The 55,738-nt window shown below is 71.7% G+C and carries 54 protein-coding genes and 5 tRNA genes (1 of these 59 only partly in view); 21 read left to right on the top strand and 38 right to left on the bottom strand.

Going from position 1 to position 55,738, the window contains the following annotated elements:
• Nucleotides 1–320: 320 nt before the first annotated feature.
• Entirely contained in the window at nt 321–1,790 is a 1,470-nt protein-coding gene (locus ACNJ93_RS23295; protein ID WP_418961501.1) for a hypothetical protein, read from the bottom strand.
• A 451-nt stretch (nt 1,791–2,241) separates the two neighbouring features.
• Between ACNJ93_RS23295 and ACNJ93_RS23290 the strand changes: the two genes are divergently transcribed.
• Entirely contained in the window at nt 2,242–2,895 is a 654-nt protein-coding gene (locus ACNJ93_RS23290) for a bifunctional DNA primase/polymerase (protein ID WP_418959364.1), read from the top strand.
• Between the two features lie 64 nt (nt 2,896–2,959).
• Here the strand turns inward: ACNJ93_RS23290 and ftsY are convergent, their stop codons facing one another.
• The gene (gene ftsY / locus ACNJ93_RS23285) at nt 2,960–4,171 is read right to left on the bottom strand and encodes a signal recognition particle-docking protein FtsY (protein ID WP_418959363.1); all 1,212 of its coding nucleotides are present in this window, start codon (nt 4,169–4,171) and stop codon (nt 2,960–2,962) included.
• Nucleotides 4,172–4,295: 124 nt separating this feature from the next.
• Between ftsY and ACNJ93_RS23280 the strand changes: the two genes are divergently transcribed.
• Nucleotides 4,296–5,294, top strand: a complete 999-nt coding sequence (locus ACNJ93_RS23280) for an LLM class flavin-dependent oxidoreductase (protein ID WP_418959362.1) — start codon at nt 4,296–4,298, stop codon at nt 5,292–5,294.
• A 27-nt stretch (nt 5,295–5,321) separates the two neighbouring features.
• Here ACNJ93_RS23280 and ACNJ93_RS23275 read toward each other — a convergent pair whose 3' ends face one another.
• The 4 genes from ACNJ93_RS23275 to ACNJ93_RS23260 form a co-directional block, all read right to left on the bottom strand.
• A complete protein-coding gene (locus tag ACNJ93_RS23275) occupies nt 5,322–6,755 on the bottom strand; it encodes a sugar porter family MFS transporter (protein ID WP_418959361.1) in 1,434 nt (477 codons plus the stop codon).
• Nucleotides 6,756–6,974: 219 nt separating this feature from the next.
• A complete protein-coding gene (gene smc, locus ACNJ93_RS23270; RefSeq protein WP_418959360.1) occupies nt 6,975–10,541 on the bottom strand; it encodes a chromosome segregation protein SMC in 3,567 nt (1,188 codons plus the stop codon).
• 269 nt (nt 10,542–10,810) lie between these two features.
• Nucleotides 10,811–11,002, bottom strand: a complete 192-nt coding sequence (locus ACNJ93_RS23265) for a hypothetical protein (protein WP_318102871.1) — start codon at nt 11,000–11,002, stop codon at nt 10,811–10,813.
• A gap of 416 nt (nt 11,003–11,418) precedes the next feature.
• On the bottom strand, nt 11,419–11,700 hold the full coding sequence (locus tag ACNJ93_RS23260) for an acylphosphatase (protein WP_418959359.1): 282 nt from the start codon (nt 11,698–11,700) through the stop codon (nt 11,419–11,421).
• 157 nt (nt 11,701–11,857) lie between these two features.
• Here ACNJ93_RS23260 and ACNJ93_RS23255 point away from each other — a divergent pair, with 157 nt between their 5' ends.
• The gene (locus ACNJ93_RS23255) at nt 11,858–12,673 is read left to right on the top strand and encodes a CAP domain-containing protein (protein ID WP_418959358.1); all 816 of its coding nucleotides are present in this window, start codon (nt 11,858–11,860) and stop codon (nt 12,671–12,673) included.
• Between the two features lie 67 nt (nt 12,674–12,740).
• A complete protein-coding gene (locus ACNJ93_RS23250; protein WP_418959357.1) occupies nt 12,741–13,109 on the top strand; it encodes a winged helix-turn-helix transcriptional regulator in 369 nt (122 codons plus the stop codon).
• Here the strand turns inward: ACNJ93_RS23250 and mutM are convergent.
• The 9 genes from mutM to ACNJ93_RS23205 form a co-directional block, all read right to left on the bottom strand.
• The gene (gene mutM, locus ACNJ93_RS23245; RefSeq protein WP_418959356.1) at nt 13,106–13,960 is read right to left on the bottom strand and encodes a bifunctional DNA-formamidopyrimidine glycosylase/DNA-(apurinic or apyrimidinic site) lyase; all 855 of its coding nucleotides are present in this window, start codon (nt 13,958–13,960) and stop codon (nt 13,106–13,108) included. The genes ACNJ93_RS23250 and mutM overlap by 4 nt on opposite strands.
• A 109-nt stretch (nt 13,961–14,069) precedes the next feature.
• Complete coding sequence (rnc, locus tag ACNJ93_RS23240) at nt 14,070–14,873, bottom strand: ribonuclease III (protein ID WP_418959355.1); 804 nt, start codon at nt 14,871–14,873, stop codon at nt 14,070–14,072.
• Nucleotides 14,874–14,892: 19 nt separating this feature from the next.
• A complete protein-coding gene (gene rpmF / locus ACNJ93_RS23235; protein WP_030496967.1) occupies nt 14,893–15,066 on the bottom strand; it encodes a 50S ribosomal protein L32 in 174 nt (57 codons plus the stop codon).
• Between the two features lie 2 nt (nt 15,067–15,068).
• Nucleotides 15,069–15,785 carry a YceD family protein gene (locus ACNJ93_RS23230; protein ID WP_418959354.1) on the bottom strand — a complete coding sequence of 239 codons (717 nt, stop codon included), beginning with the start codon at nt 15,783–15,785 and terminating at the stop codon, nt 15,069–15,071.
• A gap of 55 nt (nt 15,786–15,840) precedes the next feature.
• Nucleotides 15,841–16,893 carry a cell division initiation protein gene (locus ACNJ93_RS23225; protein ID WP_418959353.1) on the bottom strand — a complete coding sequence of 351 codons (1,053 nt, stop codon included), beginning with the start codon at nt 16,891–16,893 and terminating at the stop codon, nt 15,841–15,843.
• Between the two features lie 110 nt (nt 16,894–17,003).
• Complete coding sequence (gene coaD / locus ACNJ93_RS23220) at nt 17,004–17,495, bottom strand: pantetheine-phosphate adenylyltransferase (RefSeq protein ID WP_418961500.1); 492 nt, start codon at nt 17,493–17,495, stop codon at nt 17,004–17,006.
• A gap of 26 nt (nt 17,496–17,521) precedes the next feature.
• Nucleotides 17,522–18,103 carry a 16S rRNA (guanine(966)-N(2))-methyltransferase RsmD gene (rsmD, locus tag ACNJ93_RS23215; protein ID WP_418959352.1) on the bottom strand — a complete coding sequence of 194 codons (582 nt, stop codon included), beginning with the start codon at nt 18,101–18,103 and terminating at the stop codon, nt 17,522–17,524.
• A 50-nt stretch (nt 18,104–18,153) separates the two neighbouring features.
• Nucleotides 18,154–20,271, bottom strand: a complete 2,118-nt coding sequence (gene recG / locus ACNJ93_RS23210) for an ATP-dependent DNA helicase RecG (protein WP_418961499.1) — start codon at nt 20,269–20,271, stop codon at nt 18,154–18,156.
• Nucleotides 20,272–20,405: 134 nt separating this feature from the next.
• Nucleotides 20,406–22,022 (bottom strand): DAK2 domain-containing protein, encoded by a 1,617-nt coding sequence (locus ACNJ93_RS23205; RefSeq protein WP_418959351.1) that lies wholly within the window; start codon nt 22,020–22,022, stop codon nt 20,406–20,408.
• 248 nt (nt 22,023–22,270) lie between these two features.
• On the opposite strand from ACNJ93_RS23205, the gene rpmB reads away from it, so the two are divergent.
• Nucleotides 22,271–22,456 (top strand): 50S ribosomal protein L28, encoded by a 186-nt coding sequence (gene rpmB / locus ACNJ93_RS23200; RefSeq protein ID WP_003957616.1) that lies wholly within the window; start codon nt 22,271–22,273, stop codon nt 22,454–22,456.
• Between the two features lie 120 nt (nt 22,457–22,576).
• Here rpmB and thiD read toward each other — a convergent pair whose 3' ends face one another.
• A complete protein-coding gene (gene thiD, locus ACNJ93_RS23195; protein ID WP_418959350.1) occupies nt 22,577–23,377 on the bottom strand; it encodes a bifunctional hydroxymethylpyrimidine kinase/phosphomethylpyrimidine kinase in 801 nt (266 codons plus the stop codon).
• Nucleotides 23,374–24,336, bottom strand: a complete 963-nt coding sequence (locus ACNJ93_RS23190) for a thiamine-phosphate kinase (RefSeq protein ID WP_418959349.1) — start codon at nt 24,334–24,336, stop codon at nt 23,374–23,376. Before ACNJ93_RS23190 ends, thiD begins: the two co-directional genes overlap by 4 nt.
• A gap of 260 nt (nt 24,337–24,596) precedes the next feature.
• On the opposite strand from ACNJ93_RS23190, the gene ACNJ93_RS23185 reads away from it, so the two are divergent.
• Both ACNJ93_RS23185 and ACNJ93_RS23180 read left to right on the top strand, forming a co-directional pair.
• The gene (locus tag ACNJ93_RS23185; protein WP_418959348.1) at nt 24,597–24,830 is read left to right on the top strand and encodes an Lrp/AsnC family transcriptional regulator; all 234 of its coding nucleotides are present in this window, start codon (nt 24,597–24,599) and stop codon (nt 24,828–24,830) included.
• 23 nt (nt 24,831–24,853) lie between these two features.
• On the top strand, nt 24,854–25,339 hold the full coding sequence (locus ACNJ93_RS23180) for a DUF3515 domain-containing protein (RefSeq protein ID WP_418961498.1): 486 nt from the start codon (nt 24,854–24,856) through the stop codon (nt 25,337–25,339).
• Nucleotides 25,340–25,389: 50 nt separating this feature from the next.
• On the opposite strand, the gene ACNJ93_RS23175 is transcribed toward ACNJ93_RS23180, so the two are convergent.
• From ACNJ93_RS23175 to ACNJ93_RS23165, 3 genes are all read right to left on the bottom strand, one after another.
• The gene (locus ACNJ93_RS23175; RefSeq protein ID WP_418959347.1) at nt 25,390–26,529 is read right to left on the bottom strand and encodes a D-alanine--D-alanine ligase family protein; all 1,140 of its coding nucleotides are present in this window, start codon (nt 26,527–26,529) and stop codon (nt 25,390–25,392) included.
• A 70-nt stretch (nt 26,530–26,599) separates the two neighbouring features.
• Nucleotides 26,600–27,610: an NAD(P)H-dependent glycerol-3-phosphate dehydrogenase gene (locus ACNJ93_RS23170; protein ID WP_418959346.1), complete on the bottom strand. Its 1,011-nt coding sequence runs from the start codon at nt 27,608–27,610 to the stop codon at nt 26,600–26,602.
• Nucleotides 27,607–28,359: a lysophospholipid acyltransferase family protein gene (locus ACNJ93_RS23165; RefSeq protein ID WP_418959345.1), complete on the bottom strand. Its 753-nt coding sequence runs from the start codon at nt 28,357–28,359 to the stop codon at nt 27,607–27,609. The genes ACNJ93_RS23170 and ACNJ93_RS23165 overlap by 4 nt, the downstream gene beginning before the upstream one ends.
• Nucleotides 28,360–28,496: 137 nt before the next feature.
• Here ACNJ93_RS23165 and cofC point away from each other — a divergent pair, with 137 nt between their 5' ends.
• Nucleotides 28,497–29,144, top strand: a complete 648-nt coding sequence (gene cofC / locus ACNJ93_RS23160) for a 2-phospho-L-lactate guanylyltransferase (protein WP_418959344.1) — start codon at nt 28,497–28,499, stop codon at nt 29,142–29,144.
• 10 nt (nt 29,145–29,154) lie between these two features.
• Nucleotides 29,155–29,358: a hypothetical protein gene (locus ACNJ93_RS23155; RefSeq protein ID WP_418959343.1), complete on the top strand. Its 204-nt coding sequence runs from the start codon at nt 29,155–29,157 to the stop codon at nt 29,356–29,358.
• An 87-nt stretch (nt 29,359–29,445) separates the two neighbouring features.
• Here the strand turns inward: ACNJ93_RS23155 and ACNJ93_RS23150 are convergent, their stop codons facing one another.
• The 4 genes from ACNJ93_RS23150 to leuC all read right to left on the bottom strand — a co-directional run bounded on the left by ACNJ93_RS23150 (nt 29,446) and on the right by leuC (nt 32,608).
• Nucleotides 29,446–30,108, bottom strand: a complete 663-nt coding sequence (locus ACNJ93_RS23150) for an HU family DNA-binding protein (protein ID WP_418959342.1) — start codon at nt 30,106–30,108, stop codon at nt 29,446–29,448.
• A 143-nt stretch (nt 30,109–30,251) separates the two neighbouring features.
• Nucleotides 30,252–30,479 (bottom strand): hypothetical protein, encoded by a 228-nt coding sequence (locus ACNJ93_RS23145; protein ID WP_418959341.1) that lies wholly within the window; start codon nt 30,477–30,479, stop codon nt 30,252–30,254.
• 104 nt (nt 30,480–30,583) lie between these two features.
• On the bottom strand, nt 30,584–31,177 hold the full coding sequence (gene leuD, locus ACNJ93_RS23140; RefSeq protein ID WP_418959340.1) for a 3-isopropylmalate dehydratase small subunit: 594 nt from the start codon (nt 31,175–31,177) through the stop codon (nt 30,584–30,586).
• 6 nt (nt 31,178–31,183) lie between these two features.
• Complete coding sequence (gene leuC / locus ACNJ93_RS23135) at nt 31,184–32,608, bottom strand: 3-isopropylmalate dehydratase large subunit (RefSeq protein ID WP_418959339.1); 1,425 nt, start codon at nt 32,606–32,608, stop codon at nt 31,184–31,186.
• 140 nt (nt 32,609–32,748) lie between these two features.
• On the opposite strand from leuC, the gene ndgR reads away from it, so the two are divergent.
• Complete coding sequence (gene ndgR, locus ACNJ93_RS23130; protein ID WP_128977462.1) at nt 32,749–33,465, top strand: IclR family transcriptional regulator NdgR; 717 nt, start codon at nt 32,749–32,751, stop codon at nt 33,463–33,465.
• Nucleotides 33,466–33,591: 126 nt separating this feature from the next.
• Here ndgR and ACNJ93_RS23125 read toward each other — a convergent pair.
• The 9 genes from ACNJ93_RS23125 to ACNJ93_RS23085 all read right to left on the bottom strand — a co-directional run bounded on the left by ACNJ93_RS23125 (nt 33,592) and on the right by ACNJ93_RS23085 (nt 38,552).
• Nucleotides 33,592–33,667 (bottom strand) — tRNA-Glu (locus ACNJ93_RS23125).
• Between the two features lie 41 nt (nt 33,668–33,708).
• A tRNA-Gln gene (locus ACNJ93_RS23120) sits at nt 33,709–33,780 on the bottom strand.
• 18 nt (nt 33,781–33,798) lie between these two features.
• Nucleotides 33,799–33,874, bottom strand: a tRNA-Glu gene (locus ACNJ93_RS23115).
• Nucleotides 33,875–33,935: 61 nt separating this feature from the next.
• Nucleotides 33,936–34,008 (bottom strand) — tRNA-Glu (locus tag ACNJ93_RS23110).
• A gap of 41 nt (nt 34,009–34,049) precedes the next feature.
• Nucleotides 34,050–34,121 (bottom strand) — tRNA-Gln (locus ACNJ93_RS23105).
• Nucleotides 34,122–34,216: 95 nt separating this feature from the next.
• Entirely contained in the window at nt 34,217–34,939 is a 723-nt protein-coding gene (locus tag ACNJ93_RS23100) for an HAD family hydrolase (RefSeq protein WP_418959338.1), read from the bottom strand.
• Nucleotides 34,940–35,107: 168 nt separating this feature from the next.
• Nucleotides 35,108–36,349, bottom strand: coding sequence for an ABC transporter permease (locus tag ACNJ93_RS23095; RefSeq protein ID WP_418959337.1), 1,242 nt, complete (start codon nt 36,347–36,349; stop codon nt 35,108–35,110).
• Nucleotides 36,346–37,074, bottom strand: a complete 729-nt coding sequence (locus ACNJ93_RS23090; protein WP_418959336.1) for an ABC transporter ATP-binding protein — start codon at nt 37,072–37,074, stop codon at nt 36,346–36,348. The genes ACNJ93_RS23095 and ACNJ93_RS23090 overlap by 4 nt, the downstream gene beginning before the upstream one ends.
• Nucleotides 37,071–38,552, bottom strand: a complete 1,482-nt coding sequence (locus ACNJ93_RS23085; protein WP_418959335.1) for a peptidoglycan-binding protein — start codon at nt 38,550–38,552, stop codon at nt 37,071–37,073. The genes ACNJ93_RS23090 and ACNJ93_RS23085 overlap by 4 nt, the downstream gene beginning before the upstream one ends.
• A gap of 317 nt (nt 38,553–38,869) precedes the next feature.
• Between ACNJ93_RS23085 and ACNJ93_RS23080 the strand changes: the two genes are divergently transcribed.
• The 3 genes from ACNJ93_RS23080 to ACNJ93_RS23070 all read left to right on the top strand — a co-directional run bounded on the left by ACNJ93_RS23080 (nt 38,870) and on the right by ACNJ93_RS23070 (nt 40,584).
• Entirely contained in the window at nt 38,870–39,277 is a 408-nt protein-coding gene (locus ACNJ93_RS23080; protein ID WP_418959334.1) for a hypothetical protein, read from the top strand.
• Nucleotides 39,259–40,221 (top strand): hypothetical protein, encoded by a 963-nt coding sequence (locus tag ACNJ93_RS23075; RefSeq protein ID WP_418959333.1) that lies wholly within the window; start codon nt 39,259–39,261, stop codon nt 40,219–40,221. The genes ACNJ93_RS23080 and ACNJ93_RS23075 overlap by 19 nt, the downstream gene beginning before the upstream one ends.
• Nucleotides 40,222–40,317: 96 nt before the next feature.
• Nucleotides 40,318–40,584 carry a helix-turn-helix domain-containing protein gene (locus tag ACNJ93_RS23070; RefSeq protein ID WP_418959332.1) on the top strand — a complete coding sequence of 89 codons (267 nt, stop codon included), beginning with the start codon at nt 40,318–40,320 and terminating at the stop codon, nt 40,582–40,584.
• A gap of 75 nt (nt 40,585–40,659) precedes the next feature.
• Here ACNJ93_RS23070 and gltX read toward each other — a convergent pair whose 3' ends face one another.
• The 3 genes from gltX to ACNJ93_RS23055 form a co-directional block, all read right to left on the bottom strand.
• The gene (gltX, locus tag ACNJ93_RS23065) at nt 40,660–42,132 is read right to left on the bottom strand and encodes a glutamate--tRNA ligase (protein ID WP_418959331.1); all 1,473 of its coding nucleotides are present in this window, start codon (nt 42,130–42,132) and stop codon (nt 40,660–40,662) included.
• Nucleotides 42,125–42,901, bottom strand: a complete 777-nt coding sequence (locus ACNJ93_RS23060; RefSeq protein WP_418959330.1) for a fumarylacetoacetate hydrolase family protein — start codon at nt 42,899–42,901, stop codon at nt 42,125–42,127. The genes gltX and ACNJ93_RS23060 overlap by 8 nt, the downstream gene beginning before the upstream one ends.
• 92 nt (nt 42,902–42,993) lie before the next feature.
• Nucleotides 42,994–43,179: a hypothetical protein gene (locus ACNJ93_RS23055; protein WP_418959329.1), complete on the bottom strand. Its 186-nt coding sequence runs from the start codon at nt 43,177–43,179 to the stop codon at nt 42,994–42,996.
• A gap of 551 nt (nt 43,180–43,730) precedes the next feature.
• Between ACNJ93_RS23055 and ACNJ93_RS23050 the strand changes: the two genes are divergently transcribed.
• From ACNJ93_RS23050 to ACNJ93_RS23015, 8 genes are all read left to right on the top strand, one after another.
• Nucleotides 43,731–47,345 carry a nitrate- and nitrite sensing domain-containing protein gene (locus ACNJ93_RS23050; protein ID WP_418959328.1) on the top strand — a complete coding sequence of 1,205 codons (3,615 nt, stop codon included), beginning with the start codon at nt 43,731–43,733 and terminating at the stop codon, nt 47,343–47,345.
• A 5-nt stretch (nt 47,346–47,350) separates the two neighbouring features.
• Entirely contained in the window at nt 47,351–47,764 is a 414-nt protein-coding gene (locus ACNJ93_RS23045; RefSeq protein ID WP_418959327.1) for a roadblock/LC7 domain-containing protein, read from the top strand.
• A gap of 136 nt (nt 47,765–47,900) precedes the next feature.
• On the top strand, nt 47,901–48,308 hold the full coding sequence (locus ACNJ93_RS23040) for a DUF742 domain-containing protein (protein WP_418959326.1): 408 nt from the start codon (nt 47,901–47,903) through the stop codon (nt 48,306–48,308).
• Nucleotides 48,289–48,870 carry a GTP-binding protein gene (locus ACNJ93_RS23035; RefSeq protein ID WP_250334580.1) on the top strand — a complete coding sequence of 194 codons (582 nt, stop codon included), beginning with the start codon at nt 48,289–48,291 and terminating at the stop codon, nt 48,868–48,870. The genes ACNJ93_RS23040 and ACNJ93_RS23035 overlap by 20 nt, the downstream gene beginning before the upstream one ends.
• 337 nt (nt 48,871–49,207) lie before the next feature.
• Entirely contained in the window at nt 49,208–52,378 is a 3,171-nt protein-coding gene (locus tag ACNJ93_RS23030; RefSeq protein WP_418959325.1) for a nitrate- and nitrite sensing domain-containing protein, read from the top strand.
• Between the two features lie 10 nt (nt 52,379–52,388).
• Complete coding sequence (locus tag ACNJ93_RS23025) at nt 52,389–52,802, top strand: roadblock/LC7 domain-containing protein (RefSeq protein ID WP_026057603.1); 414 nt, start codon at nt 52,389–52,391, stop codon at nt 52,800–52,802.
• A 110-nt stretch (nt 52,803–52,912) separates the two neighbouring features.
• Entirely contained in the window at nt 52,913–53,464 is a 552-nt protein-coding gene (locus tag ACNJ93_RS23020) for a DUF742 domain-containing protein (RefSeq protein ID WP_418959324.1), read from the top strand.
• Nucleotides 53,445–54,026 carry a GTP-binding protein gene (locus tag ACNJ93_RS23015; protein ID WP_069978110.1) on the top strand — a complete coding sequence of 194 codons (582 nt, stop codon included), beginning with the start codon at nt 53,445–53,447 and terminating at the stop codon, nt 54,024–54,026. Before ACNJ93_RS23020 ends, ACNJ93_RS23015 begins: the two co-directional genes overlap by 20 nt.
• A 145-nt stretch (nt 54,027–54,171) precedes the next feature.
• On the opposite strand, the gene ACNJ93_RS23010 is transcribed toward ACNJ93_RS23015, so the two are convergent.
• Nucleotides 54,172–54,372, bottom strand: coding sequence for an acyl-CoA carboxylase subunit epsilon (locus ACNJ93_RS23010; RefSeq protein ID WP_418959323.1), 201 nt, complete (start codon nt 54,370–54,372; stop codon nt 54,172–54,174).
• 15 nt (nt 54,373–54,387) lie between these two features.
• On the bottom strand, nt 54,388–55,738 hold the 3' portion of the coding sequence (locus ACNJ93_RS23005) for an acyl-CoA carboxylase subunit beta (protein ID WP_418959322.1). It continues 233 nt past the right edge of the window; only the last 1,351 of its 1,584 coding nucleotides appear in the window; the start codon falls outside the window, past its right edge; its stop codon occupies nt 54,388–54,390.

Below are 55,738 nucleotides of genomic sequence, written 5' to 3'. Positions count from 1 at the left end.
GGCCTGTGCGGGGCGGCGGCCGGGAGCGGCTCGGCCAATGAGGGTGGCCGGTTATGCGCCAGAGATTGGCTCAGCGCCGTTTCACGTGATGCCGCTCGATGTTTCGCGGCAGTGACGAAGGGAGGGGGCGTGTTACGCGACTGTGAACGTGCGGGTCACGGGGATGTAACGGCGGTACGCTCCGGGGCTCCCCCGGGGACCGGGCCGTACGACACGACCGGCCGCGCCGTGACCCTGTGACCTGGCGGCGGGGGAGCCGAGTCGGGCAGTGAGGGTCGTGCGGCGCGGCCGGAGCCTGGGGTGTCCCGTACGGGACGGGGTCAGACCGCTTCGGCGGTCTCGGGCAGGAGCTGGGTGAGCCGGTCGGTGAGGTGGCGGACCTCGGCGACGTCGCCGAAGTCGCGGGCCGCGGTGTCGACGGTCTTGCGCAGGCGGGTGTTGACGCGCTCCGAGCGGACGCTGCGGGCGACGCGCAGGGCCTGTTCGGCGAGGGCGACGGACTGCTCGGGCTCGCGCTTGAGCAGGTGCACGGTCGCCATGCCGATGAGGTTGAGCGCGTAGGACCGCTGGTGGACGGTGTCCTTGGCGAAGAGGTCGACGGCGCGCTGCATGACCGGTTCGGCGAGGGAGGCGTACGTCGGGGAGCGGCCGGCGACGTAGGCGAGGTCGCGGAAGGAGTGCGAGTTCTCGCCGTTGAGCTCGGCCTCGGAGAAGAAGCGGATCCAGTCGGGCTCGGGCTCGCCGTCGAGACCGACGTCGGCGAAGGTGTCCTCGGCCATCCGGACGGCGCGCTTGCACTTGCTGGGCTGGCCCATGTTGGCGTAGGCGCGGGCCTCCATCGCATACAGCATGGCCTGGGTGCGCGGGGTGGCGCAGTCGCGGCTGCCGTACTGGGCGAGGTGGATGAGCTCCAGGGCGTCGTCGGGCCGGCCGAGGTGGATCATCTGACGGCTCATCGAGGACAGGATGTACGAGCCGAGGGGCTTGTCGCCGGCTTCCTTCGCGGCGTGCAGGGCGAGGACGAAGTACTTCTGGGCGGTGGGCTGGAGGCCCACGTCGTAGCTCATCCAGCCGGCCAGCTCGGCGAGTTCGGCGGCGCAGCGGAACAGGCGGCGGGCGGTGGCGGCCGGCTGGGGCTCCTGGAGGAGGTCGGTGACCTCGTGGAGCTGGCCGACGACGGCCTTGCGGCGCAGTCCGCCGCCGCACTGGGCGTCCCACTGGCGGAACATGACGGTGGTGGACTCGAGCAGGTCGAGCTCGGGCTGCGAGAGCCGGGGGCGGCCGGTGGGGGCCGGTTCGGCGGGGCCGGGGTCGGAGGTCGGGGTGGGGACCAGCCAGCGCTGCATCGGTTCGATGAGGCCGGGGCCGGCGGCGAGGGCGAGGGAACTGCCGAGGAAGCCGCGCCGGGCGAGCATCAGGTCGCTGCGGGAGAACTCGGAGAGCATGGTGACCGTCTGGGGACCGGCCCACGGCAGGTCGACGCCGGAGACGGAGGGCGACTGGTGCGCGGTGCGCAGTCCGAGGTCCTCGACGGCGACGACCGAGCCGAAGCGCTCCGAGAACAGCTCGGACAGGATCCGCGGGATGGGCTCGCGCGGCTGCTCGCCGTCGAGCCAGCGGCGGACCCGGGACGTGTCGGTGCTGATGTGGTGCGCGCCCATCTGGCGTGCCCTGCGGTTCACCTGTCGCGCCAGCTCGCCCTTCGACCAGCCGCTGCGCACGAACCACGAGCTCAGCTGCTCGTTGGGGCGCTTGCCGGCAGTCGTACCGTCTGCGCCGTTGCCGCCCACTGGAACGCCCCCATCCACATTCATGCCCTTGGTGCCCTTGTCACGCGAACTCCCCCTCAGCATGCCGTGATTCGCGGCTGCCGTCCGGGGTTCGTGCCCCTTCGAACAGGAAACCGGGTTGCCTCCGGCATACCCACGAGTGCGGGAAAACCCCCGGCTCGTGTACCGAAAGTAATCCTACGATCACCCCCTCGGCCATGGCGATTCAAGAAACGCCACCATTCGCCACCCCTTCGAGGGAACGCGCCGGGTGCGGAACGCGATTCACTTGACATGCGACGATCCGGGGTCGGTGCACGGAGGTACAGGACGGCGTGCGCCCCGCCTTGCACCACCCCTCCCGTTTCCGCGCGCCAGGTCACCCGGACGAGTCCGGGCCATGGGCGCGACGGAGCGTCACGGGGGCACTCCGGCTCGTAACCACCGGCGAGTTCGACCCGTTGGAGGGGGCATGGGCTTCACGATCGGCGGCATTCGTGAGTTGCGGTCCGGCTCGCGGCGGCGCGGCCGTACGACCGAGTGCACAGCGGTGGCCGAGTACACCGGACTGTGGGGCTGGGACGTGGTCCCGGGGGCACGGGCCGCGTCCGGCCGGTGCTCCTGCGGCGACGCGTCCTGCCCGGCGCCGGGGGCGCACCCCCTGGCTTACGCGCAGGCGGTGCCGGCTGGGGCCGGCCTGGACGACGCGGCCAAGGCGTGGGCGGAGTACCCGGGTGCGGCGCTGCTGCTGCCGGTGGGCCGGTCCTTCGACGTGATCGAGGTGGCCGAGGCGGCCGGGCGGCGGGCGCTGGTGCGCCTGGAGCGGATGGGGCTGCCGCTGGGCCCGGTCTGCGTGACGCCGACGGGCCGGGCGCAGTTCTTCGTCGCGCCGGGCGCGGCGCAGGAGCTGCCGCGGCTGCTGTACCGGATGGGCTGGGACGACGCGGACCTGGACCTGCACTGCCTGGGGCCCGGCGCGCACATCACCGCGCCGCCGTCGGACCTCGGCGGGCTGGGCCCGGTGCGCTGGCTGCGGCCGCCGGCCCTGGACACGGCGGGCACGCCGCCGCAGGCGCGGCTGCTCGTGGGGACGCTGGCGTACATCTGCCACCGCAGCCACGCATAGGACGTACGGCACGACGAAGGGCCCCGCCGGTTCCGGCGGGGCCCTTGCTTGCGCGTGGCTGTCGTCAGTCGCCGATCAGAGCGTCGACAAAGGCGGCGGGCTCGAAGGGGGCCAGGTCGTCCGGGCCCTCGCCGAGGCCGACCAGCTTGACCGGGACGCCGAGCTCGCGCTGCACCGCGACGACGATGCCGCCCTTGGCGGTGCCGTCGAGCTTGGTGAGCACGATGCCGGTGATGTCGACGACCTCGGCGAAGACACGGGCCTGGATCAGGCCGTTCTGGCCGGTGGTGGCGTCGAGCACGAGCAGCACCTCGTCGAGCGGGCCGTGCTTCTCGACGACGCGCTTGACCTTGCCGAGCTCGTCCATGAGACCGGTCTTGGTGTGCAGCCGGCCGGCGGTGTCGATGAGGACGACGTCCGCCTTCTCGGCGATGCCCTCCTTGACCGCGTCGTACGCGATCGACGCCGGGTCGCCGCCCTCGGGGCCGCGCACGGTGTGCGCGCCGACGCGCTCGCCCCAGGTCTGGAGCTGGTCGGCGGCGGCGGCGCGGAAGGTGTCGGCGGCGCCGAGGACGACGGACTTGCCGTCGGCGACGAGGACGCGGGCCAGCTTGCCGGTGGTGGTGGTCTTGCCGGTGCCGTTGACGCCGACGACCATGACGACGCCCGGGGTGTCCTCGGGGCTCTCGGTCTTCACGGCGCGGTCGTAGTCGCCGAGCAGCGCGATCAGCTCCTCGCGCAGCAGCGCGCGGAGCTCGTCCGGGGTGCGGGTGCCGAGGACCTTGACGCGCTCGCGCAGCCGGTCGACCAGTTCCTGGGTGGGGGCGACGCCGACGTCGGCGGTGAGGAGGGTCTCCTCGATCTCCTCCCAGGTGTCCTCGTCGAGGTGCTCACGGGACAGCAGGGTGAGCAGCCCCTTGCCGAGGGAGTTCTGCGAGCGGGCGAGCCGGGCGCGGAGCCGGACGAGCCGGCCGGCGGTCGGCTCGGGCACCTCGATGGCCGGCGCGGCCGGTTCCTCGACGGCCGGGGCCTCGGCGGGGGCCTCCGCCTCGGCGGTCGGGAGGTCGACCTCCTCGATGGTGCGGCGTGGTTCTTCCCGCGGCGCCTCCGCCTCCTCGCCGACGTGCGGTTCGGCGGGCGGGGCAGTGATGGTCGGCGGGGTGGGCGGCGCCTCGGTCGGCGGCAGCTGCTTCTTCTTGCGACCGCTGATCACGAGCCCGCTGGTCACGGCGACCGCGACGACCAGAGCGATGACTACAGCAAGGATGAGTTCCATAACCCGTCCAGTATCGGCCACCGACCGGCCGAACGGGGTGCGCGACAGCCGTTTCCATCTGACATGCCGTCAGCTATCGTCCCTCTCCACCGAGCGCACCGGCCGCCCAGCGGGGAGGAACCCCATGCCGTTCACCGTCGTCCGGTTCAATCTGGTCGAGCCGCACGCCACCGCCGAGTCCCTCGCCGGGCGGTACCGGGCCGCCCTGGAGATGGCGGCGTACGCGGACGGGCACGGGGTCGACACCGTGCAGACCGAGGAGCACCACGGGGCCGAGAACAACTGGCTGCCCTCTCCCTTCGCCTTCGCCGCCGGGGTCTTCGGGGCCACGAAGCGGATCGCGGTCACCGTCTCGGCGATCATCGGCCCGCTGCACGACCCGCTGCGGCTCGCGGAGGAGATCGCCGTCCTGGACCTGATGAGCCGGGGCCGCCTGGTCACGGTCGCCGGCATCGGCTACCGGCCGGAGGAGTACGAGGCGCACGGCGTCGACTGGGGGCGGCGCGGCAAGCTCCAGGACCTGCTCCTGGAGACGCTGCTGCGGGCCTGGACCGGCGAGCCGTTCACGTACCAGGGGCGTACGGTGCGGGTGACGCCGCGCCCGTACACCCGGCCGCATCCGCTGCTGCTCGTCGGCGGCTCCTCGCAGGCCGCGGCGCGGCGGGCGGCCCGGCTGGGGCTGCCGTTCTTCCCCAGCGCGCATCTGCCGGAGCTGGAGACGTACTACACGGAGCAGTGCGCGCGGTACGGGACCGAGGGCTGGACGATGATGCCGGGCGCCGAGACCCCGCTGCTGCACCTCTCCGAAGACCCGGACCGGACGTGGGCCGAGTACGGGGAGCACTTCCTGCACGAGGCGCGGACGTACGCCTCCTGGCAGTCGAAGGACATCCGCAGCGCCGTGCGGTCCACCGCCTCGAACGTGGCGGAGCTGCGGGCGGAAGGCGTGTACCGGATCGTGACGCCGGACGAGTGCGTGGAGCTGGGGCGGCGGCTGGAGAGCCTGGTGTTCCATCCGCTGTGCGGCGGGATGCCGGTCGAGGAGGGCTGGCGGAGCCTGCGGCTGCTGTGCGAGAACGCACTGCCCCGGCTCGCGGCGTCGGGCCTCGAACCGGGGCGGTGACAGGAAGAGGAGAGGGGCAGCGGGGTTTTAGCCCATCTCCTCCAACGCCTTGCCCTTCGTCTCCTTGACGTACCGCAGCACGAAGGGGATCGAGAGCACGGCGAAGACCGTGTAGATGACGTAGGTGCCCGAGAGGTTCCAGTCCGCGAGGGACGGGAAGCTGGCGGTGATGGCCCAGTTGGCGATCCACTGGGCGGAGGCGGCGACGCCGAGGGCGGCGGCGCGGATCCGGTTGGGGAACATCTCGCCGAGGAAGACCCAGACGACCACGCCCCAGGACAGGGCGAAGAAGAGCACGAAGACGTGGGCCGCGACGAGGGCGACGACGCCCTCGGTGGTGGGCAGCTTGCCGTCGACGAGGTCGGCGGAGAAGGCCCAGGCCTCGAAGGCGAGCGCGATCGCCATGCCGGCGGAGCCGACGAGGGCGAGCGGCTTGCGGCCGACCCGGTCGACCAGGACCATCGCGATCACGGTGCCGACGATGTTGATGATCGACGTGGTGAACGAGTAGAGGAACGAGCTCGACGGGTCGATGCCGACGGACTGCCAGAGCGTCGCGGAGTAGTAGAAGGCGACGTTGATGCCGACGAGCTGCTGAAAGACCGACAGGCCGATGCCGACCCAGACGATGGGCAGCAGCCGGGAGCGGCTGCCGGCGACGAGCAGGTCCTTGAAGGTGGACTTGTGCTCGCTGCGCATCGCCAGCTGGATCTCGGCGACGCGGTGATCGAGGTCGACGCCGTGGCCCTCGACCTCGGCGAGCACGGTCTTGGCGCGGTCGATCTTCCCGACGGAGATCAGGAAACGCGGCGACTCGGGGATGGCGAAGGAGAGCAGCCCGTACAGCAGGGCGGGCACCACCATGACGCCGAGCATCCACTGCCAGGCCTCCAGGCCGCCGATCTCGCCGCGCTGCTCGCCGTCGGCGAGCTGCAGGATGCCGTAGTTGACGAGCTGGGAGACGGCGATGCCGATGACGATGGCGGCCTGCTGGAAGGAGCCGAGCCGGCCGCGGTAGGCGGCGGGGGCGACCTCGGCGATGTACGCGGGGCCGATCACCGAGGCCATGCCGATGGCGAAGCCGCCGACGATCCGCCACAGGGCCAGGTCCCAGAGTGCGAAGGGCAGCGCGGAGCCGACGGCGCTGACGGAGAACAGCACGGCGGCGATCTGCATGCAGCGGATGCGGCCGATGCGGTCGGCGATCCGGCCGGCGGTCGCGGCGCCCACGGCGCAGCCGATCAGGGCGATGGCGATGACCTGCGCGAGGGTGCCGGAGCCGATGGCGTACCGGTCGCGGATGGCCTCGACGGCGCCGTTGATGACGGAGCTGTCGTACCCGAAGAGGAAGCCGCCCATCGCCGCCGAGGCGGTGATGAAGATGACGTGTCCGAGGTGGTCAGGGTGGGCCGCTCGGCCCTTGGAGGGCGGCGGCGTCGGCGCCTTCGCGGTGCTGGTCACGTGGGACTCTCCTGGGGGCCCGGGCGGGGGTCGCCCGGGGTGGGGGGCGTACCTTCCAGTGGCGCACAACTCGGGGCCACCCACCACTTGAAGGTAAAAGCAACGTTGCAGAGACTATGCCTTCAAGTTTCGAAGTCAAGAGGGGGGTCAGAAGGTGGCCTGGAGTGAACGTGTGGGGTTGATGTTCAACTCTTGAAGTAAGAGGGGGTGACGCCGGGCTCAGCGGAGCCGCTGGCTGATGACCTTCGAGACGCCGTCGCCCTGCATGGACACGCCGTACAGCGCGTCCGCGACCTCCATCGTCCGCTTCTGGTGCGTGATCACGATGAGCTGCGAGGACTCCTGGAGCTCCTGCATGATCCGGATGAGCCGCTGGAGGTTGGTGTCGTCGAGCGCCGCCTCGACCTCGTCCATCACGTAGAACGGGCTGGGCCGGGCCTTGAAGATGGACACGAGCAGCGCCACCGCGGTCAGCGAGCGCTCGCCGCCGGACAGCAGTGACAGCCGCTTGACCTTCTTGCCCGGCGGGCGGGCCTCCACGTCGACGCCGGTGGTGAGCATGTTGTCGGGGTCGGTGAGGACGAGCCGGCCCTCGCCGCCGGGGAACAGCCGGGAGAAGACGCCCTCGAACTCGCGGGCCGTGTCCCGGTACGCCTCGGTGAAGACCTGCTCGACGCGCTCGTCGACCTCCTTCACGACCTGAAGGAGGTCCGTTCGGGTCTTCTTCAGGTCTTCGAGCTGCTCGGAGAGGAACTGGTGCCGTTCCTCCAGCGCCGCGAACTCCTCCAGGGCGAGCGGATTCACCTTTCCGAGCTGCTGGTACGCCCGTTCGGCGGCCTTGAGGCGCTTCTCCTGCTCGGCGCGGACGAAGGCACGGGGCTGGTTGCGCGGGTGCTCCGGGTCCTCAGGAAGCTCCTCGCCCTCGGCGGGCGGGGAGGGCGGCACGGGCTGGTCGGGGCCGTACTCGGCGACCAGGCCCGCCGGCTCGACGCCGAACTCCTCCAGGGCCTTGGCCTCCAGCTGCTCGATCCGCAGCCGCTTCTCCGCGCCGAGGACCTCGCCCCGGTGGACGGAGTCGGTGAGCTTGTCCAGTTCGGCCTTCAGCTCGCGCCCCTCGGCGCGGGCCTGCGTCAGGCCCTGCTCGCGGGCGGCCTTGGCGGCCTCGGCGAGCTCGCGCTCCCGTTCGGCGCGGACGAGGGAGACCTCGACATGGGCCAGGAGCGTACGGGCGCCGGCGGCGACGGCCGCCGCGACCTCCGCCTCGTGGCGGAGCCGGGCGCGGCGCTGGGCGGCGCGGGCCCGGGCCTCGCGCTCGGCGCGGGCGGCGCGGTCGAGGGAGTCGGCCCGGCCGGCGAGGCCCTTGACTCGCTCCTCGTGGGTCCGGACCTGGAGGCGGGCCTCCATCTCGGTCTGGCGGGCGTTGGCGCCGTCGGCGGCGAGCCGGTCGCGCACGGAGGTGTCGGGCTCCTCCTCGGCCGGGGACTCCTCCGCGACGAGCAGCCGCTCGGTGAGTTCCTCGGCGTCCACCAGGGCCTTGTCCAGGGCCTCCTGGGCGCGGGCGGCCGCGGCGGCGGCCCGCTCGGCCTCGCCGGCCGCCCCGCGGGCCTGGCCGGCGAGCCGGCCCAGGCGCTGGGCGACGGCGGACTTCTCCCGGTCGGCGGCGCGGCGCCGCTCCCCCAGGTCGTCGACGAGCGCGGCGGCGGCGCGGCGGGTCTCGGCCGCGGCCTGCTGCGCCTCGGCCAGTTCCGCGCAGCGCACGGCCAGCTCGTCCAGTTCGGCCGCGGCCTCGTCCACGGACGCCTGCACTTCGAGGAGACTCGGCGCGCCCGCGGAGCCGCCCTGGGCGAAGTGCGCGCCGAGCAGGTCGCCCTCGGCGGTGACGGCGGTCAGCCGCGGGTGCGCGTACACCAGGTCCTCGGCCTCCTCCAGGGTGCCGACGACCACGATCCCGTCGAGCAACCGCCGTACGGATCCGAGCAGTTCGGCGGGCCCCTGGACGTAACGGGAGACCGGCGCGAAGCGGCCCTCCGGGCGGTCGTCCCCGGCGTCCGGCTCCTGCGGCCCCTGGGCGCCCGTCACCAGCAGCGCGGCGCGGCCCGCGTCCTGCTTGCGCAGGAGGCGGAGGGCCTCGGCGGCGGCGCGGGGGTCCGCGACGGCGACGGCGTCGGCGGCCGCGCCGAGGGCCGCGGCGACGGCGACCTCGTGGCCGGGGGTGACGGTGAGGAGTTCGGCGGCGGGGCCGAGCAGGCCGGTCAGGGTGTCGCGGGCGGCGAGCAGCGCGCCCGTGCCGTCCTTGCGGCGCAGGCCGAGGGCGAGGGCCTCGTGCCGGGCCTGGGTGGCGGCCCGGCGGCGTTCGGCGGCGGTGGCCGCCTCGCGGGCGGCGCTCAGCGCGGCCTCCGCGTCGGCGAGCGCGGCCCGTGCGGTCTCGTGGCGTTCGGCCAGCTCGGAGTCGTCCGCGTCGAGGCCGTCGACCTCCGCCTTCAGCTGCTCGTACTCCTCCTGGGCGGCGGCGGCGCGCTCCGCGGCCTCGTCGCGGGCGGCGGCCAGCCGGTCGATCTCGGCCTGCGCGGCGGCGGCGCGCGAGCGCGCGGCGTTGACCTGTCCGTGCAGCCGGGCCAGGCCCTCGCGGCGGTCGGCGATGGCCCGGGCCGCGTCCTTGAGGCGGCGTTCCTCGACGGCGAGTTCGCGCTCCAGTTCGGCGCGGTGGGCGACGGTGTCCTCCAGGGCCCGTTCCGCCGCCTCCAGGGCGGCCTCCAGCTCGGCCTCCTGCTCGCGGATGCGGGCGGCCTCGCGCTCCATGTCCTCGGGGTCGCGGCCCCGGCGCTCCTCCACGGGCCGGTCGGTGGCGCTCTTGACCCGGGCGTCGGCCAGGGAGACGGTGCCGCGGACCCGTTCGGCGAGCCGGGAGAGCTCGTACCAGGTCTGCTGGGCGCGCTGGAGGCGCGGCGCGAGCCGCCGTACCTCGTCCTCCAGCCCGGCCTCGCGGGCCTGGGCCGCCTTCAGCTCCGCCTCGACGCTCTGCTTGCGGGCGAGCAGCGCCGCCTCGTCGGCGACCTCGGCGCGCAGCGCCTCCCGGAGCCGTACGAGGTCGTCGGCGAGCAGCCGGAGCCGGGCGTCGCGCAGGTCGGCCTGGATGACGGCGGCGCGGCGGGCGACGGCGGCCTGCCGGCCCAGCGGCTTGAGCTGGCGGCGCAGCTCGTCGGTGAGGTCCTGGACGCGGGCGAGGTTGGCCTGCATCGCGTCCAGTTTCCGCAGCGCCTTCTCCTTGCGCTTGCGGTGCTTGAGGACGCCGGCGGCCTCCTCGATGAAGGCGCGCCGGCCGGTGGGGTCGGCGTGCAGCACGGAGTCGAGCTGGCCCTGGCCGACGATGACGTGCATCTCGCGGCCGATGCCGGAGTCGGAGAGCAGGTCCTGGATGTCGAGCAGCCGGCAGGTGTCGCCGTTGATCTGGTACTCGCTGCTGCCGCCCCGGAACATGATCCGGGTGATCGTGACCTCGGCGTAGTCGATGGGCAGCGCGCCGTCGGAGTTGTCGATCGTCAGCGAGACCTCGGCGCGGCCGAGGGGCGGGCGGCCGGTCGTGCCGGCGAAGATGACGTCCTCCATCTTGCCGCCGCGCAGCGACTTCGCGCCCTGTTCGCCCATGACCCAGGACAGTGCGTCCACGACGTTGGACTTGCCGGAGCCGTTGGGCCCGACGACGCACGTGATCCCGGGTTCGAACCTCAGCGTGGTGGCCGAGGCGAACGACTTGAACCCGCGGAGGGTCAGGGCCTTGAGGTGCACGCCGTCGGACTCTACCCGCCCACCCGTCGCCCACCACCACCCTTCCAGGGAGGCACTGGCGCGCCGCACCACCGTTTTCGCGTTTCACCCATGAAGGTGCAGGGCAGATCAGTCGGTAAGCCCGGGCGAACGCCCGGTGAACGGGGGCGAGGGGGCCGCTTCGACGACTGCGGGCAAGAAAGAAGGGACGCCGAAGCGTCCCTTGCATATCTAGCGTTGCAGTGAGCGTGAGTGTTTCTCACCTGCGCCCCGCAGGGGCAGCTGATTCGTCAGGTGAGCGCAGGCTCCGCCTTGGGTACGTCGAGGTCGAGCTGAGCCGCGGCGGCGTTGAGCGCGTCGTTCTCGGACTGGATCCGTACGAGCTCGGACTCGAGGTCCTGGACGCGCTGCTGGAGCCGTCGCATCTCGGCGAGGAGTCGCGGGTCGGAGCCGCCGACGTAACCGAGAAGCGCCTTTGCCATGATGGATGGTCCTCCACACTGAGTGACCGACCGATGTGGTGTGGGTCGTGAGGGATTTCGCACCCGCGGTGCTCGGCAGTACTTCTTGTCGTGCCGGTTCCTACTGCCAAACAGCTAGGGTGCGCGGGGCTTCCAGGGTCTCACCAAAAAGTTTGACGGTCAACACGATCACACCCCGTATCGGCGGGCGGCCGGGGGGCAGCGGCCGCATTGTCCATGCGGCGGCGCCTCGCAACTCGGCACCCGGGGGGCGTGGAGATCATCCTTCCTCGCCGGACGCGCCGTGACAAGTGCTTCTCGGCAATCACCAGGGCCTTTCCGTCCCGCGGGGCGCACGGACCCGGCGCACGGGGAGGCACACATTCCCGCCCGGGGGCCGTGGGGAGCCGCCGGGCGGAGTACGCGGGAGGGGGCCGTCAGCGCACGGCGAAGCCGTCGTAGCCACCGCGCGGGGTGCCCCATATCTCGGTGACGCCGTCGACGCGGCCGGGCGTGTCGCCGGACCGCAGCCAGTCGAGCAGACGGTGGCAATTCTCACTCGGGCCCTCGGCGACGACCTGCACGCGGCCGTCGTCGAGGTTGAGGGCGAAGCCGACCAGGTCGCCGATCTCCAGGGCGTTTGCCCTGGTGAACCATCGGAAGCCCACTCCCTGTACTCGGCCGCGCACCCAGGCGGTGAGGCGTACATGTTCGTTCATGGCTGCACGCTAACCGGCCAATTGCACACGGAGCACTCCGCCCCCGCGCGTCTTCGCGTACAGTCCCGACGCAATGGGACACACCCGTTCGGGCGTGTCGAATTGACAGTCGCACACGAAACGATCACGAGCGGTCGGAAAGAGGGAGGCGGAGCACATGGGACGCCATCGACGGAAGCGCGGGGCCCTGCCCGTGCGCACCGGGCTGCTCGGCGTCTCCGCCGCGATGGCGGTGGGCGCGGCGGCGGTCGCCTCGGGTTGGCTGCCGGGCGGCGGCGACGCCGTCGACACGGGCGGGCCGGAGCGGACGTCGCTGGCGCAGGAGCGGAAGCTGGCGGAGCTGGTGACGCAGCAGGGCGGGGCGAGCGCCACGCCCACGCGGACCGCGACGCCCCAGGCCCCGCGCACCACCTCGCCCGCGCCGAAGCCGAAGCCGAAGCCGAGCCCGACGAAGACCGCGAAGCCGTCCCCGTCGGCCACGCCCACGAAGCAGGCGGCCCCGAAGCCGGAGCGCACGGCGACGCCCGAGCCGCGCAGGACCGAGGAGACGCGCACGCCCGCCCCGCGGGTCACCGTCCCCGCGCAGACCGCCCGCGACGTGGCCGCCGAGGCCGAGGTGGTCCGCCTGGTCAACGCCGAGCGGGCCAAGGTCGGCTGCCAGGCGATCCGTACGAGCCCCTCGCTCGCCCGCCTGGCCGGCGCGTTCAGCGCCGACATGGCGAACCGCGGCTTCTTCGACCACACCGACCCGGACGGCGACACCCCCTGGGCCCGCGCCGAACAGGCGGGCGTCGCGGACCTCGGCGGCGAGAACATCGCCCGCGGCCAGGCCGACGCCGCCGCGGTGATGGCCGCCTGGATGAACAGCGACGGCCACCGCGCCAACATCCTGAACTGCGACTACACCCGCCTCGGCGTAGGCGTCCACTTCGCCCCCGGCGGCCCCTGGTGGACCCAGGACTTCGGTTACTGATCCGGCACTGATCCGGCCCGCACAGCGCTCTCCTCCGGTGAGCGCTGTGCGTGCGTAAGCTGGAGGTATGACGGAGAGCCTCGCCTTTGACGTGTTCGCGCGCGGGTGTGCTTCGCGGGAGACGTTGGAGCACGCCACCGGACGGTGGGGGACGCTGACCCTCGCCGCGCTGCACGCGGGGTCGTTCCGGTTCAACGAGCTGCGCCGGCGGGTCGACGGGGTGAGCGAGAAGATGCTCGCCCAGACGCTGCACGCGCTGGAGCGGGACGGGCTGGTGCACCGGGAGGCGCAGCCGGTCAACCCGCCGCGGGTCGACTACCGGCTGACCCCGCTCGGGGAATCCGTCGCCGCGCGGCTCGTGGAGCTGATCGCCCTGGTGGAGGGCCGGATGCCCGAGGTGCTGGCGGCACGGGAGCGGTACGACGGGAGCCGCTAGAGGCGCGGGGGGCGCTGGCAGCGGGGGCAGAAGTAGCTGGAGCGGTTCATCCAGGGGCGGCGGCGCATCGGCGTGCCGCACCGGCGGCAGGGCTCGTCCTCGCGTCCGTACGCGTCCAGGGACCGGTCGAAGTAGCCGGACTCGCCGTTCACGTTGACGTAGAGGCTGTCGAAGCTGGTGCCGCCGGCGGCGAGGGCCGCGTTCATCACGTCCCGCACGTGGCCGAGGAGCTCGGCGGAGCGGGGGCGGGTGAGGGTCGCGGTGGGACGGTCGTAGTGCAGCCGGGACCGCCACAGCGCCTCGTCCGCGTAGATGTTGCCGACCCCGCTGATCAGCGACTGGTCGAGCAGCGCCCGCTTGATCGTGGTGCGGCGCAGGCGCAGCGCGGCCTGGAACGCGGCGTCGTCGAAGGCCGGGTCGAGCGGGTCGCGGGCGATGTGCGCGATGACGTCCGGCAGCCCGTCCGGGGTGTTGTCGTGCAGCGAGAGCCCGCCGAAGGTGCGCTGGTCGACGAAGCGCAGCTCGGTCCCGTCCGCGTCGTCGAAGCGGACCCTGATCCGCAGGTGCTTCTCGTCGGGGGCGTCGTGCGGCTGCACGAGGAGCTGGCCGCTCATGCCGAGGTGCCCCAGCACGGACGCGTCCGTGTCCGCCAGCGGGATCCACAGGTACTTGCCCCGCCGCATCGCCGTCCCGAAGCGGTGCCCGGTCAGCCGCGCCGCGAAGTCCGCGCCGCCCGCGGGGTGCCGGCGCACCGCGCGCGGGTGCAGGACCTCGACCTCGGCGACGGTCCGTCCGGCGGTCCAGCGCTCCAGCCCCCGGCGGACGACCTCGACCTCGGGCAGCTCGGGCACGGGAACTCCTCGTCAGGGGGCGGATGCCCGCAGCCTACCGCCGCGCCGCCACGCCCCGGAAACGACTCCGCCCGCCCCTCGGAAGGGGCGGGCGGGGTGGTTCGAAGGATCAGGCCGTGGGAAGGCCGGCGGGCTTCGGCGCCCCGCCGTCCTGCTCCGGCCCGGCGGTCTCGGCCGCGGCCTTCGCCGCCGCCTCCCGCTCGGTCGCGGCGGCCTTGATGGCCGTCCAGGCCGACTCGGCGGCCTGCTGCTCCGCTTCCTTCTTGCTGCGGCCGGTGCCGGTGCCGTACGAGACACCACCGACGCGGGCGGCAGCAGTGAAGGTCTTCTCGTGGTCCGGACCCTCCTCGCTGACGAGGTACTCCGGAACGCCGAGACCCTCGGACGCGGTGAGTTCCTGGAGGCTGGTCTTCCAGTCCAGGCCGGCGCCGAGGTTCGAGGACTTCTCGATCAGCGGGTCGAAGAGCCGGTGCACCAGCTCGGACGCCGCGTCGAGGCCCTGGTCGAGATAGACCGCGCCGATCACCGCTTCGAGGGTGTCGGCGAGGATGGATGCCTTGTCCCGGCCTCCGGTGCCCTCTTCGCCCCGGCCGAGCCGGATGAAGGAACCGAGCTCGAGGCCGCGGCCGACCTCCGCCAGCGCACGCGAGTTGACCACCGCGGCCCGCAGCTTGGCCAGCTGGCCCTCCGGCAGGTCGGGGTGGGTCCGGTACAGCGTGTCCGTGACCACCAGGCCCAGCACGGAGTCCCCGAGGAACTCCAGCCGCTCGTTGGTGGGCAGGCCGCCGTTCTCGTACGCGTAGGAGCGGTGGGTCAGCGCACGCACCAGAAGGGCGGACTCGAGCTGATACCCGAGCCGCCCTTCCAGAAGCGTGTGGGACGAGGCGTTGTCCGTCTTGTCGGAATCAGACATCGTGCCTCTCACCAGCCACTCAGACCGAGAGGACCTGGCGCTTGTTGTAGGTGCCGCAGCTCGGGCACGCGATGTGCTGCTGCTTCGGCTCCTGGCAACGCTCACACGAAACCAGGGTGGGGACCGCAGCCTTCCACTGCGACCGGCGGTGGCGCGTGTTGCTGCGCGACATCTTCCGCTTCGGAACAGCCACGGCTACTTCTCCTGCTTCTCGTCGACGCCCGCTTCGGCGCCGCTCATGTTGTCCTTCTCACCGGTTCCCAGCGAACCGGCGAGTCCCTGCAGTGCCGCCCAACGGATGTCGACGGCGTCGTGGTGGTGGTCCGGGTTGTCGTTCAGGTTGATTCCGCACTCGGAACACAGACCCTCACAGTCCTCCCGGCACACCGGCTGCATCGGCAGTGCGAGCACCACCGCATCACGCAGCACGGGCTCGAGGTCGAACATGCCGTCCTCGAGGGGGATCATGCCCTCGTCGTCCTCGGCTTCGTCGTCCGCGGCCGCCTTGGAGCGGCCCCGGTCGTCGGAGTCGGGGTACGAGAACATCTCCTGGAAGTCCACGTCGAGGTCCATCCCGACGGGCTCCAGACACCTTACGCACTCCCCCTCGGCCGATGCACGGGCGGTGCCTGTGACGAGCACCCCTTCCATGACCGACTCCAGGCGGAGCTCCAGTTCCACGGGCGTGCCCTCGGGCACACCGATGACGTCGGCGATGCCCAGCTCACGGGGCGCCTCGACGGTGCGGGAGAGCCGCTGCAGGGCACCAGGACGCCGCCCCAGCTCGTGCGTGTCGAACACGAGGGGGTTGCGGTGGTCGAGGCGCGTGCTCAGGGCTCTTCCTGCTTTCGGTTCGTGGGGGCTGCCGCGTTCGATTAAGGAGACGAAGCGGGCAGCGCGGATCGCGGGCATACGCGCGACCGAAGAGCCAGGATACTGGACGCTTCGCTCAGGGCCCAATCCGGGCTCAGTGCCCCTGCTCGTAGCGGCGCAGCTGCTCCAGGTCGATCATGCTCGTGTCGAAGAAGCTGGTCTCGTCGAGTGCCGCGGGCTGCTGCTGGTGCTGCGGCGGCTGGTGCTGCTGCGGCTGCTGGTAGTACTGCTCCTGCTGCGCGTCGTACGCGTAGGCCGCTTCGGGGGAGCCCGTCACGGCGTACGGGTCGGCGCCCTGCTGCTGGTACGCGTAGGGGTCCTGCTGGTAGCCGTACTGCTGCTGGTACGCGTACGGGTCCGCCTGGGCGGGGATCGGGGCCGGCGCCGGCTCGGGCCGGGCCTGCGCCGCGGGCTCCGGGTCGGCCAGCGCGGCGAGCTGCGACAGATAGTCGGCGTCGCTCGTGTGCACGGGGTTGCCCGCGGCGTCCTGGGCGGCCATGTGCTCGCCCAGCGCGTCGGTGGCGATCCGGCCGTGCAGCTTCTGCCGGCCGCGGCCGACGGCCTCCAGGGTCTTGCTGAGCACCGCCTCGAACGCGGCCAGCTTGGCGTCCACGTACTCGTCCGCCCGGTGGATCAGCGTCTGCGGGTCGGAGCTGTACTCGGGGGCGTCCTCGTCGGCGTAGCCGTGCTCGTCGAGGCCGGGGCCGCGGCCGAGCAGCTTCTCGCGGCCGCGGTCGACGGAGCCGATGGTCTTGTTGAGCACGACCTCGAAGTTGGCGAGCTTGGAGTCGACGTAGTCGTCGGCCTCGGAGCGGATCTCCTCGGCCTCGCGGCGGGCCTCGGCGAGGATCCGGTCGGCCTCGTCCTGGGACTGCCGGGCGATCTGGGTGTCGGAGACGAGCGAGCCGCGCTCGGCGTGGGCCGCCTCGATGATCCGCTCGGCCTCCTGGCGGGCCCGCTCGACCATCTGCGCGCTGTCGCCGAGGACCTCCTGCGCCTGCGCGAGGGAGCCGGGCAGGGCCTGCCGCACGTCCTCCAGCATGGCGAGCAGTTCGGCGCGGTTGACCACGCAGGACGCCGACATGGGCATGGAGCGGGCGTTCTTGACCGCCGAGACGATCTCGTCGAGCTTCTTCTGCACGTCCACCTGGTGCTCGCCATTCTGTACAGCCGGTTGGAGACGGACGGGACGACTGTAAGGGCAGTCGCCGCCGCTCCGACACCGGGTGACGGACCGTCAGCGGCCGTGGCGCACGGTCACTCCTGGGTGCGCCGCTCGGCCAGCCGCTCGGTGAGCCGAGACAGGACGGCCGGCGGCACCAGGTGGGCGACGTCCCCGCCCCAGGCCGCGACCTCCTTGACCAGGGACGACGACAGGAAGCTGTACGTCGGGTTGGTCGGCACGAACAGGGTCTCGACGCCCGAGAGCCCGTTGTTCATCTGGGCCATCTGCAGCTCGTAGTCGAAGTCGCTCACCGCGCGCAGGCCCTTGACGATCGCGGGGATGTCGCGCTGCTTGCAGAAGTCGACGAGCAGTCCGTGGAAGGCCTCCACCCGGACGTTGCCGAAGTCGGCGGTCACCTCGCGGATCAGTTCGATCCGCTCGTCGACCGTGAACAGTCCCTTCTTGGACTGGTTGATCATCACGGCGACGTACACCTCGTCGTACAGCTTGGAGGCGCGGGCGATGATGTCGAGATGTCCGTTGGTGATGGGGTCGAACGACCCCGGACAAACGGCGCGGCGCAACGTGGGTCCCTCGCTCTCCGGTCCGGTCATGGTGCGTCTTCGCACGTGGCGGCGGCGCGACCGTACCAAAACGTTCCCTCGCCGTAGCGACGGGACCGCAGCGGCTCGAAGCCGGCCGGCCAGAGGAACTCCCCGCCTCTGGTGCTGCGCTCCACGGTGACGAGGGCGTCGCCCGTGAGCCAGCCCCCCGAGCGGAGTGTGAGGAGTATCTCCCGAAGATCGTCGTCCGAGACGGCGTACGGCGGGTCCAGGAAGACCAGGTCGTACGGCTCCCCCGGCGCCCCGGTCACGACCTGCTCGGCCTTCCCGGCCCGTACGTCGGCCCCCGGCAGCCCCAGCGCCCGCACGTTCTCCCGCACGGTGCGCACGGCGCGCTGGTCGGCCTCCACCAGCAGGGCGTGCGAGGCGCCCCGCGACAGGGCCTCCAGGCCCACCGCGCCGGAGCCGGCGTACAGATCGGCGACCCGCACCCCCTGGAGGCTGCCCAGGAACGACTCCCACGTGGAGAACAGCCCCTCGCGCGCGCGGTCGGAAGTGGGGCGGGTGCCGTTGCCCGGCGGCACGGCGAGGCGGCGTCCGCCGGCGGAGCCGGCGATCACGCGGGTCATCTGGGGGTCCTGTCCTTCGCGGCGGTCTGTGCCTCCACGATAGGACGAGGTCACCCCTTGTCGAGGTACTCCTCCCGCTCCTCGTCCAGCAGCGCGTCCAGCGCGACCTTCAGCTCGGGGTGCCGGGCGAGCTCCGGATCCGCCTCGACGATCGCGGTGGCCTCCTCCCGCGCGGCCGCGATGACCTCCTCGTCGTCGATCACGGCCAGCATCCGCAGGCTGGACCGGGCCCCGGACTGGGCCTGCCCGAGGACGTCGCCCTCGCGGCGCTGCTCCAGGTCGATCCGGGAGAGCTCGAAGCCGTCCAGAGTGGCGGCGACCGCGTTCAGCCGCCGGCGCGCCGGAGTGGCCTCGGGCATCTCGCTCACCAGCAGACACAGCCCGGCCGCGGATCCACGCCCGACGCGGCCCCGGAGCTGGTGGAGCTGCGAGACGCCGAACCGGTCGGCGTCCATGATCACCATGGCGGTGGCGTTGGGCACGTTCACGCCCACCTCGATCACCGTCGTGGCGACGAGCACGTCGACGTCCCCGGCCGCGAACCGCCGCATCACGGCGTCCTTGTCGTCGGGGTGCATCCGCCCGTGCAGCACCTCGATGCGCAGCCCGGCCAGCGGCCCGCGGGCCAGCTGCTCGGCCACGTCGAGGACGGCCAGCGCGGGCCGCTTCTCGGCCTCGTCCTCGGCGGACTTCCGCTTCGGCTCCTCCTCGTCGCCGATCCGCGGGCACACCACGTACGCCTGGTGGCCGCCCTCGACCTCCTCCCGCACCCGCTCCCAGGCCCGCGCGAGGAAGTGCGGCTTGTCGGCCGCGGGAACCACATGGCTGGCGATGGGCGACCGTCCGGCCGGCAGCTGATCGAGCACGGACGTCTCGAGATCGCCGAAAACGGTCATGGCCACGGTCCGCGGAATGGGAGTCGCCGTCATCACGAGAAGGTGCGGCGGCTGCTTGCCCTTCCCCCGCAGCGCGTCCCGCTGTTCGACCCCGAACCGGTGCTGCTCGTCCACCACCACCAGACCCAGGTCGTGGAACTGCACCTTGTCCTCGATGAGCGCATGGGTCCCGATCACGATCCCGGCCTCACCGGTCACCAGGTCCAGCAGCGCCTGCCGCCGGGCGGCGGCGCCCATGGACCCGGTCAGCAGCACGACCTTCGTCGCGTGGTCCGCGCCCCCGAGCATCCCGCCCTCGGCCAGCTCGCCCATCATCTCGGTGACGGACCGGTGGTGCTGCTGGGCCAGCACCTCGGTCGGGGCCAGCATCGCGGCCTGCCCCCCGGCGTCGACCACGGCGAGCATGGCCCGCAGGGCGACCATGGTCTTGCCGCTGCCGACCTCTCCCTGCAGCAGCCGGTGCATCGGGTGTTCGGCGGCGAGGTCGTCGAAGATCTCCCGGGAGACCCGCTGCTGGCCCTCGGTCAGGGTGAACGGCAGCTTGGCGTCGAAGGCGTCGAGCAGCCCGCCCGCCACGGGCCGCCGCGCCACGGCCGGCAGCTGCCCGTCCGCGTGCCGCCGCCGCGCCAGCGCGACCTGCAGCACGAACGCCTCGTCCCACTTCAGCCGCTCCCGGGCCTCCTCGATGTCCGCCTTGGTCCGGGGCCGGTGGACCTTCCGCAGCGCGTCGGCCAACGACGTCAGCCCCCGCCCCTCCCGCAGCGCGGGGGGCAGCGGATCGACGGCCTCCACCGCGCTCGGCAGAGCGGCGTCCACGGCCTTGGCGATCTTCCACGACTCCAGCTTGGTGGTCGCCGGGTAGATGGGGATCAGCGCCCCGGCCCAGGCGTCCACGGCCTCCTCGCCGTCCCCCCGCAGCAGTTCGTAGGCGGGGTGGGCGAGCTGGAGCCGGCGGTTGAACAGGGACACCTTGCCGGCGAACATGGCCCGCGTCCCCGGCAGCAGGTCCTTGTGGGGCTTGTGGACGCCCTTCCCGAAGAAGACGAGCTGCAGCCGCCCGCTGCCGTCGGTGATCGTCACCTCCAGCCGCTGCCCGCGCCCCTTGGCCGAGTTGAAGGTGTGCACCCGGGCGTCGGCGACCTGGGCGACCACGGTCACGTGCTCGTCGAGGGGCAGGTCGGACAGGGCGGTCAGCTCACCCCGCTCGGCATAGCGCCTCGGGTAGTGGTGCAGCAGATCGCCCACCGTGTGCAGGTCGAGAGCCTCGGCCATGACCTTGGCGGTGGGAGGACCGAGGACCTTCTTCAGGGGTTCGTCGAGCGCAGGCACGGCTCCATTGCACACCACGGCACCGACAAGAACCCAGGGAGGCGCGGCCGCTCACGGACCGGAGCCCCACGTGCGCCCTACTCGACCCCGATGGACAACGGCGGCGCCCCGGCCCCCGCGTGGTAGACGACCGTGTCGACGGCCAGGTAGCCGCGCCGCACATGGGCCTCCAGGTCGGAGGCCAACGACTCCGGCGCGCCCTCGCCCACGACGAGCGTCACGAGTTCCCCGCCGGCCGACAGCATCCGGTCCAGCACGTTCACCGCGGTGGCGCCCACCTCCGCCCCGATGACCGCGACGTCCCCCTCGATCAGCCCCAGCACGTCCCCGGCCTGGCAGACGCCCGCCGAGGTGAACGACTGCCGTTCGGCGACGGCGAGTTCGGCGTACCGCGTCGCACCGGCCGCCGCCGTCATCGCGACGACGTCCTCGTCGAAGCGCCGGTCCGGCTCGTGGACGGCGAGCGCCGCGATGCCCTGCACCGCGGCCCGTGTCGGGATGAGCGCGACCCGGACGCCCTCGCCGCGGACCTGCGCGGCGGCCGCGGCGGCCGTCGGCCGCAGGTCGGCGTCGTTGGGCAGCAGGACGACCTCCCGCGCGTGCGCCCGCCGGATCGCCTCGACGAGGTCGCAGCTCGCCGGCGGCTCCCCGGACCTGGCCAGCACCGTCGTCGCCCCGGCCTCGCGGCACAGCTCGGCCAGCCCTTCGCCCGGCAGCACGGCCACCACCGCCCGCTGGACCAGTTCGGGCCGCGCCGCGCCGCCGGCCGCGAAGTGCGTGATCCGGATCCGGTACGGGCGTCCCGCCTCCACGCCCGCCTCGACCGCGGCCCCCGCGTCGTCCACGTGGACGTGCACGTTCCAGAGCCCGTCGCCGCCGACGACGACCAGGGACTCGCCGAGCGCGTCCAGCCGGGCCCGCAGCCGGGCGACCGCCGCGTCCTCGGCCTCCAGGAGGTAGATCACCTCGAAGGCGGGCCCGCCCTCGACGGCGCAGCTCTCCCCGACGGCGGAGTCACCGGCCCCGGCCTCCACGCCCACGGCCGGCCGTCCCGCCGCCGCGAGCGGCGGCTGCGCCTCGCCGGACACCGCCTCGACGAGGGCGCCGAGCACCATGACCAGACCGCGTCCTCCGGCGTCCACGACGCCGGCCCGCTCCAGTACGGCCAGTTGTCCGGGCGTCGCCTCCAGGGCCGCGCGTGCCCCCTCGTACGCCCTCCTGGCCACCGTCACGAGGTCCCCGCCCTGCGCGCACGCGCCGGCCGCGGCCGCGGCCACGCTGAGGATCGTGCCCTCGACGGGATGCGCGACCGCCTCGCGGGCCGCGTCGGCCGCGCGGGTCAGCGCCCGGGCGAGATGATCTCCGTCACGTCCGGCGGCCAGCACGGCCGCCATCCCGCGCAGGAGCTGCGACAGGATGGTCCCGGAGTTCCCCCGCGCCCCGATGAGCGCGCCGTGCGCCATGGCGCGGACGGCCTCCGGCAGGTCCGGCGCCGCGTCCCCGGCGAACGCCGCGTCCAGGGCGCGGGCCGCGGACTCGACGGTCAGGTACAGGTTGGTGCCCGTGTCCCCGTCCGCCACCGGATAGACGTTGATCGCGTCGATCGCCTCGCGCTCGCGCCCGAGCGCCGCCAGTGACAGGGAGCACCAGCTGCGGACCGCTGCGGCGTCGAGGGTCTGCGCGGTCTGCGGCACCTGGTGATCCTCCTGCTGGGTGGCCTGGGGCGGCGGCGGGCTGCACCGCAGGGTAGACCCGGCTGTCGCGGAGGCCGGGGGCGGGGCCCGGGGACGACATGGTAGTTTCGTTGCACGGGAGCAGCCGTTGTATGCTGCTTCGGTTGCCCGGCACAGTCGGGCCATTCCCCCGGCAAGCCACTTCAGATCACTGATCCGATTCCGGTGCGCCGGATTTCACTGTAAATCTGAAGTCTTTGGAGTGACCCGTGGCTGCCAACTGCGACGTCTGCGGCAAGGGGCCGGGCTTCGGCAACAACATTTCGCACTCGCACCGCCGCACGTCCCGTCGCTGGAACCCGAACATCCAGCGCGTGCGTGCCGTGGTCGGTCGGACGCCGAAGCGGCTCAACGTCTGCACCTCGTGCATCAAGGCCGGCAAGGTCTCGCGCTAACGCCGACGTTTCGTCGTAGCGCAGCCCCTGCGGTTGCCTTGAAGGCCGGTTCACCTCGGTGAACCGGCCTTTCGCCATGCCCGGAGACGTTCAAGGACCTTCGGGGACCTCCAGGAACGTTCAGGAACGCCGGGTCCAGCCGTGGTCGACCGGCCCGATCCCGCTCCCGAGCGCGAATCCGGCGGCGATCGCGCCCGTCACGTACGCCTTCGCCTCCTCCACGGCCCGGGGCACCGGCAGGCCCTTCGCGAGCCCGGCCGCGACCGCCGAGGCGAGCGTGCAGCCCGTCCCGTGGGTGTGCCGGTTGTCGTACCGGGGGGCGCGCAGCCAGTGCTCCTCGGTGCCGTCGGTGAGCAGGTCCACGACCTCCGCGGCGCCCCCGGGCAGATGCCCGCCCTTGATCAGTGCCCAGCGCGGCCCGTACGCGAGGATCGCGTCGGCGGCCCGCCGCATCCCGTCCTCGTCCTCGACCACCACGCCCGTGAGCTGCGTCACCTCGTCCAGGTTGGGCGTGGCGACGGTGGCCAGCGGCAGCAGCCGCGTGCGTACGGACTCCAGGGCGGAGGCGGCGAGCAGCGGGTCCCCGTGCTTGGAGACGCCGACCGGGTCCACGACCACGGGCGTCCCGGGCGTCCCGGCGAGCAGTCCGGCGACCGTCTCCACCAGCGCCGCGGTGGCGAGCATGCCGGTCTTGACCGCCCGGACGCCGATGTCGTCCACGACGGCCCGGTACTGGGCCCGTACGGCCTCCTCTGGAAGCTCCCAGACGCCGTGGACGCCCCGGGAGTTCTGGGCGGTGACGGCGGTGATCACGCTCATGCCGTGGACGCCGAGGGCGAGCATGGTCTTGAGGTCGGCCTGGATGCCGGCCCCGCCGCCGGAGTCGGATCCGGCGACGGTCAGCACCGAGGGGGGAGTCACTCGGTCTCCCCGAAGTGGTCCCAGCCGCCCTTCGTGTGCCACGGCGCCCCGTCCACGGTCACCTGCGGCAGCGCGGAGGGGTTGAGCACCTCGCCGATCACCTTCCAGCGCGCCGGCAGCTTCACGTCGGGCGGGAAGGTGGCGACGATGGCGTGGTCCTCTCCCCCGGTCAGCACCCACTGCAGCGGGTCGACGCCGACGGCCTGGCCGATGTCGTTCATCTGGGTCGGGATGTCGATGAGCCCGGACCGCAGGTCGATGCGGACCTTGCTGGCCTCGGCGATGTGCCCGAGGTCGGCGATGAGCCCGTCGCTGACGTCGCACATGGCGGTCGCCCCGAGCCCGGCCGCGGCGGGCCCGGCGTGGTACGGCGGCTCGGGCCGCCGGTGGGCCTCGACGAAGGCCCGCGGGGAGCGGAAGCCGCGGGAGAGCACCGCGTACCCGGCGGCGGACCAGCCGAGCCAGCCGGTGTACGCGACGACGTCGCCGGGCTGGGCGCCGCCCCGGGTGACGGGCTCGTGGTTGCGCAGGTCGCCGAGGGCGGTGATGGACACCGTGATGGTGTCGCCGCGGACGACGTCGCCGCCGACCACCGCCGCGCCCGCGACCTGGCACTCGTCGCGCAGCCCGTCCATGAGCTCCACCGGCCAGGTCACCGGGAGTTCGGCCGGGACGACGAGCCCGAGCAGCAGCGCCGTCGGCACCGCGCCCATGGCGGCGATGTCGGCGAGGTTCTGCGCGGCGGCCTTGCGGCCGACGTCGTACGCCGTCGACCAGTCGCGGCGGAAGTGACGTCCTTCGAGCAGGATGTCCGTGCTGGCCACCACGCGCCGGTCGGGCGCGGAGACGACGGCCGCGTCGTCCCCCGGTCCGATCCGTACCGCCGGGGTGGCGGTGAGCCGGGAGGTGAGCTCCTTGATGAGCCCGAACTCCCCCAGCTCGCCGACTGTGCCCTTCACCGCGTCTCACCTCGTGTCGTCGTGCTCGTCCCCGCCCGGCCCGCGTCGGGGTCGCGGTTGCGGTCGCGAGCCGTCACTGCCGTGGGTACGGTCGTGTTGACCGTCAACTTCTGTCGTGCGTACGTCACACCGCGGGCCGCCGGGGCCGCGCGGGTCTCCCCGCCGCGCTCGGGGACGCGGTACCGTGGCGAACCTTTACATCGGGTGCTGCTCCCAGCAACGATCCCCGCAACGATCCTCGCGGTCGCCCTGGAGGTTCCGTGGTACAGGCGTACATCCTCATCCAGACCGAGGTGGGCAAGGCGTCGCTGGTCGCCGAAGCCATCTCCCAGATCCCGGGGGTGATCCAGGCCGAGGACGTGACGGGTCCGTACGACGTGATCGTCCGCGCACAGGCGGACACGGTCGACGAGCTCGGCCGGATGGTGGTGGCCAAGGTCCAGCAGGTGGAGGGGATCACCCGCACCCTCACCTGTCCGATCGTGCATCTGTAGCCCCCGTCTACCCTTGGCCGGTGATGACTTCCCACCGGCCCTTCGGTCTGCCCGTCGCCGCGCTGCCCGCCGTCGCCGCGGTGCTGCTCGCCGTCGCGGGATGTTCCCCGACGGACGCGACGGCGTCGGTCCCGGTTCCCAGCCCGGCGGCCGAGGAGGCCGCCTACTGCCGTGCGCTGCACGACGCGCTTCCGCGGACTCTGTCGGGTTTCGACCGGAGCGGAGCGGAACCGGAGTCGGACCTGACCGCGGCCTGGGGGGACGGGGCGATCGTACTGCGCTGCGGGGTCCCGCGGCCCGAAAAGATGAGCGATCCCCAGGCGCAGGGCGTGGACGTGAACGGGGTCGGCTGGATGCTGGAGGTCCAGGAGTCCGGCGGGCCCCGCTTCACCACGACGTACCGGAAGGCGTACGTCGAGGTGACGCTGGACAAGCGCTTCGCCCATGACTCGGGCCCGCTGATCGGTCTGGCGGACCCGGTCGCCCGGACGGTCCCGAAGAGCCTCTGAATCCCCCCGTGGGCCCCGCCCGGCCGGCCCCGGCCGGGCGGTCCCCGGCTCTAGCGCAGCCCGGTGGAGCGGGTCAGCGCCGCCTGGATGAGCCGGTCGACGAGCTCCGGGTAGGAGACGCCGCTCTCCTGCCACATGCGCGGGTACATGGAGATCGGCGTGAAGCCGGGCATCGTGTTGATCTCGTTGATGACGAACTCGCCGTCCTCGGTGAGGAAGAAGTCCGCGCGGACCAGGCCCTCGCAGGACACGGCCTCGTACGCGGCGACGGCGAGGCGCTGGACCTCGGCGGTGGCCTCGTCGCCGATCGGGGCGGGGACGATGCCGGAGGCCGAGTCGATGTACTTGGCCTCGAAGTCGTAGAAGTCGTGGTCGGTGACCGGCGGGATCTCGGCGGGCACGCTGGCCCGCGGGCCGTCCTCGAACTCCAGGACGCCGCACTCGATCTCGCGGCCGCGGATCAGCGACTCGACGATGATCTTCGGGTCGTAGCGGCGGGCCTCCTCGATCGCCTCGTCGAGGCCGTCGAGTCCGTCGACCTTGGTGATGCCGACGGACGAGCCGCCGCGGGCCGGCTTCACGAAGAGCGGCCAGCCGTGGTCGGCGGCGAACTCGACGATCTTCTTGCGGGCCGCCGCCGCGTTCTGCTCCCACTCGCGCGGGCGGACCACGACGTACGGGCCGACCGGCAGGCCGAAGGAGACGAAGACGCGCTTCATGTACTCCTTGTCCTGGCCGACGGCGGAGGCGAGCACGCCCGCGCCGACGTACGGGACGCCGGAGAGCTCCAGGAGGCCCTGCAGGGTGCCGTCCTCGCCGTACGGGCCGTGCAGCATCGGGAAGACCACGTCGACCTCGCCGAGCGCCTTCGGCACGGTGCCGGGCTCGGTGAGGACGACCTCGCGGTCGGCCGGGTCGACGGGCAGGACGACGCCGCCGGTCTCGGACTCGGCGAGTTCCGCGACGCTGGGCAGCTTGCGGTCGGCGATGGCCATCCGCTCCGGGGCGTCGGCGGTCAGCGCCCAGCGCCCGTCCGTGGTGATGCCGATGGGCAGCACGTCGTACTTGTCCCGGTCGATCGCGCTCAGGACGGCGCCTGCGGTGACGACGGAGATGGCGTGCTCCGAGCTGCGGCCGCCGAAGACGACGGCCACGCGCGGCTTGCGGGGGCTCTGGCTGTTCTCGCTCATATCGCGATGAGACTACAACGAGAGTCTCCTGTGGCCGAGAACCGTCCCTCGTCCCCGTGGACGTACCTGATCAGCGGCGTTCGGCCTTGGCGCTGCGGGACATGAGCTCCTTGAGCCCGACCACCGGCGGCTTGCCCTCGTGCACGATCGAGACGACCGTCTCGGTGATCGGCATGTCGACGCCGTGCCGGCGGGCCAGATCGAGCACGGACTCGCAGGACTTGACGCCCTCGGCGGTCTGCTTGGTGACCGCGATCGTCTCCTCCAGGCTCATCCCGCGGCCCAGGTTGGTGCCGAAGGTGTGGTTGCGGGAGAGCGGCGAGGAGCAGGTGGCGACGAGGTCGCCGAGGCCGGCGAGTCCGGCGAAGGTCAGCGGGTCGGCGCCCATGGCGAGGCCGAGCCGGGTGGTCTCGGCGAGGCCGCGGGTGATGAGCGTGGCCTTGGAGTTGTCGCCCAGGCCCATGCCGTCGGCGATGCCGACGGCGAGGCCGATGACGTTCTTCACGGCGCCGCCGAGTTCGCAGCCGACGACGTCGGTGTTGGTGTACGGGCGGAAGTACGGGGTCATGCAGGCGGACTGGAGCCGTTCGGCGACGGACTCGTCGGCGCAGGCGACGACCGAGGCGGCGGGCTGCCGGGCGGCGATCTCCTTGGCCAGGTTGGGGCCGGTGAGGACGGCGACCCGTCCGACGGGCACGTCCGCGACCTCGGTGATGACCTCGCTCATCCGCTTGGCGGTGCCGAGTTCGATGCCCTTCATCAGGGAGACGAGGACGGTGTCCGGGGCCAGTTTCGGCGCCCAGTCGGCGAGGTTGGCGCGCAGGGTCTGCGAGGGGACGGCGAGGACGGTGAAGTCGGCGTCGCGGGCGGCCTCGGCGGGGTCGGTGGTGGCCCGCAGGTTGGCCGGGAGTTCGACGCCGGGCAGGTAGTCCGGGTTGGTCCGGGTGGTGTTGACCGCCTCGGCGAGTTCGGCGCGACGGCCCCAGAGGACCACCTCGCAGCCGGCGTCGGCGAGGACCATGCCGAAGGCGGTGCCCCACGAGCCCGTGCCGAAGACCGCGGCCTTGACGGGACGAGTCACTTGCTTCCCTCTCCTGCGGCCTTGCGCCGCTGTTCCAGCCGGGCCTGACGGTGGTCGTACGGGGTCGCGGGCGCCTTCTCGCCGCGGACCTCCTCCAGGAGCGCGGTGATCGCGGCCATGATGACCTCGGTCGCCTCGCGCAGGACCTCGGGCGTGGGTTCCTTGTCGTAGAACCGGGAGAGGTCGACCGGGGGTCCGGCCTGCACGATCAGCGTCTTGCGGGGGAACAGGCTGAGCTTGTTCTCCTTGGCGTACGGCGGCATCGCCAGGTTGGCGCCCCACTGCGCGACCGGGATCACCGGGACCTTCGTCATCAGCGCGACGCGGGCGGCGCCCGTCTTGCCGGCCATGGGCCACATGTCGGGGTCGCGGGTGAGGGTGCCCTCGGGATAGAAGGCGACGCACTCACCGCGCTCGATGGCGTCGACGGCGGCGCGGAAGGCGTCGAGGGCGTTGGTGGTCTCGCGGTACACGGGGATCTGGCCGGTGTTGCGCAGCATCATGCCGACGAACGAGCCCTTGAAGAGGGCGGCCTTGGCCAGGAAGCGCGGGACGCGGCCCGTGTTGTACTGGTAGTGCGCGTAGGAGAGCGGGTCCAGGTACGAGTTGTGGTTCACCGCGGTGATGAATCCGCCGTCCGCGGGGATGTGTTCCGTTCCGCGCCAGTCCCGCTTGAACAGAACCACCAGCGGCGGTTTTGCGATGACCGCCGCCAGGCGGTACCAGAAGCCGATTCTGCGGCGGGACACTCGGACACCTTCCTCTGGGACTGGCGTGCAGGGGGTCAAGTGTCGCCCCATGCTCCTGGTCTGTCGAGAACACCGTACGCCCCGGTCGGAAGCCCGGCCCTCCGGGTCGTGGCGCCGCCGCGACAGAATGGGCGGCGATGAACAGCGATCCGGACGGGGGCTGGTCCCTGGTCGTGCCCCTGAAGCCCCTTGCGCGGGCGAAGAGCAGGCTCGCCGCGGCGGCCGGCGAGCGGCTGCGGCCGCGACTGGCGCTGGCGTTCGCGCAGGACACGGTGGCCGCGGCGCTGGACTGCGGGCGGGTACGGGATGTGGTGCTCGTCACGGACGACCCGGTGGCCTCGGTGGCGCTGGCGGCGCTGGGCGCGCGGATCGTGCCGGACTCCCCCGCGGCCGGGCTCAACGCGGCGCTGGCGCACGGGGCGCGCGAGGTGCGCAGGGGGCGGCCGGGTGCGCGGGTGGCGACGCTGAACGCGGACCTGCCGGCGCTGCGCCCGGCCGAGCTGGACCGGGTACTGGCGGTGGCCGAAGAATTCCCGCGGGCTTTTCTCGCGGACGCCGCGGATATCGGTACGACTTTCCTTTCGGCCGATTCCGGGTTCGAATTGCGCCCCGCTTTCGGGGGTGCGTCGCGCCGCCGGCATTTGTCGTCGGGGGCGGTGGAAATCCGGCTCGCGGGGGTCGATTCGGTACGCCGGGACGTGGACACCGGCGAGGATCTGGCGGCGGCGCTGGCGCTGGGTGTCGGTCCTCGGACGGCGGCCCGCTGGGCGCCGTCGAACGGCTAGGCTGCCGTCCATGCAGGCGACCGCGTACACGTACGACCCCGAGACCCGCACCGGCAGCGTGCTGCTCGACGACGGCACCCCGGTGGAGTTCGGGGCCGAGGCCTTCGAGGCGGGCGGCCTGCGGCTGCTGCGCCCGGGGCAGCGGGTCCGGATCGAGGCGGAGGGCGCGGGGGCCGGCCTGCGGATCACGCTGGTGACGCTGCAGACGTTCTGACCTGCGGTTCTTGCGGACGCGCCGCGGGCCGGGCTCCCGAGGGGGAGCCCGGCCCGGCGTGTGAGTGGCCCTGTGCCGCGGTGCCGCCTACTTCTTGGCGGCGGTCTTCTTCGCGGCGGTCTTGCGCGCCGTGGTCTTCTTGGCAGGCGCCTTCTTCGCCGTGGCCTTCTTGGCCGGGGCGGTCTTCTTGGCCGTGGTCTTCTTGGCCGCGGCGGTGGTCTTCTTCGCCGGGGCGGCCTTCTTGGCGGCGGCCGTGGTCTTCTTCGCGGTGGTCTTCTTGGCCGCGGCGGTGGTCTTCTTCGCCGCCGTGGTCTTGGCCGCCGTCGTCTTCTTGGCGGTGGTCTTCTTGGCGGCGGCCTTCTTGGCCGTGGTGGCCTTCTTCGCCGCGGCCTTCTTGACGGTGGCGGAAGCGCCGCCGGTCAGGCTGCCCTTGGGGGCCTTCTTGACGGAGACCTCGCCGCCCTTGGGGAGCTTCTTCGAGCCGCTGACCAGGTCCTTGAAGCCCTGACCGGCCCGGAAGCGGGGCACGGAGGTCTTCTTGACCCGCACCCGCTCACCCGTCTGCGGGTTGCGGGCGTAGCGGGCCGGGCGGTCCACCTTCTCGAACGAGCCGAAGCCGGTGACCGAGACCCGGTCACCGTTCACCACGGCACGCACGATGGCGTCGAGCACGTGGTCGACGGCGTCGGCGGCCTGCTGGCGACCGCCCAACTTGTCAGCGATCGCTTCTACGAGCTGCGCCTTGTTCACGTCTTCCCCTTCGGAGACATTGCCAGAACGAAAGTGTTCAAGCGTTTTCGCACGTTAGGCAGATATATACCGCAAATCAAACACGAAACGGTCTAATCACCCTAGTGCCGCAACGCTGTGCAGATGTTGCGGAGTTCCGGTGGTCAGTCGCCTTCAGGGAATCGGCCCTCGTCGAGGTCCTTCATCAAGCGGTCGAGACGCGCTGCCGCGTCCGCGAGATCGTGCTTCGCCGCGGCCGTGACGACCAACAGCTTCCGGGACAGCGCCATCCTTACGCCCTCCGGGACTTGCAGTTCGCGCACTTTCGTGTGCGCTTCCTTCAATCGGGCGGCGACTGCCTCGTAGAGCTCGAGTTGGCTGTCGCGTTCCATGCACCGATTGTGCCATCTAGGGCGAGTTGTCGCCCGACAGGGGCTCAACATGCCACTGCGCCCCCCACCCGGAGGTGGAGGGCGCAGTTGGGGAAAACCGCTGCTCAGGCCGTAATTGTACGGGGCTTGAAGGACGGCCGGGCCGCCTCGTAGGCCGCGATGTCGGCTTCGTTCTGAAGGGTGAGGCTGATGTCGTCCAGACCGTTCAGCAGTCGCCAGCGGGCGTTCTCGTCGAGCTCGAAGTCGGCGTCGATCCCGGGGGCGAGGACCTTGCGGGCCTCCAGGTCGACGGTGATCTCGACGGCCGGGTCGGCCTCGGTCAGCTCCCACAGCGCGTCCACGGTCGGCTGCGGCAGGACGACCGTCAGCAGGCCGTTCTTCAGCGAGTTGCCGCGGAAGATGTCGGCGAAGCGGGAGGAGATGACGGTCTTGAAGCCGTAGTTCTGCAGGGCCCAGACGGCGTGCTCGCGGGAGGAGCCGGTGCCGAAGTCGGGGCCGGCCACCAGGACCGTCGCGCCCTGCCGCTCGGGGCGGTTGAGGACGAACTCCGGGTCCTTGCGCCAGGCCTCGAAGAGGCCGTCCTCGAAGCCGTCGCGGGTGACCTTCTTCAGCCAGTGGGCCGGGATGATCTGGTCGGTGTCGACGTTGCTGCGGCGCAGCGGGACGGCCCGGCCGGTGTGGGTGGTGAAAGCTTCCATGGTTCCTCAGACCCCCGCGGTGGTGGCGACGTCGGACAGATCGGCCGGGGAGGCCAGGTGGCCCAGCACGGCGGTGGCGGCGGCGACCTGCGGGGAGACCAGGTGGGTGCGGCCGCCCTTGCCCTGCCGGCCCTCGAAGTTGCGGTTGGAGGTGGACGCGGAGCGCTCACCGGGAGCCAGTTGGTCGGGGTTCATGCCCAGGCACATGGAGCAGCCCGCGTGCCGCCATTCGGCGCCGGCCTCCTTGAAGACCTTGTCCAGGCCCTCCTCGACGGCCTGCAGGGCCACCCGGACCGAGCCGGGGACGACCAGCATGCGGACGCCGTCGGCGACCTTGCGGCCCTCCAGCAGGGCGGCGGCGTTGCGCAGGTCCTCGATGCGGCCGTTGGTGCAGGAGCCTACGAAGACGGTGTCGACCTTGATGTCCCGCAGCGGCTGCCCGGCGGTCAACCCCATGTACTCCAGGGCCTTTTCGGCGGCCAGGCGCTCCGAAGCGTCTTCGTACGAAGCCGGGTCGGGGACGTGCGCCGAAAGCGGCGCGCCCTGGCCGGGGTTGGTGCCCCAGGTGACGAACGGCGCCAGTTCGGCGGCGTCGATGACGACCTCGGCGTCGAAGACGGCGTCCTCGTCGGTCTTCAGGGTCTTCCAGTACGCGACGGCGGCGTCCCAGTCCTCGCCCTCGGGGGCGTGGGCGCGGCCCTTCAGGTACGCGAAGGTGGTCTCGTCGGGGGCGATCATGCCCGCGCGGGCGCCGGCCTCGATGGACATGTTGCAGATGGTCATCCGGGCCTCCATCGAGAGCTTCTCGATGGCGGAGCCGCGGTACTCCAGGACGTAGCCCTGGCCGCCGCCGGTGCCGATCTTCGCGATGATCGCCAGGATCAGGTCCTTGGCGGTGACGTCGGCGGGCAGCTCGCCGTCCACGGTGATGGCCATGGTCTTCGGGCGGGCCATGGGCAGCGTCTGGGTGGCCAGCACGTGCTCGACCTGGCTGGTGCCGATGCCGAAGGCCAGCGCGCCGAAGGCGCCGTGCGTGGAGGTGTGCGAGTCGCCGCAGACCACGGTCGTGCCGGGCTGGGTCAGGCCCAGCTGCGGTCCCACCACGTGGACGACGCCCTGCTCGACGTCGCCCAGGGGGTGCAGCCGCACGCCGAACTCGGCGCAGTTCTTCCGCAGCGTCTCCAGCTGGGCGCGGGAGACCGGGTCGGCGATCGGCTTGTCGATGTCCAGGGTGGGGGTGTTGTGGTCCTCGGTGGCGATGGTGAGGTCGAGCCGCCGGACCTGCCGTCCGTTCTGCCGGAGACCGTCGAAGGCCTGGGGGCTGGTCACCTCGTGCAGCAGGTGCAGATCGATGAAGAGGAGGTCGGGCTCGCCCTCGGCGCGCCGGACGACATGGTCGTCCCAGACCTTCTCCGCGAGTGTCCTACCCATCGCTTTCCCTCCGGCCGGCGGCTGCGCCGGCACCACTAGAGACCCGTTTCGCGGGCCGTTGTGCGGCCGCCACACCAGAGTGGCAAGTTCCCAGGAAAATTGAACTTGCGTTTCACAGAGTGAGACGCGAATATCGTTGCATGGACAACTCTAGCGGCGTGGGCGTTCTGGACAAGGCAGCCCTTGTCCTGAGCGCCCTGGAGTCCGGTCCGGCCACCCTCGCAGGTCTGGTCGCGGCGACGGGACTCGCACGACCCACGGCACACCGACTGGCCGTGGCACTGGAACACCACCGGATGGTGGCCCGCGACATGCAGGGCCGGTTCATCCTCGGACCGCGGCTGGCGGAGCTCGCCGCCGCGGCCGGCGAGGACCGTCTGCTCGCGACCGCCGGGCCGGTGCTGACGCATCTGCGCGACGTGACGGGGGAGAGCGCGCAGCTCTACCGGCGCCAGGGCGACATGCGCATCTGCGTGGCGGCGGCGGAGCGGCTGTCCGGCCTGCGGGACACCGTGCCGGTCGGCTCGACGCTCACCATGAAGGCCGGCTCCTCGGCGCAGATCCTGATGGCCTGGGAGGAGCCCGAGCGGCTGCACCGCGGCCTCCAGGGCGCCCGCTTCACGGCGACGGCCCTGTCGGGCGTACGGCGCCGCGGCTGGGCCCAGTCGATCGGCGAGCGCGAGCCGGGCGTGGCGTCCGTCTCGGCGCCCGTACGGGGCCCCTCGAACCGCGTGGTGGCCGCCGTCTCGGTCTCCGGGCCGATCGAGCGCCTCACCCGCCACCCCGGGCGCATGCACGCCCAGGCGGTCATCGACGCGGCCGCGCGCCTCACCGAGGCCCTGCGCCGCAACGGCTGATCCTCTTCCCCTCTTCACCTGTACGTTCCCGGCCCACCGCTCCAACGCCGCAGCGGTGGGCCGGAGTTGTCCGCACAACGGCAGACAGCGAAGAAGCCCTCCCCCGAAGGGAAGGGCTTCTTCGTCTGGTACCCCCGACCGGATTCGAACCGGCGCTACCGCCTTGAGAGGGCGGCGTGCTAGGCCGCTACACAACGGGGGCAAGATCTGAGCCACGCGACGAAGTCGCATGACGTTACTGCGCTGGCCTACCTGGACTCGAACCAAGACTAACTGAACCAGAATCAGTCGTGCTGCCAATTACACCATAGGCCACTGGTGGTTTAGACCAGTTGGTACCCCCGACCGGATTCGAACCGGCGCTACCGCCTTGAGAGGGCGGCGTGCTAGGCCGCTACACAACGGGGGCCCTAGCGATCCTGCATCGAGTTCACCGGGAGCTACCCAAGTGATCCCGCGGGAAGGATCTGTACCCCCGACCGGATTCGAACCGGCGCTACTGCCTTGAGAGGGCAGCGTGCTAGGCCGCTACACAACGGGGGCTTTGCGGATCAGATCCGCGAGTTGCAGATGAGCTCTGCGAGCTGGCCTACCTGGACTCGAACCAAGACTAACTGAACCAGAATCAGTCGTGCTGCCAATTACACCATAGGCCACCGGGGCGTGATCACTCCGGGGAGGGATCTTGCTCTGGCTTGCGCTTCCGGGGTTCTCGGCCTTTCGGCTTGCTCCCCTCGGCGCAGGAAGAACATTACCCGAAGGTGTCCGGCGCTCCAAAACGGGTATCCCCGCGCAGCACCCGGGGCAGCTGGTGGAGGTCGGTGATCCGGGTCAGCTCGGGCCTCCCGCCGGCCCCGGTGCGGTCCAGCCAGATGCCGGTGAGCCCGGCCTCCTGGGCCCCGCGGGCGTCGATGTCCGGGTGGTCGCCGACGTACGCGACCTGCGCCGGGGGCAGCCCCAGGGTCTCGCAGGCGGCGTGGAACGCCGCGGCGGCGGGCTTGGCGACGCCCAGCTCCACGCAGCACAGGACGGCCTCGAAGCGGTCCCGTACCCCGAGGGCGCGCAGCTTCGGCTCCTGGACCCGGCTGCTGGCGTTGGACAGCACCGCGTGCCGGTACTCCCCGCCGAGGAGGTCCAGGACCGGCAGGGCGTCCGGGAAGAGCGCCCAGGCGGCCTCGTAGTGGGCCACGTACCGGCCGAACCAGGCGTCGACCTCGGCCCGGCCGAGCCGCGGCTGCCCGAGGAAGTCGCGCACCCGCTCGCGCCGGTGCTCCTCGTAGTCCCCGCCCTCGGCCTCGAAGCGCCGCCAGTGCAGCCGCGTGAGCTCCTGCCAACGGAAAAGGGCCTGGTCGACGGAGTCGAATCCGTCGATCAGGCCCTCGGCCGTGAGATGGTCCCGCATGCCGACGAGGTCGGCCGTGGCGTAGTCGAAGATCGTGTCGTCTACGTCCCAGACAATCGCTCCAATGGTCATGCCACGACGGTACCGCGTGGCCCCCCGGGGGTTCGGGAGTCAACTCCCGATGAGCCCAGCGGCCGTGTACCGGACGATCGCACGGATGGCCACGGGACGACGGTTACGGCCGCGGGGGGAGTCAGGGGCGAGGTCCAGCTCTGCACGGCCTCCCTGCCCGGCGGTCGGTCAGTGACGCAGGGCCTCCGCGGGCTGGATGCGGGCGGCGCGCCAGGCGGGGTAGAGGCCGGCGACGAGACCGGTCAGCAGACCGATAGCCGGGGCCGCGGCCGCCGTTGCCGGGTGGATCACCGGGGTCCAGTCGCGGACCACGGCGACCAGTACCACTGTCAGGACGCCCAGGGACGTGCCGACGAGGCCGCCCAGCGCGCCGAGCGCGCCGGACTCCGCGAGGAACTGCACGGTGATGTGGCGACCGCGGGCTCCCAGGGCTCGGCGCAGGCCGATCTCGCCCGTGCGCTCCAGGACGGCGACCAGCGTGGTGTTGGCGATGCCCACAGCGCCGATCACCAGGCAGATCGCCGCCAGCAGGAGAAACAGCCGGTTCAGGTCGTCGCCGACCTTGCCGCGCAGGGCCTTGGGGTCCGGTGGCGGCACCACCTTGAAGTACTCCGGGTGGTCCGGGCGCAGTGCCGTCGCGGCCTCGCGGGCGATCTGCGGAGCCGCACCCAGCTCGGTGGATACCAGCATCTGCGCACCGCCGTCCGTCGGCCGGCCCCAGATCCGTTCCGCCGTGGTGTGCGGTACAGCGACCGACAGCAACAGGTCGGCCTTCCGGTCGGCGCCGGAGACGATGCCGGTGACGGTGAACGGCCGGCCGCCGATGAAGATCGCCGGATGGGTCGCCAGCGTGGTGATGCCGAGCCGGTCGGCGACCCCCGTACCGATCACGGCCACCGGTGCCGCCCGGCCCGAGGCATAGGCGTCGTAGACCCTGCCTTCGGCCAGCCGGGCGCCCGCCGCGGCGAACACTCCGGGTGAGGCGGCCACGACGTCGGCGGTGTTCCCCGCGCCGTCGTTCCCGGCGACGGCTGAGGAGCGCACGGATTCGTCGGGGGACAGCCGCACCGGCCAGTGCACTCCCGCGTGCTCGACGCCGTTCAGCCGCTCGATCCGTGCGTCGGCGTCCGCCGGGAAGGCGGGGCCGGCGAACTCGTCCTGCTCGCGGGCGACGTCCTCGACGGTCACCTCTGTCGCGCTCAGGGTATTGAACCGCGTGTCGATCTGCGAGGAGGTGGTGGCCGTCAGTCCGAGAATCGCCACGAAGGTGCCCACGCCCAGGACCGTGCCGAGTGCGGTCAGCGCGGAACGCCCCGGACGTTGGAGCATGCCGGCGAGGGACTCGGACAGCACATCACGCCAGGCGAGCACCGAGGGCCGAATGCGGGCCGTGCGTCGTACCCGCCTCATCCGAGCACCTCGGGCGTCCGCGTACCGGATGCGCGCAGCACTCCGTCCCGGATGGTCACCGTGCGCTTGGCGCGGGCGGCGACCAGCGGATCATGAGTGATCACCAGGACCGTCATGTCGTCCGCGTGCAGCTGCTCCAACAGGGCCAGCACCGAATCGGCGTTCGCCGAGTCGAGGTTCCCGGTCGGTTCGTCGCACAGCAGCAGGGACGGGCGGGTCACGAGCGCGCGGGCGATGGCCACCCGTTGCCGCTCTCCGCCGGACATCCGGGTGGGGACGGCCTCGACGCGGTGGCCGAGGCCCACCTGCTCCAGCGCCTGGCGGGCCCGGGGCGCACGCTCCCGGCGGGAGGTGCCGTTGTAGACCAGGGCGAGCATGACGTTCTCCAACGCGCTGCGCTGGGGCAGCAGATGGAAGGACTGGAAGACGAACCCGATGCGCCGGCCGCGCAGCGCGGTGCGATCGGCGTCCCGGAGCGCCCCGGTGTCGATGCCGTCCAGCAGGTACCTGCCGCACGTGGGCGCGTCGAGCAGGCCGGCGATGTTGAGGAAGGTGGACTTGCCGGACCCCGACGGGCCGACGACGGCGACGAACTCGCCGCGCTCGACGGTCAGGTCGCAGGGCCTGAGGGCGGTCACCGGAGGTGGTCCGGGGTAGGTCAGTCCGACCTCGCGGAACTCGATGACCGGCTCGGGGCCCGGGGCGGAACCGGAGACGGCGGTCACGGGGAGGTCCCCTCGCGGGACACGCCCGTGATGACCTGCTCGCCCGGGGCCAGCGTGCCGCCCGCCGACGGCGTGACGGCCACGAAGCCGTCCCCGGCCGTGCCCGCGCGGATCTCCACCCGGCGCCGGTCGCCGTCGGTCTCGACCACCGTCACGGTGGTCCGCCCGTCCGCGCCGGAGCTGATCGCCGTGATCGGTACGACGAGCGCCTTTCCCCGGGTGGAGGCCGCGATGACGGTGACGCGTACGTCCTGGCCGGTCAGGTCGGGGCCGAGCGGGATGTCAGGCGTGATCTCGACGAGCCAGCCGCTCGGCCCCTGGCCCGTCTGTGCGGCGTCGTGAGGGACTTGCCCCTCGCCGCCCGACGCGCCGGCCTGGACGGGAGCGTCCGAGACGGAGTCGACCTTGCCCTTCGCGGAGGCGCCGGTCACCTCGGAGTAGATCTCGGCCGTACCCCCGGGACGAATGAGGTCCTTCTGGTAGTCGGGGACGTGGGCCTGCACGACGAGCCGGCCGGCCGACAGCTTCATCGCGGTGCCGGTCGCCTCTCCGCCGACCTTCGCGGATACCGAGTCCACGCGGGCAGGGAAGCTCTTCAGGAACACCACCTCGGCCGCGGGCAGCATCGGGCCGGCCGCCGCTTGGGCGGCGGCGAGCTTCCGGCGTGCGGCGGAGAGGTCTTCCCGCGCCCTGCTCACGGCGGTTTGCCGGCCAGCGCCGTCGTCGCCGATCGCACCCGCGTCGGCGGACGCCGACTTCGGCGGCGACAACGCGTCCTCGGCGTCCTCCAGAGCACGTTCGGCCGCGGTGACCCCACCTCGGGCGTCCTCGACCGGGTCGCCCTCGCCTTCCTGGGCGGCCATCGGGTCATACCCCAGGGACCGGTAGAAGGAGTCGAGGGCCGCTTTCGTGCCGGAGCCGAAGCGGCCCGCCGCGTCGGGCGTGGTGCGGTGGCCGAGCTTACGCAGAGCGCGCTGGAGTTGGCGCACATCATCGCCGGTCGCGCCCGGACGCAGGTCGCGGTACACGGGCAGGTCGCCCTGCAGGGCGAACACGGGCCGCCCGGACACCTCCATCAGGACCTTCCCGGCCCGCACGGTGTCCCCGGGCCGCACGGGAATCTTAGTGATGACCGGGCGTGCCGCACCCTCGCCGGCAGCCACCTGCGGAATCACGTCGACTGTATGACCGGCCACGACTTCACCGCGGGTGATGACCGACGAGGTGAGCACCCGGTGTTCCACGGGAGCGGTCAGCACGTCGGGCCTGGGCGGTGCGGCCTCCGCGGCCGCCTGCGCGGGCGACTTCACCAGCAGCGCCGCACCCAGGCCGCCGAGGGTGGCGAGCACCGCGCCCGCGGCGACGGCGGCCACCCAGCGGCGGCGGCCGGCCACCCCGCCCGATCCTGGTGCGGGCCCGGTCGGCACCGGGCCGTCGGGCTGGTCCGTGACCGCCGCGGCGTCCTCGTCCTGCGTCATCGTCGTCCTTCGTCGTATCACCGGTGCGTGCGGGCGGCCACCGACGATGACCGCCGCCGGCGCCCGGGGCAGGGGAGGCCTTTCGCGCGCACGCGGGCGTGGAAGTGTGCACGGTCCAGGGAGACGGCCGTGGCCGACGCGGCAGCCGGAGCGCATGGGGGACTCCGGTGAGCAGGGGCCTCCGGCCCGGGCGGCCACGGTAAAAGCCGCAGGTCAGGGGCGTCTACTGTCCTCTAGGACAGTAGACGCTCAGGCCCGCCCGTGATCCACTTTCCGTTTGCAAGATCTTTACGATTCGATGGAACGACAGGGACGAAATGAACAAGCGCGTAATGAGGGCGGCGTTCGCGGCCGTGGCCGTGGGCGGGATCCTGATGGGCACCGCCGGTCCGGCGGCGGCTGCGTACGACAAGGACGGAAAGCTGGAGTCGGGCGAGTTCGGCTTCTACTACAACTCCGGCAGGGTCGGCTGCATCTTCGACACCAGCACGGACAACAACTTCGCGGACGACCGCTTCAAGGATCCGAGCAACGTCAACTGCGCGGGTGAGGGGCAGACGACGAACGACAACACGGCGTCGTACTGGAACCGCTCGGTGTTCGTCGAGTACGTCTGGACCGACTGGTACAAGGAGGGAATCCGGGGCTCGCTCCCGGTCGGCTACTACGGCGACGCGTCGGACACCTTCAAGAACAAGATCTCCTCGTGCAGTATCACCACCTGACGGTGAGCCGAATCCGCATGACCGCCGTCGTCGCCGTCTTCGCCCTGGCGGGCTGCTCCGCCACGGGCTCGGACGGCGCCGCCGGCCGTACCGAACCGCCGCTCGGCTCCGTGCCGGCGATGCTCAGAACCGTGGACGTCGGTTTCCCGCTGGACGCCTACGAGGCCACCCCCGAGCAGCACAACACGCTCACCCGCGCGCAGAACGTGCTCATCGGCCAGTGCATGTCCCGGCTCGGCTTCGCCTACCGGCCACCAGCACAGCCTCAGGTGCCGACGACCGGGATGAACGCCCGGATCTTCGGTCTCGCCGACCCGGACGCGGCGGCGCGCTACGGCTATATGAACCCCTCCGTGGCGAAGGCGCAGACGCCGCCGGCCCCGGCGAAGCCGCCCACCCAGGCGGAGCTGCTGGCCCTCAACGGCAAGGACGACCTCCAGCCGACCGACCTGCCCGCCACCTTGGAGGAGGCGGAGAAGGCCGGAGGCAGCGAGGTCACGTTCAACGGGCACAAGGTGCCCGTGGGCGGCTGCGCCCGCGAGTCCTTCCTCAAGCTCTACGCCCGCAAGGCGAACGAGGTCGACGTTCTCTTCGTGTTCAACCTCAGGGGCGAGGCGGAGTCGAAGGCCCGTGAGGACTCCCGGATCCGCGCGGTCGACAAGAAGTGGTCACAGTGCATGGCCAAGGCCGGATATACGGTCAACGACCCGATGAAGGCACCCAAGGAGCTGGGCTTCGCGGGGCCCGAGCTGTCCGGTCCGCGTGCGGTCACCGCCGCCAAGGCCGACGTACAGTGCAAGGAGCAGGTCAACCTGGTCGGCGTGCACTACGTGGTGACGAAGGCCTACCAGCAGCAGTTGATCGAACAGCACGCGGAGACACTGGCGCTCGTCAAGGAGCAGGTGGACAGCAGGCTGAAGCTCGCGGCCTCGCTGACGCACTGACCCCCGGGACGACGTCCCGTCGAGAGAGAAACGATGACAACCGCCTGCAGACTGTGCCGTCTCCCTGAGCCGTTGCGCTCCACCGTGGAGACGGCCATGTCGCGCCTGCACACCCTCACCGCCAGGGAGTCCCAGATCCTCGTCCAGCTCGCTGCCTCGCAGGACTCCGACGAACTCTCCCGGGCGATGGGAATCTCGGTGCGGACGGTGAAGTTCCACGTCGCGAACCTGCGGAACAAGCTCGGTGGGATAAGCCGGTTCCAACTGTGCCTGGTGGGCGTGTTCGAGATCATGGACTTCACCGGCAGCACCGAGTTCTGTTCCGCGCACGGCACGCGGCCCGGCCCCCTGCCGGTGGGGTGAGCGAGGGCAGGACCGCGGCGACGGAACGACGGAAAGGGCGCCGGCCACATGGCCGGCGCCCTTCCTCGCGGACCCTCAGGCCGTCAGCTTCGCCAGCGCGGCGTCGATGCGGGAAAGGGTGCGCTCCTTGCCCAGGATCTCCAGGGACTCGAAGAGCGGGAGGCCGACCGTGCGGCCGGTGACGGCGACGCGGACCGGGGCCTGGGCCTTGCCGAGCTTCAGGCCGTGCTCCTCGCCGGCGGCCAGGACCGCGTTCTTGAGGGACTCCGGGTCGGTCCAGTCCGCGGCCTCCAGCTTGGCGCGGGCGGTGCGCAGCAGGGCGTCGGAGCCCTCCTTCATGGCCTTCTGCCAGGACGCCTCGTCCTCGACCGGCTCCTTCAGGAACAGGAAGTCGACGTTGGCGGTGATGTCCGACAGGACGGTGACGCGGGTCTGGGCGTACGGCGCGATGCGCTCCCAGGCGGCGCGGTCGAAGTCCTCGGGGGCCCAGGCGGCGTGCGGGGCCTGCAGCCAGGGCTCGCAGGCCGCGGCGAAGGTCTTCTCGTCGAGCATGCGGATGTGGTCCGCGTTGATCGACTCGGCCTTCTTGAGGTCGAAGCGGGCCGGGTTGGCGTTGACGTCCGCGATGTCGAACTTCTCGATCATCTCCGGGACGGTGAAGATGTCCTGGTCGGCGGAGAAGGACCAGCCGAGCAGGGAGAGGTAGTTCAGCAGGCCCTCCGGGAGGAAGCCGCGCTCCCGGTAGAGGTTGAGGGAGGCCTGCGGGTCGCGCTTAGAGAGCTTCTTGTTGCCCTCGCCCATCACGTACGGCAGGTGGCCGAACTGCGGGATCTCCTTGGCGACGCCCAGCTCGATCAGCGCCTTGTAGAGCGCGATCTGCCGCGGGGTGGAGGAGAGCAGGTCCTCGCCGCGCAGGACGTGGGTGATCTCCATCAGGGCGTCGTCGACCGGGTTGACCAGGGTGTACAGCGGGGCGCCGTTGGCGCGCACGATGCCGTAGTCCGGGACGTTGTCCGGGGTGAAGGTGAGCTCGCCGCGGACCAGGTCGGTGAAGGTGATCGGCTCGTCGGGCATCCGGAAGCGGACGATCGACTCGCGGCCCTCGGCGCGGTAGCGCTCGATGCGCTCGGGGCTCAGGTTGCGGCAGGTGCCGTCGTAGCCGGAGGGCTTGCCGGCCAGGCGGGCCGCGTCGCGGCGGGCCTCCAGCTCGACCGCGGTGCAGAAGCAGTGGTACGCGTACCCGCCGGCGAGCAGCTTCTCCGCGACGTCCCGGTAGATGTCCATCCGCTGGGACTGGCGGTACGGGGCGTGCGGGCCGCCGACCTCCGGGCCCTCGTCCCAGTCGAGGCCCAGCCAGCGCAGCGAGTCGAGCAGCTGGTGGTAGGACTCCTCGGAGTCGCGGGCCGCGTCGGTGTCCTCGATGCGGAAGACCATGGTGCCCTGGTTGTGCCGGGCGAAGGCCCAGTTGAACAGGGCGGTGCGGACCAGGCCCACGTGGGGGTTGCCGGTCGGGGACGGACAGAAACGGACGCGGATCGCGTTAGCCACGCTTGATCACCTTGTTGGTGAGAGTGCCGATGCCTTCGATGGTGACGGCGACCTCGTCGCCGACGTTGAGGGGGCCGACCCCGGCGGGGGTGCCGGTGAGGATGACGTCGCCCGGGAGCAGCGTCATGGCCTCGGAGATGTGGACGACCAGGTCCTCGATGGAGCGGATCATGTCGCTCGTACGACCCAGCTGGCGCTGCTCACCGTTGACCGTGCACTGGATCGTGACGTCGGCGGGGTCGAGGTCGGTCTCCACCCAGGGCCCGAGGGGGCAGGAGGTGTCGAAGCCCTTGGCGCGGGCCCACTGCTTCTCGCGCTTCTGGACGTCGCGCGCGGTGACGTCGTTGGCGCAGGTGTAGCCGAAGACGACGTCCTTGACGCGTTCGCGCGGCACCTCGCGGCACATGCGGCCGATGACGACGGCCAGTTCCGCCTCGTAGTGCAGTTCCTCGGAGAAGGAGGGGTACTCGATGGCGTCGCCCGGGCCGATGACCGAGGTGGTCGGCTTGAAGAAGGTGAGCGGGGCCTCGGGGACCTCGTTGCCGAGTTCTGCGGCGTGCTCCGCGTAGTTGCGGCCGACGGCCACGACCTTGTTGGGGAGCACGGGGGGCAGGAGCCGGACCTTGCTCAGGGGGACCTTCGTCCCGCTGAGCTCGAAGTCGGTGTACGGGATGCCCTTGATGATGTCGAGGACGAGGCCGTCCGGGCCCTCGCCCTCCACGGCGCCGAAGGCGACATTGCCGTCGATGGAGAATCTGGCGATGCGCACGCGTGCTGTCGCCCCTCACTGGTGCTGGCTGGAGTCTGACGCTCCAGGCTAACGCGGTGAGGGGCCCGGCCTGTTCGACCGGAGGGCGCGGACTACTCCGCGGCGGCGGTCACGGGCGCGTCCATCAGAATGGTGCGGCGCGGGTTGGCGGTCTGGGAGGGGAGCTCGACGGCGTACTCGGACTGCGCGCCCCGGTCCAGCTGCTCGGCGTCCTCCAGGTGGGCCAGCGTGGTGCGGCGGGGGTTGGCGATCTTGCGCAGGAGCATGGTGGTCTTCATCGCGGGTGTCAGGCCCTCTACAGAGTCGCTTCACTTGTAAAGCGTCAGGCTAAACACCTCGCTCCCTTCGAATACATGGAAGAGACACCCATTCGGGTGTGAGTTTGCTCACCACCCGCGAGACAATTCCGGCATTGCGGACAGGGTGCCAGGCCCCGCGAAACGGACATCCCGTGCGTGAATGCGTTATTCCGCTCCTGATCATGGCGACTGGGACACTCGCCCGCCCACGGCACTTGAGGCGGATAAGTCCGGTTCGCCCGTGATCATCTTCTACGGCCCGTGACGTTTCGTGCACGGGTTGTCATGCGGTCGGCCGCCCCCGGCACGGCCCTTGTTGGAGATCCGGCACTGTGCTGGAATTCCACGCACCGCCGCAGGTTCGCTGGACCGGCGCGCAGGGGGCGCACACCGCGCCGAGCGAGCGGCGGGGAAGGGGGAACTGCGCCGGTCAACGACGACCACCGTGGGATGCATCGGCATCCCATCGACGCCCGACACCGTCCCTCCGTTCGCTCGGGGGGACGCCTGGTCCAGAGGTTGCGACGCTAGTGCAGGGACGATTCAAGAGGGATGGCAGCAGCGCGGCGGAACAGGAGCCGCGCGGCGGGACCGACCGCGGCTCCTCGCCCCAGCACACTCCGAACCCGGCTCAGGGTGCGGCCGGCGAGGGCGGTGACTCCGCGGCGCGCAGCACGTCCCCCGGCGGCACGGCGCCCGAGTCCGGCGCCGCGCCCAAGGCGAAGGCGCCGGTCGACACCGGCTCGCGAATAGCCCTGCGCAACTGGCGCATCTCGACGCGTCTGGTCTCGCTGCTCGCGCTGCCCGTGGTCGCCGCCACCACCCTCGGCGGCATCCGTATCAACGAGTCCCTCCAGGACATGGAGCAGCTGGAGCACATGCAGCTGCTGACCGAGCTGACCAGGGAGGCGACGGACCTCGCCGAGGCCCTCCAGGCCGAGCGCGACCTCTCCGCCGGCCCGCTGGCGAACGGCGCCTCGGCCAGCGAGTACAAGGTCGCCGACCCACGGAAGAAGACGGACCGGGCCCGGACGGCGTTCCTCGACGCGACCGGCGGCATCGGCGACACCATGGGCGACGACGCCCTGGAGAGCATCCGCACCAACGCCAACCAGATCGCCCAGGAGGTCGTGACGCTCGACACCCTGCGCCAGTCGGCGTACAAGGGCACCGAGCCGACCTCGCAGACGGTCGAGGGCTACAGCCGGATCATCCAGTCCCTGCTCAGCCTGTCCCAGGACATGGCGCAGGCGACCAACAACCCGGAGATGATCAAGCGGACGCGAGCGCTGGCCGCGTTCTCGCAGGCCAAGGAGTACGCCTCCATCCAGCAGGCGATCATCGCCGGCTCGCTGCCCGCGACCGACCGGCAGCTGGGGAAACTGGACCGCCAGGACCGGCTGTACGCGGACGCCGCCCGCAAGCAGGAGAAGAAGGCGTTCGAGCGCTTCCAGACCACCTACGAGTCCACCGGCGGCAACGCCGTGGAGCTCACCGAGTCCCTGGAGTCCGGCAACACCTCCGTCGAGGCCGCGAACGCCTACGCGGAGCGTGTGCTCAGCACCGACTCGGGCCTGGCCACCGCCGAGAGGCGCGGCTACCTCGACTTCACCGACGAGTACGGCACCAAGATGCAGGCGATGAGCCGCATCGAGGGCATCCTGCTCGGCGAGATGACGTCCCAGGCCCGTGAGCTCAGGCAGGAGTCGCAGCGCGACGCGCTCATCAACGGTGCGCTGATCCTGCTCGTCCTCGGCGTCTCCCTCGTCGGCGCCTTCGTGGTGGCGCGGTCCATGATCCGCTCGCTGCGCCGGCTGCAGGACACCGCGACCAAGGTCGCCCAGGAACGCCTGCCCGAGCTGGTCAAGCAGCTCTCCGAGGCCGACCCGCAGGACGTCGACACCTCCGTGGAGTCCGTCGGCGTCCACTCCCGCGACGAGATCGGCCAGGTGGCCGAGGCCTTCGACGAGGTGCACCGCGAGGCGGTCCGCCTCGCCGCCGAGCAGGCCCTGCTGCGGGGCAACGTCAACGCGATGTTCACCAACCTCTCGCGCCGCTCGCAGGGTCTCATCCAGCGTCAGCTCTCGCTGATCTCCGAGCTGGAGTCCCGCGAGGCCGACCCGGACCAGCTGTCCTCGCTCTTCAAGCTCGACCACCTCGCCACCCGCATGCGCCGTAACGGCGAGAACCTCCTCGTCCTCGCGGGCGAGGAGCCCGGCCGCCGCTGGACCCGCCCGGTCCCGTTGGTCGACGTGCTCCGCGCCGCGGCCTCCGAGGTGGAGCAGTACGAGCGCATCGAACTGGCCGCGGTCCCGGCGACCGAGGTCGCCGGCCGCGTGGTCAACGACCTCGTGCACCTGCTCGCCGAGCTGCTGGAGAACGCCACCTCGTTCTCCTCCCCGCAGACCAAGGTCCGCGTCACCGGTCACGCCCTGCCCGACGGCCGGGTGCTCGTCGAGATCCACGACACCGGCATCGGCCTCTCCCCCGAGGACCTCGCCGCGATCAACGAGCGGCTCGCCTCGCCGCCCACCGTGGACGTCTCCGTCTCCCGCCGCATGGGTCTGTTCGTGGTCGGCCGCCTGTCCCTGCGACACGGCATCCGCATCCAGCTGCGCCCGTCCGACTCCGGCGGCACCACCGCGCTCGTCATGCTCCCCGTGGACGTCGCCCAGGGCGGCCGGAAGCCCGCGCCCAAGCCGGGCGCCGGCGGCCAGGGCCAGGGCCAGGTCCCGCAGGGCCAGGGCGCCCCGGGCGGCCGGCTCGCCGGCGGCCCCGGCGCCGCCGCGGGTCTCGGCGGAGCGGGACGGCTCGGCGCCGGCTCCGGTCCGCGCGCGGCGCTGCCCGGCCGGGACGGCGCCCCGCGCCCGAACGGCCAGCAGAACCAGCAGAACCAGCAGGGCCAGGCTCCGCAGAACCCCCAGGCCCCGCAGAACCCGCAGGCCCCGCAGCGTCAGGGCGCGGGCGGCTTCGGCGGCGGCGCGAAGAGCGCCATCCCGTCCCGTACGGACGTCTGGCAGAACCCGGCTCCGGGCCAGAACGCCCCGGCGCAGAACCAGCAGTCCCCGCAGGCCCCGCAGCCCGCGCACAACGGCTTCCAGGCTCCCGCCCCGGCCCGCCCCGAGCAGGGCCGGCCGCAGCAGGGCCAGGGCGCTCCCGCCGACGGCGGCCGGCGCCCCGGTCTGCCGGGCGGTCCGCGCGCCGAACTCCCGGGCGCGGGGCAGCAGCAGCGGCCGCAGACCCCGAGCTGGGGCAGCGACCGGACGCAGCCGCCGCAGCGCCAGTCGACCCCGCTGGACGCGCCGCGCGGCCACGAGGAGCCGGAGAGCACGGGCCCGTACGGCCGCTCCGCCGCTCCGCAGAGCCCGCAGACGACCGGGCAGTTCGCCCGTCCCGAGCCGGCGCAGCCGCAGGGCTACCAGGCCGGTCCGCAGGACCCGGCGTCCACCGCCGCGTTCGCGCGGCCGGACTTCGACGCCCCGCAGCCGCCGCGTCAGCGCACCCACGAGGCCCCCGGCGCGCCGCGTCCGGCCGCCGGTCTGCCGGCCGCCCCGCAGCCCGAGGCGCTGCCTCCGGCGAACGGTTCGGGCGACGGCCGCACGCCGCTGTACGACACGCTGGAGACGAACTGGTTCCGCGGCCAGCAGGCCGAGGCGAACCGCGTCGCGGACGCCGAGCAGACGATGCAGACGCCGGTGGTCCCGCAGCAGCCGCAGCAGTCCTACCAGCCGCAGCAGCAGCGCCCCGCCCCGGCGGCCCCGCGTCGTCCCGGAGCGCCGCAGGCCGACGCGCCGCAGACCGGCGCCCCGCAGGCCGACGGCGCGCAGAGCGCCGCCCAGCAGGCGCAGTGGCGGACCTCGCCCAACGACGACCTGGTGCGCCAGGCCGAGCGGGCCCGCAAGCCCTCGGCCGGCGGCGTCACCACCTCCGGGCTGCCGCGGCGGGTGCCGCGCGCCAACCTCGTGCCCGGGACCGCCCAGGAGCAGGCCCACACGGCCGGCCCTCAGGTCTCGCGCGCACCCGACGACGTCCGCGGCCGGCTCACCAATCTGCGCCGCGGCATCCAGCAGGGCCGACAGGCGGGCAACTCGAACACGGGTAGCTTCAACATAGGCCCCACTCACCAGCAGGAGCGTGAGTTTTGAGCGCGATGAGCCAGGCTGCACAGAATCTCAACTGGCTGATCACGAACTTCGTGGACAACACCCCCGGGGTGTCCCACACGGTCGTGGTCTCCGCCGACGGACTCCTGCTGGCGATGTCCGAAGGATTCCCCCGTGACCGCGCCGACCAGCTGGCGGCGGTCGCGTCCGGACTGACCTCGCTGACCGCGGGCGCGTCCCGGATCTTCGAGGGCGGTCCCGTCGCCCAGACCGTGGTGGAGATGGAGCGCGGCTTCCTCTTCATCATGTCGATCTCGGACGGCTCCTCGATGGCCGTGCTCGCGCACCCCGACTGCGACATCGGCCTCGTCGGCTACGAGATGGCGCTGCTGGTCGACCGGGCCGGCACCGTCCTCACCCCGGATCTCCGCGCGGAGCTCCAGGGCAGCCTGCTCCACTAGTCCGCCCCGCGCACCGGAGCGGTGCGCCCCTCCGTACCGCTCCCCCAGGCACCATCCACCGTCCGGCCGCCCCACGGCCCCCCCACCGGCCCCAACAGACGGCAGTCGACCGCTTGCTGTCCCGCCCGGAGGATTCATGACCCCGCCCACCGCCTCTCACGATCCGTACGGCGCCTCCCTCGACGAGTCGTACGGCCATGAGGGCGACCAGCCGCTGGTGCGTCCTTACGCGATGACCGGCGGCCGGACCCGGCCGCGCTACCAGCTCGCCATAGAGGCACTGGTCAGCACCACGGCGGACCCGGCGAACCTCGCCAGTCTGCTCCCGGAGCACCAGCGGATCTGCCACCTGTGCCGTGAGGTGAAGTCGGTGGCGGAGGTCTCGGCCCTGCTGTCGATGCCGCTGGGCGTGGCCCGCATCCTCGTCGCCGACCTGGCCGAGGCCGGCATGGTGGCCATCCACCAGCCGGGCAACGGCGAGGCCGGCGGCACGCCGGACGTGACTCTGCTCGAAAGGGTGCTCAGTGGACTTCGCAAGCTCTAGCGGCGGCGCGGCCCGTTCTACCACCAGCGCGAAGATCGTGGTGGCGGGCGGCTTCGGCGTGGGCAAGACCACGTTCGTCGGCGCCGTCTCCGAGATCAACCCGCTGCGCACCGAGGCCGTCATGACGTCCGCCTCGGCGGGCATCGACGACCTCACGCACACCGGCGACAAGACGACGACGACTGTCGCCATGGACTTCGGCCGCATCACCCTGGACCAGGACCTCATCCTGTACCTGTTCGGTACCCCGGGTCAGGACCGCTTCTGGTTCATGTGGGACGACCTGGTCCGCGGCGCCATCGGCGCCGTCGTTCTCGTCGACACCCGGCGGCTCGCCGACTGCTTCCCCGCCGTCGACTACTTCGAGAACAGCGGGCTCCCCTTCGTCATCGCCCTCAACGGCTTCGACGGACACCAGCCCTACACCCCGGACGAGGTGCGCGAGGCCCTGCAGATCGGCCCCGACACCCCCATCATCACCACCGACGCCCGCCACCGCGCGGACGCCAAGAGCGCGCTCATCACCCTCGTCGAGCACGCACTCATGGCACGACTCAAGTAGAAGAACGCATACGGCAGTTGTCGTAGAGATCTTGGGGGCGGCCTGTGTCCTTAGACACGGTCCGCCTCCTTGTTCATAACATTTCGACAGAGAATCGGGGCCCTTCGGACACCCGACGCATCCGCTCGGTGCCGCTGCGCTCACATGAGCCCCGCCTTTTGCCGGGGCTCGCTCTTTATGCCCGTTTTATCTGAGGCCTGGACCACTGAAAAAGCGGCGCTCGGGCTGTTTGGAAGGGACCGGCTTCACGTGCTGCAATTCATGAACTCCCGAGTAGTACGGCCCTGAACGAAACACGGCACAACGTAGGTGCCGACGCCGAGAGGTTGTTGGTCGAGTGAGGCGAAGCAAGGAAAGCTCCGCAGAGCAGCAGGCGCGGGGCAACTTCACCCCGCCGCCGCGCACTGCGGCATCGCCTGCGGACGAGCCCGGAACGCCCCCGTCCGGCAGCAGCAGGGCCGGCAGCTCGAGCAAGCTGTCCCCGCGCAACTGGCGGGTGCCGACCCGTCTGAACGCGATCCTGCTCATACCCGTGCTCGTCGGCCTGGTCATGGGTGGTTTCCAGGTCAAGGGAGCCATCGACACCTGGCAGGAAGCACAGGACGCCGAGAAGACGGCGCTCATCGTGCGCGCCGCCACCGAGTACGGCAACGCCCTGCTCGACGAGCGCGACCTGACGGCCCCCGTACTGCTCGCCGCCGGCGACCCCGCGGCGGTCGCCGACCACCCGGACGTCAAGGGCGCCTACGCGAAGACCGACGCCGCCAAGGCCAAGTTCGACGAGGCCGTCAAGGACCTCCCGTCCGGCCAGGGCCTGGAGCGCCGTCTGCAGCTGTTCCAGCGCGCGGAGCCCAACCTCCAGAAGCTGCGCGAGACGGCGTACACGAAGAACTTCGACCCGGTGAACACCGAGGTCGGGTACGTCTCCGTCCAGCACTACCTGATGGAGTTCTCCAACGAGCTCGGTCTGGGCACCGGCAACGTCACCAGCTACGGCCGTACCGTCTACGCCATCTCGCTGGCCAAGGCCGCCACGTCGCTGCAGCGCTCCATCGGCACCCACCTCCTGATCCGGCCCAGCAAGGACAAGGCGAAGTTCGCCGAGCAGTCGGTGGCCTTCAAGTCGTACAACTACCTGGAGCAGATCGCCCTCGGCGAGTACCAGTCCGGCGGCACCGAGGCGGACCTCGACCGCCTCAAGGAGGTCATGACCCAGGCGGCCAAGGAGGGCGGCCAGCGGCTGCAGGCCGCCGGCATGAACCCGCCGCGGGGCAAGGACGACGGCTCCGTCTACACCGGTATGGCCACCGCCATCGGTCAGGCCGCCAACCCGGGCGACATCAAGGACCTCAAGCAGCAGGACGTCATCCCGCAGACCTGGATGGGCGCCGCGACCGCCAAGTTCGAGGCGTACAAGACCGTCGAGACCGAGCTCGTCGACAAGGCCGTGAACGAGGCCTCGGACATCGCCGACGAGGCCGCCACCGACGCCTACGTCATCGGCGGCATCACCGTCCTCGCCCTGCTCACCGCCTTCATCCTGGCCGGCCTCATGGCCCGCCAGATGAGCCGCTCGATGCGCGAGCTGCGCACCGCCGCCTTCGCGATCGCCGAGCAGCGCCTGCCGATGCTGGTCGACCAGCTCTCCCGCACCGAGCCGGGCCGCGTGGACACCCGCGTCCAGCCGATCCCGATCGACACCCAGGACGAGATCGGCGAGGTCGCCCGCGCCTTCGACCAGGTCCACCGCGAGGCCGTCCGGCTCGCCGCGGAGCAGGCCCTGCTCCGCGGCAACGTCAACGCGATCTTCACCAACCTGTCGCGCCGCAACCAGTCGCTGATCGAGGGCCAGCTGACCCTGATCACCGACCTGGAGAACAACGAGGCCGACCCGGACCAGCTGGAGAACCTCTTCAAGCTGGACCACCTGGCGACCCGTATGCGCCGCAACGGCGAGAACCTCCTGGTCCTCGCCGGCGAGGAGCCGGGCCGCCGCTGGGACCAGCCGGTGCCGCTGGTCGACGTCATGCGCGCCGCCTCCTCCGAGGTGGAGCAGTACGAGCGCATCGAGCTGGCGGGCGTCCCGGACGCCGAGATCCACGGCCAGGCCGTGACCGACCTCGTGCACCTGCTCGCCGAGCTCCTGGAGAACGCCACCACGTTCTCCTCGCCGCAGACCAAGGTCCGCGTCACCGCGACCCGTCTGCCCGACGGCCGCGTGATGGTCGAGATCCACGACAAGGGCATCGGCCTGACCGCCGAGGACTTCGCGGACATCAACCACAAGCTGGCCAACCCGCCGACCGTGGACGCCGCCGTCTCGCAGCGCATGGGCCTGTTCGTGGTCGGCCGGCTCGCCGACCGGCACGGCATCCGCGTCCAGCTGCGCCCGTCGGGCGAGCAGGCCGGTACGACCTCGCTGGTCATGCTCCCGGACGCCATCACCCACGGTGGCGGCGGCGCGGAGCTTCCGCAGGACGACTTCACCGTCTCGCAGATGATCCCGCAGCAGACCGCGTACGACGCCGCCCCGATGCGGACCGCCGCCGAGCTCGGCTTCGACGACTCGCGCTACGAGCAGCAGGGCGAGGAGCGGCCGCTCGACCCGGTCAACCGCTCGCTGATGCGCGAGGAGCGGCGTGCCGCCCTCGAGGCGCAGGTGCAGGGCGGCGAACACCCGCTGTACCGCGACGAGGCGGAGCCCGAGCAGCAGGGCTACGCGCAGCAGGAGCAGGGCGGTCAGGAGTACGGCCAGGACTACGGTCAGGACTACGGCCGGCAGGCCCCGCAGCAGGACGGCTACGGGTATGCGCAGGACGGCTACGAGGGCTACGACCAGCAGGCCGCCGGCTACCCCGAGCAGGCCTATGCGGAAGCCTCGTACGACGGCCGGGAGCCCTCCGCCCCGCAGTACGACAACTCGTTCGAACCCCAGGCTCACCAGGGCGGCTGGGCTGACCAGGGTCAGTACCAGGGCGACTACGGGCAGCCTTACGGAACGGAATCGGAATCTGCTCAGGGCGCTCCCGAACAGGCCCCCGAGAGCGTAGGCTTCGACCGTCCGGGTCCCTCTCCGAGCGTCGGCCACGCGATGACCGACGCCGGCCTGCCGCGCCGTGGCAACACGCCGCCGCGGGCCCCGCAGCAGCAGTCGCCGCAGCAGGCCCCGCCGGTGCACCAGCCGCAGCCGGTGCAGAACGAAGCCGACGGCACCGACGACTGGCGCTCGACGAACGACGAGCGCTGGCAGCGGGCCGAGAAGCTCCGCAAGCCGAAGGCGGGCGGGGTCACCTCGTCCGGTCTTCCGCGGCGGGTTCCCAAGGCCAACCTGGTCGAGGGGACGGCGGAGCAGACCCCGCAGGGCGGCCCTCAGGTCTCCCGCGCTCCGGAGGACGTGCGGGGCAGGTTGAGCAACCTGCGCCGCGGTGTCCAGCAGGGGCGCACGGCGGGAACGGACACGAACGGATCGGGCCTCGGCCCGGGTAATACCTACAACCAGGAGCGTTAGTGTGAGCCCGATGAGCCAGGCGGCGCAGAATCTGAACTGGTTGATCACCAACTTCGTGGACAACACCCCCGGGGTGTCCCACACGGTGGTGGTCTCCGCCGACGGACTCCTGCTGGCGATGTCCGAGGGCTTTCCCCGGGACCGCGCCGACCAGCTGGCGGCGGTCGCGTCCGGACTGACCTCGCTGACGGCGGGCGCGTCCCGGATCTTCGAGGGCGGTGCGGTCAACCAGACCGTCGTGGAGATGGAGCGCGGCTTCCTCTTCATCATGTCGATCTCGGACGGCTCGTCGCTGGCCGTGCTCGCCCACCCGGAGGCGGACATCGGCCTCGTGGGCTACGAGATGGCGCTGCTCGTCGACCGGGCCGGCACCGTCCTCACCCCGGATCTCCGCGCGGAGCTCCAGGGCAGCCTGCTCAATTAGAACTGTTCTCAACCAGCAGACAGACTGTGCGTTTCACGCCACCGCACCATAAGGTGCGGTGGCGCGGTTCCACAGGGACTTGGACCGCGACGGCAGTCGGAGGAGGAGACGTGGGAACACCCCCGGGCGGACGCCCTTATGACGGTTACGATGCGCATCAGCCGTTGGGCGAGACCGCGCAGAACCGCTTCAACTTTCCCTCCGCACCCAGCAGACAGGGCGGACAGCCCTACCAGCAGCAGCCGCCGCAGGCCCAGCCCTACGCCCAGTCGGTTCCGCAACGCCGCGCGGAGCCTGCCGCGTCGGCGAAGGGCGGTACCAACAACCCGCTGGTGCGTCCGTACGCGATGACCGGCGGCCGGACCCGGCCGCGTTACCAGCTCGCCATCGAGGCGCTGGTGTCCACCACGGCCGATCCGTCCCGGCTGCAGGGGCAGTTGCCCGAGCACCAGCGGATCTGCCGGCTGTGCTTCGAGATCAAGTCCGTTGCGGAGATCTCGGCGCTTCTCTCCATTCCTCTTGGCGTGGCCCGGATCCTTGTCGCCGACCTGGCGGAGGCCGGACTCGTCGCGATTCACCAGCCCGGCGGCGACGAGGCCGCGGGCGGCCAGCCAGACGTGACACTGCTCGAAAGGGTGCTCAGTGGACTTCGCAAGCTCTAGCGGCGGCGCGGCCCGTTCTACCACCAGCGCGAAGATCGTGGTGGCGGGCGGCTTCGGCGTGGGCAAGACCACGTTCGTCGGCGCCGTCTCCGAGATCAACCCGCTGCGCACCGAGGCCGTCATGACGTCTGCGTCCGCGGGCATCGACGACCTCACGCACACCGGCGACAAGACGACGACGACTGTCGCCATGGACTTCGGCCGTATCACCCTGGACCAGGACCTCATCCTGTACCTCTTCGGTACCCCGGGTCAGGACCGCTTCTGGTTCATGTGGGACGACCTGGTCCGCGGCGCCATCGGCGCCGTCGTTCTCGTCGACACCCGGCGGCTCGCCGACTGCTTCCCCGCCGTCGACTACTTCGAGAACAGCGGGCTCCCCTTCGTCATCGCCCTCAACGGCTTCGACGGACACCAGCCCTACACCCCGGACGAGGTGCGCGAGGCCCTGCAGATCGGCCCCGACACCCCCATCATCACCACCGACGCCCGCCACCGCGCGGACGCCAAGAGCGCGCTCATCACCCTCGTCGAGCACGCACTCATGGCACGCCTGCGGTAGTCCCGGACGGGTCGAGGTATCCGAAGGCCCCCGCACCGTTCCCGGTGCGGGGGCCTTCGCCGTGCGCCGCCGTCGCCTCGCGCCGGGGCATGCGGAAAGGGCCCGCTCCTCGAAGGAGCGGGCCCTGTGCGTGCGGTCGGGCGTCTCAGCGCCAGCTGTGCGGGGCGCGGAAGCCGTTCTCGCGCTCCAGGCGGCGCCAGCCGGCCGTGGAGCGGCCGCGGTGCGCGGTCTCGGCGGGCTGGGCGGCGGCGCGGGCGAGCAGGATCGCGGTGATCGCGGCCAGCTCCTCGGGCTCGGCGTGGCCCTTCTCGACGCGGAGCAGGTTCGCTGCGGCAGGTGTGGTCACTTCGGTGGGCTCCTCTTACTGAGGCGGGTTGCCGTGCTTGCGGGACGGCAGGTCGGCGTGCTTGGTGCGGAGCATGGCGAGGGACTTGATGAGGACCTCGCGCGTCTCGGCGGGGTCGATCACGTCGTCGACGAGGCCGCGCTCCGCCGCGTAGTACGGGTGCATGAGCTCGGCCTTGTACTCCTTGACCATGCGCGTCCGCATGGCCTCCGGGTCCTCGGCCTCCGCGATCTGCTTGCGGAAGATGACGTTGGCGGCGCCCTCGGCGCCCATCACGGCGATCTCGTTGGTGGGCCAGGCGTAGGTCAGGTCGGCGCCGATGGACTGGCTGTCCATCACGATGTATGCGCCGCCGTAGGCCTTGCGCAGGATCAGGGAGATCCGGGGCACGGTCGCGTTGCAGTACGCGTACAGCAGCTTCGCGCCGTGGCGGATGATTCCACCGTGCTCCTGGTCGACGCCCGGCAGGAAGCCGGGCACGTCCAGAAGGGTGATGATCGGAATGTTGAAGGCGTCGCACATCTGGACGAAGCGCGCGGCCTTCTCGGAGGCCTCGATGTCGAGCACGCCGGCCAGCGTCTGGGGCTGGTTGGCGACGATGCCGACGACCTGGCCGTCGAGCCGGGCCAGGGCGCAGATGATGTTGCGGGCCCAGCGCTCGTGGATCTCCAGGTAGTCGCCCTCGTCGACGAGCTCCTCGATGACCTTGTGCATGTCGTACGGGCGGTTGCCGTCCGCGGGCACCAGGTCGAGCAGCACCTCGGAGCGGCGGTCGGCCGGGTCCTCGGAGGCGACGGTCGGCGGGTTCTCGCGGTTGTTCTGCGGGAGCATCGACAGGAGGTAGCGGACCTCCGCGATGCAGGTCTCCTCGTCGTCGTACGCGAAGTGGGCGACGCCCGAGGTCTCCGCGTGGACGTCGGCGCCGCCGAGGCCGTTCTGGGTGATCTCCTCGCCGGTGACCGCCTTGACGACGTCCGGGCCGGTGATGAACATCTGCGAGGTCTCGCGGACCATGAACACGAAGTCGGTCAGGGCGGGGCTGTAGGCCGCGCCGCCGGCGCACGGGCCGAGCATGACGCTGATCTGGGGGATCACGCCGCTGGCCCGGGTGTTGCGCTGGAAGATGCCGCCGTAGCCGGCGAGGGCGGAGACGCCCTCCTGGATACGGGCGCCGGCGCCGTCGTTGAGGGAGACCAGCGGAGCGCCCGCCGCGATGGCCATGTCCATGATCTTGTGGATCTTGGTGGCGTGGGCCTCGCCCAGCGCGCCGCCGAAGATCCGGAAGTCGTGCGCGTAGACGAAGACCGTGCGGCCCTCGACCGTGCCCCAGCCGGTGACGACACCGTCGGTGTACGGCTTCCTGGCC

Source organism: Streptomyces tritici (assembly GCF_048500665.1).
Taxonomy (GTDB): domain Bacteria; phylum Actinomycetota; class Actinomycetes; order Streptomycetales; family Streptomycetaceae; genus Streptomyces; species Streptomyces tritici.
This window is presented reverse-complemented; position numbering and strand designations above follow the sequence as displayed.

What these genes read in the sequence shown, in the direction of transcription:
- ACNJ93_RS23290 (WP_418959364.1), top strand. Translation starts at nt 2,242, where the DNA reads ATGGGCTTCACGATCGGCGGCATTCGTGAGTTGCGGTCCGGCTCGCGG.
- ftsY (WP_418959363.1), bottom strand. Translation starts at nt 4,171, where the DNA reads ATGGAACTCATCCTTGCTGTAGTCATCGCTCTGGTCGTCGCGGTCGCC.
- ACNJ93_RS23280 (WP_418959362.1), top strand. Translation starts at nt 4,296, where the DNA reads ATGCCGTTCACCGTCGTCCGGTTCAATCTGGTCGAGCCGCACGCCACC.
- ACNJ93_RS23265 (WP_318102871.1), bottom strand. Translation starts at nt 11,002, where the DNA reads ATGGCAAAGGCGCTTCTCGGTTACGTCGGCGGCTCCGACCCGCGACTC.
- ACNJ93_RS23260 (WP_418959359.1), bottom strand. Translation starts at nt 11,700, where the DNA reads ATGAACGAACATGTACGCCTCACCGCCTGGGTGCGCGGCCGAGTACAG.
- ACNJ93_RS23255 (WP_418959358.1), top strand. Translation starts at nt 11,858, where the DNA reads ATGGGACGCCATCGACGGAAGCGCGGGGCCCTGCCCGTGCGCACCGGG.
- ACNJ93_RS23250 (WP_418959357.1), top strand. Translation starts at nt 12,741, where the DNA reads ATGACGGAGAGCCTCGCCTTTGACGTGTTCGCGCGCGGGTGTGCTTCG.
- rnc (WP_418959355.1), bottom strand. Translation starts at nt 14,873, where the DNA reads ATGTCTGATTCCGACAAGACGGACAACGCCTCGTCCCACACGCTTCTG.
- ACNJ93_RS23230 (WP_418959354.1), bottom strand. Translation starts at nt 15,785, where the DNA reads ATGCCCGCGATCCGCGCTGCCCGCTTCGTCTCCTTAATCGAACGCGGC.
- rsmD (WP_418959352.1), bottom strand. Translation starts at nt 18,103, where the DNA reads ATGACCCGCGTGATCGCCGGCTCCGCCGGCGGACGCCGCCTCGCCGTG.
- recG (WP_418961499.1), bottom strand. Translation starts at nt 20,271, where the DNA reads ATGGCCGAGGCTCTCGACCTGCACACGGTGGGCGATCTGCTGCACCAC.
- ACNJ93_RS23180 (WP_418961498.1), top strand. Translation starts at nt 24,854, where the DNA reads ATGACTTCCCACCGGCCCTTCGGTCTGCCCGTCGCCGCGCTGCCCGCC.
- ACNJ93_RS23175 (WP_418959347.1), bottom strand. Translation starts at nt 26,529, where the DNA reads ATGAGCGAGAACAGCCAGAGCCCCCGCAAGCCGCGCGTGGCCGTCGTC.
- cofC (WP_418959344.1), top strand. Translation starts at nt 28,497, where the DNA reads ATGAACAGCGATCCGGACGGGGGCTGGTCCCTGGTCGTGCCCCTGAAG.
- ACNJ93_RS23155 (WP_418959343.1), top strand. Translation starts at nt 29,155, where the DNA reads ATGCAGGCGACCGCGTACACGTACGACCCCGAGACCCGCACCGGCAGC.
- ACNJ93_RS23145 (WP_418959341.1), bottom strand. Translation starts at nt 30,479, where the DNA reads ATGGAACGCGACAGCCAACTCGAGCTCTACGAGGCAGTCGCCGCCCGA.
- leuD (WP_418959340.1), bottom strand. Translation starts at nt 31,177, where the DNA reads ATGGAAGCTTTCACCACCCACACCGGCCGGGCCGTCCCGCTGCGCCGC.
- leuC (WP_418959339.1), bottom strand. Translation starts at nt 32,608, where the DNA reads ATGGGTAGGACACTCGCGGAGAAGGTCTGGGACGACCATGTCGTCCGG.
- ndgR (WP_128977462.1), top strand. Translation starts at nt 32,749, where the DNA reads ATGGACAACTCTAGCGGCGTGGGCGTTCTGGACAAGGCAGCCCTTGTC.
- ACNJ93_RS23100 (WP_418959338.1), bottom strand. Translation starts at nt 34,939, where the DNA reads ATGACCATTGGAGCGATTGTCTGGGACGTAGACGACACGATCTTCGAC.
- ACNJ93_RS23095 (WP_418959337.1), bottom strand. Translation starts at nt 36,349, where the DNA reads ATGAGGCGGGTACGACGCACGGCCCGCATTCGGCCCTCGGTGCTCGCC.
- ACNJ93_RS23085 (WP_418959335.1), bottom strand. Translation starts at nt 38,552, where the DNA reads ATGACGCAGGACGAGGACGCCGCGGCGGTCACGGACCAGCCCGACGGC.
- ACNJ93_RS23080 (WP_418959334.1), top strand. Translation starts at nt 38,870, where the DNA reads ATGAACAAGCGCGTAATGAGGGCGGCGTTCGCGGCCGTGGCCGTGGGC.
- ACNJ93_RS23070 (WP_418959332.1), top strand. Translation starts at nt 40,318, where the DNA reads ATGTCGCGCCTGCACACCCTCACCGCCAGGGAGTCCCAGATCCTCGTC.
- ACNJ93_RS23055 (WP_418959329.1), bottom strand. Translation starts at nt 43,179, where the DNA reads ATGAAGACCACCATGCTCCTGCGCAAGATCGCCAACCCCCGCCGCACC.
- ACNJ93_RS23045 (WP_418959327.1), top strand. Translation starts at nt 47,351, where the DNA reads ATGAGCCAGGCTGCACAGAATCTCAACTGGCTGATCACGAACTTCGTG.
- ACNJ93_RS23040 (WP_418959326.1), top strand. Translation starts at nt 47,901, where the DNA reads ATGACCCCGCCCACCGCCTCTCACGATCCGTACGGCGCCTCCCTCGAC.
- ACNJ93_RS23025 (WP_026057603.1), top strand. Translation starts at nt 52,389, where the DNA reads ATGAGCCAGGCGGCGCAGAATCTGAACTGGTTGATCACCAACTTCGTG.